Origin of the sequence: Streptomyces sp. NPDC006602 (assembly GCF_042870385.1) — a bacterium.
Taxonomy (GTDB): domain Bacteria; phylum Actinomycetota; class Actinomycetes; order Streptomycetales; family Streptomycetaceae; genus Streptomyces.
In genome coordinates this window covers 1-57,185 of sequence record NZ_JBIAHG010000003.1, presented here as the reverse complement: position 1 = coordinate 57,185, position 57,185 = coordinate 1, and the positions used below count along the sequence as shown (strand labels likewise).

Genomic DNA, 57,185 nt, shown 5'->3' with positions numbered 1-57,185 from the left:
GACACGTCGAACGCCGGAGGCGCTGACCAGGTCAGCGCCTCCGGCGGGCGGGCACTAGGCCGCTCAGGCGGCTCGGGAGCCGTCAGTCGTCGTCCGAGTGGTCGGCGGTGACCTTGCCGGTCTTCAGGTTGATCAGCCAGTCCTGCTCCGCACCGTTGGACGCGCGGGTCTCGGCCTCCCAGGCCTTGGACGCGCCGTCCTCGTCCAGGTCCACCGACGTCACCCTGCCCTTGGCGGCGGCGGCCTTCGCGGCCTCCGTCGCCGACGTGGACGCGCCCTTCAGGGCGGCCCGCACCTGGGCGGTGTCGTCCTCGTGCTCGGCGTGGGAGGAGAGGACCTTTCCGGTGCCGGGGTCGATCCGGACGCTGTGCCAGGCGTTGTTCCTGGCGAGGACGTCGACCTCCCACGCCACGGACCCGTCGTCATCGTCGTCGAGCTCGGCGGAGACCGCGGTGCCCGGCGTGTGCCGCACGGCCGCGGAGAGGGCGTCGGCGGCCGTCACCTTGGCGGACGCCGACTGCCGGGCGTCGTCGTCCTGTCCGTTGTCGTCCCCGTCGTCCTGTCCGTCGTCGTCCTGTACGCCGCTGTCCTGCGCGTCGTCGTCCGCCACCCGCACGTTCGACGCCTGCGCGGTGGACGCCCCGTCGTCGCCGGAGCCCGCCAGGGCCGTTGTCGTACCGCCTCCGACCAGGGCCGCGGCGGTGACGGTGGCGATGACGATGTTGCGCTTCATGGGGAGTTCCTCCCGGGTTGGTCGTCTTTGCTGTGTTCCGACGAGAACCAACCTCTCTGATGGGCCCTGAAGCCCACCTGAAGCCCCCTGAAGAGATCTTCAGCTTCGCTTTGCGAACCTTTAGGACATGCGCCCACCCGTCGCCCACCACCACCCTGCTCGAGACGCTTCGCGTCACCCCTTTCGATTCTTGATCGTGGAGGACGAAAAGCGGCTCGCCCTGTCGCTCGCCAGGGGGCTGACCGCCGAGGGGTACGCCGTGGACGTCGTCCATGACGGCCGGGAGGGTCTGCACCGGGCCACCGAGGGGACGTACGACCTCGTGATCCTGGACATCATGCTGCCCGGCCTCAACGGCTACCGCGTCTGCGCCGCCCTGCGCGCCGCGGGCCACGACGTGCCGATCCTGATGCTCACCGCCAAGGACGGCGAGTACGACGAGGCGGAGGGCCTCGACACGGGCGCCGACGACTACCTGACCAAGCCGTTCTCCTACGTCGTCCTCGTCGCCCGGATCAACGCCCTGCTGCGGCGCCGCGCACAGGGTCCCGGCGCCTCGCCCGTGCACGTCCACGGCGATCTGAAGGTCGACACCGCCGCCCGCCGCGTCTTCCTGGCGGACGACGAGATCGCGCTCACCGCCAAGGAGTTCGCCGTCCTGGAGCAGCTCGTGGTGCGGGCCGGCGAGGTGGTGTCCAAGTCCCAGATGCTGGAGCAGGTCTGGGACTTCGCGTACGACGGCGATCCGAACATCGTCGAGGTGTACATCAGCACCCTGCGCCGCAAGTTGCGCGCCGAGCTCATCCGGACGGTGCGCGGCGCCGGCTACCGGCTGGAGACGGAGCAACGTTGAGCCGTCTCCTCGGTTCCGTACGGTCCCGGGCCACCCTCGCCGCCACCCTCGTCGTCGCGGTGGCACTCGTCGCGGCCGGGACCGCCGTACTGCTGTCCCTGCGCTCCAACCTGATCGACCAGGCCGGGACGGCGGCGGACCGCTCCGCGCGGACGGTGGCGACCCACCTCGCCGGGGGGAAGACCTACGGGCAGCTGTCCCTGGACGACGACGACCAGCCCGTTCAGGTCGTCGACGAGCACGGCAGGCTCGTCGCCGCGAGCGAGGACCTGGAGCTAATCAGCGGCACGGGCACCGACGCCGTGCGCCCGCGGGCGGCCACGCCCACGCCCACCCCCACGGACGGCAGCGGCGACGAGGACGCCGACGAGGACACGGACGACGACTCCTCCCCCGAATCCCTCGAACCCGGCGAGATCCACGAGAAGACCGTCTTCACCGACGGCTCCGCGACGATCGACCACCACAGTGCCGACTACCGCTTCGCCGCCGTCCGGGTGGAGACCGAGAAACAGGGCCTGCTCACCGTCTACGCCGGCGCCCCCCTGTCCGCCGAGCAGAGCGCCGTGGACACCGCGCTGACCGTCATGCTGATCGGCTTCCCGCTGCTGCTCGCCGTCGTCGCGGGCGTGACCTGGCTGGTCACCCGGCGCGCGCTGCGCCCGGTGGAGGACATCCGCGCCGAGATGGCCGCGATCACCGCCTCGGAGGACCTCGCCCGCCGGGTCCCGGTGCCGGACACGCACGACGAGGTGGCCCGCCTCGCCCGCACCACGAACGAGACGCTGGCGGCCCTGGAGACCTCCGTAGAACGCCAGCGCCGGTTCGTCGCCGACGCATCGCACGAGCTGCGCAGCCCGATCGCCAGCCTCCGCACTCAGCTCGAAGTCGGGGCCGCCCACCCGGAGTTGCTGGACGTGGAGGAGGCGGTCGAGGACACCGTACGACTGCAACGCCTCGCCGCCGACCTGCTGCTGCTCGCCCGGCTGGACGCGGGGGAGCGGCCGGCGGCCGGTGCCCGGCTCGACCTCGCCGCGCTGGCGCGGGAGGAGGCCGCGGCGCGGACGGGCGTGAGCGTGGAGGCGTCCGGGGCGGTGGAAGTCGCCGGGTCCCGGGGGCAGTTGGAGCGGGTGCTCACCAACCTGCTGGACAACGCGCGGCGGCATGCCCGATCGGCGGTCACGGTGGCCGTGCGGCAGGAGGACGAGTGGGCCGTGGTCGGGGTCGCCGACGACGGGGACGGGGTGCCCGAGGGCGACCGGGAGCGGATCTTCGAGCGGTTCGTACGGCTCGACGACGCCCGCAGTCGCGACGACGGCGGCGCCGGACTGGGCCTCGCCATCGCCCGGGACGTCGCCGTACGGCACGGCGGCACGCTCACGGTCCGCACAGCGCCGGAAGGCGGAGCTCTGTTCGAACTCCGCCTGCCGCTCGTCTAACTGGCCGGTGGCCGGTAGACGGCAGGGATCGGGGTCACGGACGTCCCCGGTGCCCCCGCAGGTGGTCCGCGACGGGCCGCAGGGACTTCTCGAGTTCCACCAGGGACTCGGGGGGCAGCAGATCGATGAAGTGCCTCCGCACAGACGCCACATGATGCGGCGCGACCTTCTTCATCGTCTCCATGCCGTGCTCGGTGAGGACCGCGTACAGACCGCGGCGGTCCGACTCGCAGTTCTCGCGCCGTACGAGGTCCGCGTTCTCCATGCGGGTGATCTGGTGGGAGAGGCGGCTCTTGGACTGGAGGGTGGCGGACGCGAGGTCGCTCATCCGCATCCGTACGCCCTCCGACTCGGACAGATTCACCAGGATCTCGTAGTCGTTCATTGTCAGGCCGAACGGCTGCAGGTCCCTTTCGAGCTGGTACGTCAACAGCCTGTTGACCTCCAGGTGGGTGCGCCAGGCGCACTGCTCCGCATCGGTCAGCCAGCGCGTGGCCGTCTCGGTCTCCATGAATGAAGTCTACCTAAAATGTTGAAAGGCGAACTAGTGAGGGTGATGTGACGTCGGACGCGCACACGTTCGACGTCACACTCCGCAGACTACCGCTCACAGCCCGAAGCGACGCTGGAGGTCCCCCAGCTGTCCGGGAAGGCGCGGTGCGCCGGCTTGCTGTCCGGGTCCTGCGGGAACCCCACCGCCGGGTACCCCGGCCTCATGCGGAATCGCCCCCGTGGCCTGCTCGGCCGTCAGTGCCTCCGACGACTGGAGCAGGACCGTGCCGGCCCCGACGAACTCGAACTGGTGCTCCTCCCCGGAGGCCCCGCCGATGCCCGCCATCGCACGCAGGCCGCCCATCAGGCCGGTCATGTACCCGTGGTCGTAGTGATGGCAGGGAGAGGGGCAGTCGGCCCAGCCGACCAGCGCCTGCGGGTCCACCCGGATCGGGGGTTCCATGAACACCACCGGGCCGTTGGAGGCCGCCACGAACTTTCCGGTTCCGATGAGTGTCAGAAAACCCGGCACGATTGACTGCTTGAGGGCGAGACTTGGCTGAAAAGCGAGCAAGTTGCCCGAGCGAATGGTCAGGTTGCCGTTGTCCAGGTCGTACGAGTTCACGTCGAAGGCCCGGTCGGCGAGGAGCATCTTCCCCGAGCCCTGCGCCACGACCCAGTCGCTCGCGTGCAGAGGCGAATGGAAGGACGAACGGACAAGACCGTCCAGCCGGCCGTGTCCGATGCCGTTGAACTCCATCGAGCCGTAGTAGGCGATCATCTTCCCCTTCTGCAGGAACCACTGGCTCCCCTTGAGCTCCACGCAGAAGGTGTAGTTGTTGACGTTGTCGTCGACCGGCAGGGTCATGGGGTCGTGGACAGTCGGGCCGCCGCCCGGAGCCCCGTACATGCTCACAGTTTCTCCTCCGAGGCCTGGACGTACACCGCGCCGTTGCCGCTGAGCTCCAGCTGGAACGCCTCGCCGGAGCCGCGGCCCACCATGTCCCGCCAGCCCAGCGCGGTGGACAGCTTGTTGCGCACGTCGCCGTGGTGGGCGACGTACGCCTGCGGGTCGACGTGGACCGGGCGCTGCGGGGTGATGGGGACCTCGATGACCCCGCCGTGCGCCATCACCGCGACCGAGCCGTGCCCGCGGAGGGTGGTGGTGAACAGCCCTTGGCCGGTGACCTGGCCGCGGACCATGCCCATGACGCCACCCTGGGAGCCCATGAACATCGTGCCCTGCTCCAGCGTGCCCTCGAAGGCGAGCAGCCGGTCCGCCTCGACGTAGAGCGTGTCGCCGGTCATGTTGATGACCTGGACGTGGTGGCCGCCGTGCCCGAAGAGCACGGTGCCGCTGCCCTCGACGGTCATCAGCGGGGCGGCCTCGCCCGCCGCCCGGCGGCCGATCATCGACATGACCCCGCCCTGGCCGCCCTGGATGTTCGGGGTGAAGGACACCTCGCCCTTGTAGGCGAGCATCGCCCCGCGCTGACTGAACAGCCGCTGCCCGGGCAGGACGGTCGCCTCGACCATCTTCGAGTTGATCTCACGGAAGGCCATGTCACACATCCCCCGCGATCGTGTTGCGCTCGCTCGGCTGGACGTAGACCAGGCCGTCGCCCTCGAAGCGGATCTGGAAGGCCTCGCCGCCGCCCTCGCCCATGAACGTGCGGAACGTCACCCCGGACTGGAAGGACTGCCGCAGATTGCCCTGGTGGGCGATGTACGCCCCCGGGTCGACGGTCAGCGGGTACTGCGCGCTGACCCGCAGCACGACCGCCGGCCCGTCCGACATGATCGCGGCCTGTCCGTGCCCCTCGATCGTCGTCGTGAACAGCCCGTTGCCCTGGGAGGCGCCGCGCACCCCGGTGAAGGACGTGCCGGTACGCAGCCCCGAGTCGGTCGCGAGCAGGTTGCTCGACTCCACGTACAGCTTGTCCCCCTGGAGAGCGACGAGGTTGATCTCCGAGGCCCGGTCCGCGAACCAGCACGTCCCGTGCCCCTTCACCTCCATCAGTGTCATCTGCTCGCCGGTGATCCGCCGGGTCACCATCCCCCGGATGCCCTCACCGCCGCCGCTGAGCTTCTTGAAGTCCATCTGACCGTCGTACGCGACCATCGAGCCGTTCTTCGCCTTAACGGCGTCCCCGGTCATGTCGACGGCGAGCACCTTGCTGCCTTGAAGTCGGAACATCGCCACGCAGCGAAGGTAGCCGTCGGGAGGCTCCGCCAACAGGGCCTGAGGGTGGAGCCCAACCCTGAGCGCCCCCCTAGGGGGCAGTCGCTCGCCCCGGGGAGCCGTTTGCCACAATGGGCAAGCGTTTGTGCTCCCCTTCACAAGCCGTCCGACGTCTCTCCCACCGAAGGTGACCCGTGGACATCAAGACCGCCACCGCTCTCCGCCGCCTCCGCCTGGTCTCGGCCCCCGAGGCGATCTCCTTCCTGCTTCTCCTCCTCTGCTCGGTGCTGAAGCGGACCACGGACTTCAACGCGGTCCCCGTGATGGGGATGGTCCACGGCGTCCTCTTCATCCTGTACGTGATCTTCTGGGCGGACGCCTGGAACCGCACCAAGTGGCCCCTGAAGACCGCCGCCCTCTACTTCGTCCTCTCCGTGCTGCCCACCGGCGGCTTCTTCGCCGAGCGCAAGCTCAGGCGCGAGGCCGAGGACGCGGTCATCGCCTCCCGCGCCCGCCAGGCGAAGGACGGGACCGTGAACGCATGATCGTCGCCTTCTCCGTGACACCGCTGGGCGTCGGCGAGGACGTCGGGGAGTACGTCGCCGACGCCGTCCGGGTCGTCCGGGAATCGGGCCTGCCCAACCGCACCGACGCGATGTTCACGTCGATAGAGGGCGAGTGGGACGAGGTCATGGACGTCGTCAAGCGTGCCGTGGCTGCCGTGGAGGCCCGCGCACCGCGCGTGTCCCTGGTCCTCAAGGCCGACATCCGCCCCGGAGTGACGGACGGCCTCACCTCCAAGGTGGAGACGGTGGAGCGTCACCTCTCCGCCTAGCGCGCACGACAGCGCCGAGCCCCGGTCCGCGTGGGCCGGGGTTTCACACACCCACCTGGCTCAACCGCCCGCCGCCAACGCGATCCCCAGCGGCGTCCGCTCGTACAGCACCTGATGGCCGTAGCGCCGCGCGGTCAGCAGTCCCGCGCCGCGCAGGACCGTCAGATGCGCCGACACCGATGACGGTGCGAGGCCCAGCCGGTGGGCGAGGGCGGTCGTGGTGGCGGGCTCGTCGAGCGCCGTGAGGACGGCGGACCGGCCGCGCCCGAGGAGTCGTACGAGCGTGTCGGAGGTGCGGTCGGCGGGCTCGGCCCACAGGCCGCCGATGCCCCGCGCCGGGTAGACCAGGGTCGGCTGCCAGGGCGGATCGAAGCTGCTGACCAGGTCCGGCCAGCTGAAGACGCTCGGCATCAGTACCAGGCCCTGTCCTTCCAGGTTCCGCTCGTGCTCGCCCCGCCACTCGACGGTCAGCGTCCCCGCACTCCAGCCGCAACGCCGGTTGATCTCCGGCAGCAGCCCGCCCAGACCCACCTCCGCCAGCCGTCGCGAGTGGAACGCCACGTCCGCCTCCAGCAGGGCGCGCAGCCGCGGCCAGTCCGGCTCGACGAGGGTGTGCCACACCTCCTCCATGGAGTCGGACAGTTCCCGGATCATCCGCTCCGGGTCCGCCATCCAGGCCCGTCCGCGCGGTGATTCGAGCGCGCCGGGGGAGTCCGCCAGCGACCGGGCGGTGTCCTCGCGGGCCGCCTCCGGATCGCTGGCGCGGACCGCGGCGATCTCCTCCTCGAAACCGGTCACGGGACCCGTCGGCGGCGGGCACAGCCAGTCGGGCGAGTGACCGCGCCGGGGCATCAGCAGCCACAGAGGAGTGAGGTCGAGCCCCGCGGCCGCGGTACGAATCCGGCGCAGCCAGTGCGCGTGATAACCCTGCCGCTCGGGCCGCTTCAGCGTGCGCACCACCTCCTGGGTCTCCCACAGCGGTGACACGGCGAACCGGCACCTGAGGAAGTCGTCCTCCCCGAAACGCAGTCGCGACGGCACGGCCACCTCCTGATCCGGACGGAAGATTCGGCTGCGGCCGAAACTCTAGGGTGCCCGGTCCGGCGCGAGCACGCTGCTGTCCATGCCAGAACAGCTGACGGACACCCCCGGCACTCACGCGGCGGCACCCACCGGCTACGCCCGCCTCTTCACCGTCCGCGAGTTCCGCGCGGTCTTCGCCGCCCACGCGCTCTCCCTGCTCGGCGTGATCGTCAGCGAGGTCGCGCTGACCGTCCTCGTCTACGACCTCACCGGCTCACCCCTGATGAGCGCGCTGGCGTTCGCGCTCGGGTTCCTGCCGTATCTGATCGGCGGGACGCTGCTCGCGGGGATCGCCGACCGGTTCCCGGCCCGGCGCGTGCTGGTGCTGTGCGACCTGGCGTGCGCCGCGTGCGTCGCGCCGATGGCGGCACCGGGCGCCCCCATCGCCGTACTGCTGCTGCTCCGCTGCTGCGTCGCCGTCGTCTCGCCGGTGTTCCAGGGGACCCGGATGGCCACGCTCGCCGACATCCTGGGCGACGGCGACCTGTTCGTGCTCGGACGGTCCCTGCTGCGGATCGTCTCGCAGAGCGCGCTGCTGGTCGGATTCGGGCTCGGCGGCCTGCTGCTCACCGTCGTCTCCCCGCGCCACGCCTTGCTGATCACCGTGGGCACCTTCTGCGCCTCGGCCGCGCTGCTCCGCTTCGGCACCAGGCGCCGGCCGGCCCGGGCCGGGAACGGGAGCGCGCTGGTCAAGGACTCCCTCAAGGGAGCCCGGCAGGTGCTCGCCGACCGGCGGGTGCGGGTGCTGCTCCTGATGTTCTGGCTGCCGCCGATGTTCTCCGTCGCCCCGGAGGCGCTGGCCGCCCCGTACGCCGACACGCTGGGGGCCGGCTCCGTCGGGCTCGGCCTGCTGATGTGCGCGTTGCCGGTCGGCACGATCGCCGGCGAGCTGTACGCGGGCTCCCGGCTGCGCCCCGCCACCCGGGAACGGATCGCCCTCCCGCTGGTCTGCTGCACGCTGCTGCCGTACCTCGGCTACGCGCTGGGCCCCGGCCTCGCCGTCTCGCTGCTGCTCCTGGTGGTCTCGGGGGCGGGATCGGCGTACACGCTGGGCCTGGACCAGTGGTTCGTACGGGAGGTGCCTCAGGAACTGCGCGGGCGGGCCATGACCCTGATGACCGCCGGGCTGATGACGATCCAGGGAGTGGGCATGGCGCTCGCAGGCGTGGCGGCGGAGTTCGCCGGGGTGGCCGCCACGGTGACGGGAGCGGGAGCGCTGGGAACGGTGTGCTGTGTGCTGCTGGCCCTGGAAGTCCGGCGGACCGAGGGGCGAGACGGGGCTGACCACGATGTGACCGGCCGGTAAGGTCTTTGCCGTGCCGAAGCCCCTCAGTCTTCCGTTCGATCCCATCGCCCGCGCCGACGAACTCTGGAAGCGGCGCTGGGGAAACGTGCCGTCCATGGCCGCGATCACCTCGATCATGCGCGCCCACCAGATCCTGCTCGCCGAGGTCGACGCGGTGGTCAAGCCGTACGGACTGACGTTCGCGCGGTACGAGGCGCTGGTCCTGCTCACCTTCTCCAAGGCCGGCGAGCTGACCATGTCCAAGATCGGTGAGCGGCTCATGGTGCACCCCACCTCCGTGACGAACACCGTGGACCGGCTGGTCAAGTCGGGCCTGGTCGACAAGAAGCCCAACCCGAACGACGGGCGCGGCACGCTGGCCGCCATCACCGACAAGGGGCGCGAGGTGGTCGAGGCGGCCACCCGCGACCTGATGGTGATGGATTTCGGGCTCGGCGTGTACGACGCCGAGGAGTGCGCGGAGATCTTCGCGATGCTGCGGCCGCTGCGGGTGGCGGCGCACGACTTCGACGAGGGCTGACCCAGGTCGACGAGGGCTGACGCCGGTCGACGACGGCTGACCCCGGGCAAGATCTCCCGAAGCGGGTGGTTACGCTCGTACGCATGAAAAAGTCCGTGCTGACCCGCTACCGCGTCATGGCCTACGTCACCGGTGTGCTGCTGGTCCTGCTGACCCTGGGCGTGATCGCCAAGTACCTGCTCAAGATGGACGGGGCGGACGACTTCACCCGCGTCGTGGGCATCGCGCACGGCTGGCTGTACGTCGTCTACCTGGTCTTCGCGTTCGACCTGGGCTCGAAGGCGAAGTGGCCGGTCGCCAAGCAGCTGTGGGTGCTGCTGGCCGGGACGATCCCCACGGCCGCCTTCTTCGTGGAGCGGAAGGTCAGCCGCGAGCTGGAGGGGAAGATCGCCGAGGACTCTCCGGCGGTCGCCAAGGCGTAACCGCACCTCGCCGCCGCGCCGCACCTCGCCGCCGCACCGCCGTACGGGTTGCGTACGGCGGTCTGCCATCGACAGTTACTAGGATGTCCTAGTAAATTTGAGGCATGGACGCTGACGCGATCGAAGAGGGCCGCCGACGCTGGCAGGCCCGGTACGACGCTTCACGTACGCGTGAGGCGGACTTCACCACGCTCTCCGGGGATCCCGTCGAGCCGGTGTACGGGCCAAGGTCAGGGGACAGCTACGAGGGCTTCGAGCGGATCGGCTGGCCGGGGGAGTACCCCTTCACCCGCGGCCTGTACGCGACGGGCTACCGCGGCCGTACCTGGACCATCCGGCAGTTCGCCGGGTTCGGGAACGCCGAGCAGACCAACGAGCGCTACAAGATGATCCTCGCCAACGGCGGCGGGGGACTGTCCGTGGCCTTCGACATGCCGACCCTGATGGGGCGCGACTCCGACGACCCGCGCTCGCTCGGCGAGGTCGGGCACTGTGGTGTCGCCATCGACTCGGCCGCCGACATGGAGGTCCTCTTCAAGGACATCCCCCTGGGCGATGTCACCACCTCCATGACGATCTCCGGGCCCGCCGTACCCGTCTTCTGCATGTACCTCGTCGCCGCCGAACGGCAGGGCATCGACCCGGTCGTCCTCAACGGCACGCTCCAGACGGACATCTTCAAGGAGTACATCGCCCAGAAGGAGTGGCTCTTCCAGCCCGAGCCGCACCTGCGCCTCATCGGCGACCTGATGGAGTACTGCGCGGCCGGCATCCCCGACTACAAGCCGCTGTCCGTCTCCGGCTACCACATCCGCGAGGCCGGTTCGACGGCCGCGCAGGAACTGGCGTACACGCTGGCGGACGGCTTCGGGTACGTGGAACTGGGGCTGTCGCGCGGGCTCGACGTCGATGTCTTCGCCCCCGGCCTGTCCTTCTTCTTCGACGCGCACCTCGACTTCTTCGAGGAGATCGCCAAGTTCCGTGCGGCACGCCGTATTTGGGCTCGGTGGATGCGGGACGTGTACGGCGCGCAGGCCGACAAGGCCCAGTGGCTGCGCTTCCACACCCAGACGGCCGGTGTCTCGCTGACCGCCCAGCAGCCGTACAACAACGTGGTGCGTACGGCGGTTGAGGCGCTCGCGGCAGTCCTTGGCGGCACCAACTCCCTCCACACCAACGCGCTGGACGAGACGCTGGCCCTGCCGAGTGAGCAGGCCGCCGAGATCGCGCTGCGCACGCAGCAGGTGCTGATGGAGGAGACCGGCGTCGCCAACGTGGCCGATCCGCTGGGCGGTTCGTGGTATGTCGAGCAGCTTACGGACCGCATCGAGGCGGATGCCGAGAAGATCTTCGACCAGATCAGGGAGCGGGGCCTGAGGGCCCACCCCGACGGGCAGCACCCCATCGGTCCCATCACCTCCGGCATCCTGCGCGGCATCGAGGACGGCTGGTTCACCGGCGAGATCGCCGAGTCCGCCTTCCGCTACCAACAGGCTCTGGAGAAGGGCGACAAGAAGGTGGTGGGCGTCAACGTCCACACTGGTTCCGTGACCGGCGACCTGGAGATCCTGCGCGTCAGCCACGAGGTGGAGCGCGAGCAGGTACGGGCGCTGGGAGCACGGAAGGCCGCCCGCGACGAGGCGAGGGTGCGGGCCGCCCTGGACGCGATGGTCGCGGCGGCCCGGGACGGCGCCAACATGATCGAGCCGATGCTCGACGCCGTACGGGCCGAGGCGACGCTCGGTGAGATCTGCGGGGTGCTGCGGGACGAGTGGGGGGTATACACCGAGCCGGCCGGGTTCTGAAACGACACCAGCTCCGGTGCCGACCCCACGCGCCAGGACGGGCCGCGGAGGAGGGCACTGTGGGCTGGGATCCGTACGAACTGCTGGAGCCGTGGCCGGCGGCGACGCTGTATCCCCCACGTACTCGCGAGAACTACCAGCACCACACAGGCAACTGGCTCGATCACTGCCGCGAGTCGGGGCTGGAGTGGGACAAGGTCCGTGAAGAGGGGCGTGGGATGGGGATCGTCGAAGAGCTGGCCGACCGGTGGGGGCATTACTCCCTTGGCGCGCCTGTCATGCGAGGGAAGCTTGTCTGGTGCGAGCTAGGCGGTGGGTGATCCCTGGGTGGGAGCGGGCGTCAGGCCGTCGCCGACGCGGTCAGGCCGTTCAGCAGGAGCCCGGTGAAGGCTCGGGCCCAGTCCGTGTCGACGGGCTCGGCGCTTACCAGGGCCCGGTGCACCACCGCGCCCGCGATCACGTCGAAGATGAGGTCGGCGGTGCGAGCCGCCGCTTCGGGGTCGCTCTCGGGCGGCAGCTCACCGCGCTGCTGGGCGCGTGCGCGGCCCTCCAGGACGAGGAGCTTCTGGCGATCCACGATCGAGGCCCGGATGCGTTCGCGCAGGGCGTCGTCCCGCATCGACTCCGCCACGACCGACATCAGGCCGCTCCTGGCCTCCGGCCGGGCCAGGATCGCCGCGAACTGGAGGACGACGCCCTCGATGTCGGCGGCGAGGGTGCCGCGGTCGGGGAGTTCCAGCTCGTCGAAGAGTTCCGCCACCGCGTCGACGACCAGTTCGTTCTTGCCGGCCCAGCGGCGATAGAGGGTCGTCTTTGCAACCCCGGCCCTCGTTGCGACGTCTCCCAGGCTGAGTTTCGACCAGCCGATCTCCACCAGCGCCTCCCTCGTCGCGGCCAGGATCGCGGCGTCCGCGGCGGCGCTGCGCGGACGCCCGGTCCGACTGGCGGGGGTGCGACTCTGCATCTCACGACGATAACCGGCCGTTCCTGATCCTCAGTGAGAGAGATCACCGGATTGCAGTGTTCCGGAGGCACCCGGTGCCATTACGCTACGACCCGTAGCGAAAGCTCGTGATGGACGTACGCGAGTGACGCACACACGCACGGCGTGGGGTGGGGACCCGGCGCCGAACGCCTGAGAGCACGACCGGGACGACCGGCTTTCACATCGCTTTTCACATGGGCGCGGGAACGGGGGAGGATGTACGCATGCAGCCACGGAACATGTCCATGAGCGGAGTCGTCGACCTCGCCGCGGTGAAGGCGGCCCAAGAGGCCAAGGCGAAGGCGGAGCAGGCGCGGGCCGAGGCCGCCCGGCAGGGCGGCGGCGCGGGTGGTGTCTCGCCGGCCGATCTCGTCATCGACGTCGATGAGGCCGGGTTCGAGCAGGATGTCCTGCAGCGGTCCGCCGAAGTGCCCGTCGTCATCGACTTCTGGGCCGAGTGGTGCCAGCCCTGCAAGCAGCTGAGCCCCGTCCTGGAGCGGCTGGCCGTCGAGTACAACGGACGCTTCGTCCTCGCCAAGATCGACGTCGACGCCAACCAGATGTTGATGCAACAGTTCGGGATCCAGGGGATCCCGGCGGTCTTCGCGGTGGTCGCCGGGCAGGCCCTGCCGCTCTTCCAGGGTGCCGCCCCCGAGGCGCAGATCCGGGAGACCCTCGAACAACTGGTGCAGGTCGCCGAGCAGCGCTTCGGGCTCACCGGTCTGACCGTCGACCCCGACGCCGAGCCGGGCGCGATCGCCGAGGCCGCTCCCGAGATGCCCGCGGGGCCGTACGACGCGCTTCTCGAGGCCGCCGTACGCGCCCTGGACGCCGGGGACTTCGGCGGTGCGGTGCAGGCGTACAAGAACGTACTGAGCGACGACCCGGGCAACAGCGAGGCCAAACTGGGCCTCGCCCAGGCCGAGTTGCTCCACCGCGTGCAGGGCCTTGACCCGCAGCAGGTGCGCAAGGACGCCGCCGACAAGCCGGCCGACATCGAGGCGCAGATCGCCGCCGCCGACCTGGATCTGGTGGGCGGGCATGTCGACGACGCGTTCGGGCGGCTCATCCAGACCGTGCAGCGCACCGCGGGCGACGACCGGGATGCCGCACGTGTGCGGCTGCTGGAGCTGTTCGACGTGGTCGGCGGCGACGATCCGCGTGTCGCGGCGGCCCGCAGGGCGCTGGCGCGCGCCCTGTTCTGACCGGGGTGGGAGCCCGGTTCTGACCAGTCCCTAAACGTCACGGCATGTGATGCCCGAGTGAAAGATTGGCCTGGACGGGGCCAGTGCGGCCGCGCTTTACCAAATCTTGGTAATCGCGGCCGCTGTTACTTGGAGTAAGTCGCGGGCGTTGATCTGTCGGAATCTGTCCAACGATCAATAGCTTTGTCCAGTCGCCATCTGACACCGAGTGTTGTCGACCGAGACCAGTGGGTCGTTGTTCGGTTATCCGGCCGTTACTAGCGAGTAACGAACCCCCTTGTGTCGGCGGCGAGAATGCACCACGATCGGCCACGCTCGGTCCATTCCCGTACCCCGACAGCCGGTTGGGTCGACGGGAACCCAGGGTCCCCACCGAGTAGGGCCGACGGCAGTGGAGTCGGCTCTTGGGCAGGGGGGTCTTCGCCGTATCGGCGAAGCCTGTCCAGCAAGGTTGTGCGTGATGCGTGTCAGGCGCGACCAGTGGTTGTCGCTCGGGGGTGATCGCCGGTGATTCGGGTGCGGTTCGCGCCTCCGAGCGCGGGCGCTCCCCTTCCCGAGGACGTAGCACTTCTCCCATCCCTGCCCGGCTGAGCCGTCGCTTCGACAGGGGCAGTCAGGGCCAGGAGATGTACGTCCGAGAAGGAGGAAATATGGAGTCCCAGGTGCGTGGCGGGACCAGATGGAAGCGGTTCGCTGTGGTCATGGTGCCCAGCGTCGCCGCGGCCGCGGCTGTGGGTGTCGGGCTTGCGCAGGGTGCGCTGGCCGCGTCGTTCAGTGTGTCGGGCCAGGAGTTCAAGGTCCGGGCCGGACATCTCGAGGGCCAGGGCTTTGCCCAGTACGGCGGCATCGACACTGGTTACACGTCGACCGACGGCAAGAACAAGACGGTTCGTCCCGTCGCGATCTCGTCGTTCAGGACCGCTCAGATCACGGACATGTGCCAGTCCGTCAAGACGGAGATTCCCCTCATAGGGAAGACGATCTACCTCCGTCTCAACGCCGGGCCGGACGCGAACCACAAGGTCGAGGCCGAGAACCTCTACATCGACGTCGCTCAGCTCGACGCCGACGCGACGTTCAAGGACATCGACATCGGTGTTGCGGTCCAGGACACGAGCCAGAGCAAGGGCGGCAAGGGTCCGGAGGTCAAGGACTCGAGCGTCCTGCCGGGCGGTTTCGCCCAGCAGGCGAAGTCGGCCGACCTGACGGACGTCGAGCAGACGGCGTGGGCCACCACGGCGGGCACCTTCAAGCTCAGCGGCCTGAAGATGCGTCTCGGCACCGACCCCAAGATGGAGTGCTTCTGACGGCTCAAGCCGTAGGGGTGTCCTTGGACAGCTGAGCTGCCCATGGGGGCGGGGGAGTTCGCCGCTTCTCCGCCCCGCTCGCCCGGCTCGACGCCCTGCGCCGAGCACTTGCACATACCCAGACTTCCGGCTTCTCCACGCCTACGGCCGAGCCGGTACGTACTTCAACCGGACCCAGGGAGCTGTTTTCCATGAGTGCCGAGACTCCGGTCCAGAGCGCCGGGACGTTCACCCGGTTGCGTCTGCGATTCCGTGACTGGCGGGGCAGCCGGCCGTTCTGGGCAGGCCTCTTCACCCTGCTCGGCGGGGTGCCGATCGCCTACTTCCCCTACGCCACCCTCAAGTTGGGTGCCATGTCGCTCGCCATGGCGACCACCGGAGGCGCCGGCTCCCTCATCATCGGCGTACTGCTGGTGACACTCGGTCTGACCATGTGGTTCCAGCAGGCCACGCGTGTCTTCGCCGGTGTGGCGTCGATCGTCCTCGCCCTGGTGTCCCTGGTCGTCTCCAACATAGGCGGCTTCATCGTCGGCTTCCTTCTCGCTTTGCTCGGTGGCGCACTCGCCGTCTCGTGGGCGCCGGGCAAGCCGGAGGCGGCGGGCGCCGGACCGCGCGAGGCGGAACAGAGCCCCTCGGACGAGGGTGCCGTGGAGACCGCTCCCGAGAGTGCCGTGGGTGAGCCGGGAGCGCCGTACCAGGCGCAGGACCCCGCGACCGGCGGACCGGCGGACAGGAAGCCCGAAGCTGCCTGGGCCGACGATCCGAACGGGGGGTACCGTGTCGGCTGACGCAAGCCACGGCGAGGGCCCCGAGTTGTCGACCGGGGTCAGAACGGGACCGCGTCACGCCGCGCCCAAGAAGCCGTTGTTCACCAGGTTCCACATGCCCGCCGGCAAGGCGATAGCCATGGCGGCGATGCCGACGGCGGTCCTCATGGGCATCGGGTTCACGCCGACGCTCGCACTCGCCGACGAGCAGCCGACCTCGAAAAGCCTGACGGCCGACGAGTACAAGGACTGCCTCGCGGCCCTCGACGAGGACGGCGCGTCCGCGTCGCCCACGCCGTCGCCGTCCGCCTCGTCGAGCGACGAGGCGTCGACGGACGAGGACAAGGGCGAGTCGGCGGAGCCGTCGCCCTCGGCCTCCGCGTCCTCTGGCTCGGGCGACTCCTCTTCGTCGGATTCAGGTTCCGACGACAAGGCCGACCCCACCCCGTCCGCCTCGGCCTCGCCGAGCAAGGAGAGCAACTCCGCCTCCGGCGACACCGCCACGGCGAGCCCCTCGCCGTCCGACAGCGGGGGCAACCTGCTGGAGGACATAGGCGACGCGATCACCGGCATCTTCACCGGCGGTGACAAGGCGGCGGAGAGCGCGAGCCCGACGCCAACCGCGTCCCCCTCCGCCTCGGAGAGCACGGATACCACGGCAGGCACCGACAGCGCCGCCAAGGACACCTCCGACGCCGTCAAGGAGACGACCGAGAAGGTCACCGGCGCGGCCGACGACACCGTGAAGGACACCACCGACACGGCGTCGAAGGCGGCCGAGGACACCACGAAGGCGGTGGAGGACGCGGCCGAGGCCGCCGCGGACGCCACGGCCACCCCCAGCCCCTCCGCGAGCTCCACCACGGACCCCGAGGACTGCCCGGTCGCCACCGAGGCCGAGGGCGACGTCGACAACAAGATCGCGGTAGCGGACAACCCCTGGTATCTGGAGGCCAGTTCGCTGACGCTGAAGGGCGCGGACTACCAGGGCGTCGTCGAGGTGAAGACGGCCAGTGGGAAGACCAAGAAGGTCCTGAAGTACGTCATCTCCGGCGGCACCGACATCGGCGACCTGCACCAGCTGGTCAAGGAGCACGGGAAGACCTACCACGTGCAGGCGGCCAAGGGCTCCACGTCCACGATCACCGACGGCGACACGGTGATGTACACCGAGAGCATCTCCGGCAACCTGCTCGGGCTGATCCCGATCACGTTCGACCCGGAGCACCCGCCGCCGCTGAACATCCCGCTGATCTACTTCACCAACGTGAAGATCACCCAGGCCGCCCAGTTCGGCGGAACGCTGCACGTCCCCGGGATGCAGCAGTACACCACCGACTGAGGCCCCCCAACCCCTCCGGGAGCCGCACACAGGTTGTGGCCCGGTTCCCTTCCGCGATCGCGGGAGGAACCGGGCCACAACCCTTTTCGCATCAGATGTCCCTTCAAGTTTTGCTTCAACAAATCTTCACACCAGTCACAGGAGTCACATAAGGTGGACGTTGCCGTGGCCATGACCAGCCTCGGCGCGGGGGGTGGCGCCGGGGAAGCCCACCCAGTGCGGTTCGGCTGGGACGGCTGTGCGCGGTCCCCGCCGACCACGCCAGCGAGGGGGGCCTCCCTTCCCATGTTCACTTTCGTCAGCCGCTCGGTGGTCCGGGCGGCGGCGGTCACGGCCGGACTAGCCGTCACCGCCGCACTGGCGGTGACGGCGACGACCGCCGCGCCGCCCATGACCGGAATTTCCACGGACAGAGCGTCCGAGACCGAAGCCTCCACGACCGAGCGGTCCGCGCCGTTGACCCAGCCGGTCGCCACCGACGGCACCGGACTGTTCCCGCTCATCGCCCGGAACAAGGACGGCCGCCTCTTCGACTACGAGCCCAAGGGAACCGGCGGCTTCACCGCCAGGTTCGACCTGGGCGGTGGCTACTCCGGCGCCACCGCGCTCGTGCAGACCAACATCTCGCGCAATCTGACCGGCACCGACCTGTACATCCGCATGGGCGGAACGCTGTACTACGCCGCCGAGCGCGGCGGCGACACCAAGGTCATCGGGACCGGTTGGGATCAGTTCAACCTGCTGGTCTCCGCGGGCAACCTGGGCGGCAGCGCCCACCCCGACCTGCTGGCCCGTCACACCGCGGACGGCTCGCTGTGGCTGTACCAGGGCAAGGCCGACGGCGGTCTCGCGGCCAAGGTCCAGGCGGGTAAGTCCGGTTGGAACGGCATGGACGAACTCACCGGCCGTGGCGACTACACCGGTGACGGCAAGGCCGACCTGGTCGCCCGTACGACCGCCGGCGCGCTGTACATCTACCCGGGCACCGGCAACGCCACGGCGGACGCCGTGTTCGGCACCCGGGTCGCCGTCGCGGCCACCGGGACCGCGTGGAAGGACTACACCGCCCTCTTCTCGACGGGCGACAACGACGGAGACGGCAAGACCGACCTGCTGGGCACCGATGCCGCGGGCGCGCTCTGGCTGTTCAAGGGCACGGGCAAGTCGTCGGCGCCGTTCGCGGCCCGTACGCAGCTCGGGGCCAGCGGCTGGGGCCAGTACAACCTGCTCTTCTGAGCCCGCCCCCGCCTCGCGCCTCTCCTCCCTTCTCTCTTTCTTCCTCAGCAGATCGGCTGACACTTCCGCATGCGTACACACGCACGTCCGGCCTCGCGCAGCCGCCGGACCATATCCAGGACCCCGGGCAGATGGTCCCGGCTCCTGACCGCCACTGCGCTGGCCACCGCCACCGCCGTCGCGATCACCGGGGGCCAACTCCCCGGTCTCACCCAGAACTCGCAGAACCAGCAGACCGCCGCGAGTGCCGACGACCCGGGCACGCCCTTCGACCTCGACAAGGCCGCCCAGGTCCGCGAGGACCAGTGCCTGCTCGGCGCTGTCCTGCGCCGGGGCGGCCCGGCGATGAAGGAGGTGGCACGCGCGGGGCTCATCGGCACGGAGGAGCAACTGCGCACGGCCGCCAACTCTGAGTACTGGGAGACCACTCCGCTCTCCACGGCCTTCACGAAGGACAAGCAGGACGCGGACGCCAAGCTGGACGAACTGAACGGCCGCAGGTACGTGTGGCAGGAATCCCTCGACGTCAGGGGAACCAACCCGCCGGGCTACACGGTCACCGGCTTCGAATGGGTGAAGGACGACCAGAACCCCTTCGACACGATTCAGCTGAGCAACTGGGTCACCGGACAGTTCTGGAAGAACGAGGGCGACTTCTACGCCGACCCGCACCCCACGGCGAGCAAGGTGTCCGTCGACGCGGCCACGGCGATCTACAACGCCCGCTACGACTCCGACGCGCATGAGGACTACGAGGACCGCCAGGCGTGGGAGTCACTGCAGTTCATGCACGACATGTACGCCGACGACGCCCGGCTCTTCCTCCAGTACGGCGGATTCCCGACCGCCGCGCCCGACCCGGACTCGATGGAGTTCCGGGTCGACGTGGAGAACCTCAAGGCCCGCTTCGCGTCCTGCGCGTACACCAACCCGGCGGATCCGCACAAGGTGCTCGGCGCCGAAATCGCCACAGCCCACACCGAGTGGCAGGCGGAGGTCGACGGGCAGAAGACCCAGCGGGACACCATCCTGCGCGCCGAGGTGCAGGCCAACTCCGATTTGACGGTGGCCTCGCAGGCCCTCGGCGAGGCGCTCGCCCAGTCGCTGATCGCGAGTCGCCTCACCGACTGGCAGGCGTACTGGCTCAAGCAGGACCCGGAGAAGGCCGGCCTCTCGTACCCGGAGACGACCGACTTCGCCAACGTCAAGAAGTGGATCGCCAACGCCCAGGGCCGCGCATCGGGCCGGCTCTTCGTGGCCTCCCGCTCCGCCCTGTCCGCCAAGTCGCAGGCGGCGAAGGTCGGCAAGGCCCAGACCGAGGCGTACGCCCTCGCCGACAACGCCGGTCTGCCGCGCGGCCGTGGTCTGATGTACGGCCAGCAGGCCGCCCAGGTCGCCAAGGCGTCCGCGGCCGCCACTCAGGCGGCGGCGAAGGCGACCGAGACCGCGTACAACGCGACCCGCGCCTCCGCCGCCGACAGCAAGACGCTCAACGCCCTTGCCAACACCCAGGCGCATGCTGCGAAGGCCGAGTTCCGGCGCATCGCCGCCCAGGAGGCCGAGGCCCAGGCCAAGGCCGCCGCCGAGGGCGCCGCCGCCCAGGCCCAGGAGGCGGCCAAGCACGCCGCCGAGGCCAAGGCCGCGGAGACCAAGGCGAAGGCGGCCGAGCAGACCGCGAAGAACGCGGCGGCCGACGCCAAGGCCAAGCGGCAGAAGGCCGAGGCCGAGCGGGACTACGCCAAGTCGCAGGCGGACGTCGCCGCGGCCGAGCGGCAGAAGGCGCACGATGCCGAGGGCCGCGCCCAGTCCCAGCGGCAGGTCGCGGCCGGCAAGCTGTCCGACGCGCAGGCCGCGGGGACCACGGCGGCCCAGAAGAAGGACGCCGCGCTGGCCGCCGAGAGCCGGGCGAGGAACGCCCGCAACGGCGCCCTCGCCGCCGAGGACCGCAGGGACACCCTGGTCGCCAAGGCGGAGGCCGCGGAGGCACTGCTCGCCGCCGTGGACGGCACCGCCGCCGCCATCGAGGCACGGCAGGCCGCCACCAAGGCCCGCTCGGCGGCCGACGACGCGACGGCCGCGGCCACGGCCGCCCGTCAGGCGGCGAACGAGGCCACCGAGGCGGCCACCAACGCCCGCGAGGCGGCCACCAAGGCCCGGGGGGCCGCCCAGCGCGCCCAGGCCGCCGCGGACGGCGCCAAGCGCGATGTCGCGATCACCGGGGCCGCGGTGAAGAAGGCGCACGCGGCCGCCGCCGACGCGATCGCCGCGTCCCAGGCCGCCAAGTGGAACGCCATCGCAGCCAAGGCCGAGGCCGAGACCGCGCGCAAGGCCGCCGACAAGGCACGCGGCGACGCCGTGGTCGCCCGCTCCGAGGCCACTCTGGCGGGTGCCGACGCGATCCGCACCGCCGGCCACGCGTACTCCACCGCGCAGGCCGCCGCGGCCGCCCGGGACTCGGCGGCACAGGTCGTCAAACCGGCCAACGACGCCATCGAGCTGGGCTCCCCGTACGCGGAGACCGACTCCTCGGCGGGCCTCGCGGTCCTGACCGGGCAGGCGGCGAAGACCGCCGCCCAGCAGCAGGTCGCCGTCGCCAACGCCAAGGCGGCGCAGGCCAAGAAGGCGGCGGCCGAGGCCAAGGCGCTGGCGGCCAAGGCGGATGCCGACGCCAAGGCCGCGGCCGAGGCCGCGGCGAACGCGGCCGAGTGGGCCGCGCAGGCCACCGCGTCCGCGGCGGCGGCGCAGGCCTCGTCCGACGCGGCGGCCGCGTCCGCGAAGGCGGCGAAGAAGTCCGAGGCCAACACCGTCGAGTACGACCGACGGGCCGTCGAGGACGCCGCTGCCGCACAGACGGCGGCCACCACGGCCGACGGCTACGCCACCGAGGCCGACGCCTCCGCCGACGACGCCGAGCGGGACGCGGCCAGTGCCCGCAGCGCGGCCGACGCGGCCGAGGCCGACGCCTCCACCGCGCGATCCGTCGCCGACAAGGCGGAGCAGGACGCGACCGTGGCCGAGGCCGCGGCGGCCAACGCCCGCAACCTCGCCGTGGAGGCCGCCCAGGCCGCCATCCGTACCCAGCAGGTCGACTTCGAGGACCGCAAGGAGCAGGAGCGCACCGCCGACGGCGGCGGCACCGGCGTCGAGGGTGTCGTGATGAAGCCCAGCGGCGACTCGAAGGTGGACATCAACCCGCTGAGCGACTGTGTGGGCACCCACTCCGGGAGCGAGATCGGCTGCGAGATCGACCTCGAGTTCCACATCTACGGCGAGATGGACTTCTACATCGAGTCCTGCCCGCTGCCTGGTGTGGACCGGTCCCGCTGCGGTTCCGCCCTGCAGCGCGACTACCTCACCAGCTCCCCCCTGGACGTCACCTTCAAGGAGGAGAACGTCCACGTCGACGGCCTGGCTCTCACGGCGTCCGTCCTGAAGGCCATCGCCACCGGCGCCGTCGCCGACATCGTCGGCTGCTGGAAGCGCAAGCTGAGCAGCTGCCTGTGGCTGGCGGGCAGCATCGTCCTGCCGAGCCTGCTGATCAAGGCGGCGGAGGCGGCATTCGCGGTCCGGACCGCGGTGCGCGGGGGGTCCGGGATCGGCCGTGCCATCTGGGGTCTGCGCGGCTCGGGACTGTCGGCGTCCGCGGCGGCCAGACTGGAGAGCGTCGGCCGGCAGGCCCTGAACTCCATGTGCTTCCCGGCCGGTACCAAGGTCGCCACCGAACACGGCACCAGGCCGATCGAGGAGATCCAGGCCGGCGACCGCGTCTGGGCGCAGGACCCGGAGACGGGCGAGCGTCGGCTGCGCACGGTCGCCGGGGTGATGCAGCGCACCGCCGACGCCCTGGTCTCCGTCGACATCGGCACGGAAACCCTCCGGGCCACCACCGAGCATCCCTTCTGGGTGCGGGGCAAGGGCTGGACGGGTGCCGAGGCGCTGCTTCCCGGCGACCGGCTGACCACCCTGGACGGCAAGGACGCGCGGGTCGAGTCGGTGACGAGGAACCGCGGCCCGGTCCAGGTGTTCAACTTCGAGGTCGAGGGCGACCACACCTACTTCGTCGGCGCGTCGAAGGTGCTGGTGCACAATGCCTGTCGGATCTGGCCGAACAACATGGCGGCCACCCTGGAACGGGAACTCGCCCTCGCCGAGCGGATGGGTGTTCGTCCGGCCAAGCCGGGTTCCGCGGACTGGGACAGGTACATCGACATGGACGGCGAACCGATCAAGTGGGCCGTGCTGCAGGACGGACAACTGGTGATCATGCCGAAGATGGTGCAGGGACAGGAACTCTCCCACCCGGTGCTGAGCGGCGGTGCCGCGGTGCGGGCCGCCGGTGAGGCCGAGATCGCGGGCGGAGCAGGGCAGTACTTCGGGCTGCGACTCGACGCCCACAGCGGCCACTTCTTCAAGGAGGGCGACGCCTTCTGGGCTGCCGGCGGCGGAGCGGAACAGCTCGGCAAGGAGATGTTCGAGGCGGCCGGGGTGATGTTCGGGTGACCGGGCCCTTCGACGGCCTCGACCGCCTGGATCTCGACGCCCATGTGCGGCGCTGGTCGGCGCCGGACGCGAGCCTGGCCGACGGGGAGGTGAACCAGTGGATCGCCGCGGCCCAGCAGTTCGCCGCCCGCCTCCAGGACGATGCGACCGGGCTCAGCGACGAGCGATGGCACGCGGTCGGGCAGGCGTGGACGGCTCTGCTGGCGGGCGCCGAGCGGGCGACCGGACCGCAGCGCAATGAATGGCTGTTGCGGGATCTGCGCCTGCGGTCCTGGCTGCTGGGGCAGGTGGGGCCGCGTGCGGGCGTCGCCCTGCTCGATCCGGAGGCCGTGCTGGAACGGGCGCTGGCCGCCATGCCCATGCCCGCGCAGGAGGCCGCCCGGTCCGCCCCGCACTGGCGGGAGTTGGATCGCGAGCAGATCATGGCGCTCCGGATGATCCGGCGCCTGCTCGCTCCGGTACGACCGTTGGCCCCGCTCCTCGCGGATCACCCCCGCTGGGATGAGTTCCAGGAGTGGGAGCGGCTGGCCGACGACCTGCCGTGACCGACCCCGCCGAGAACGCCTGAGGGCGCCCCCTGCCACAGGGGGCGCCCTCAGCGCCGTACAAGGCCCTTCAAGGGGCCCGGGGTCCGAAGGCCCTCGGGCCCCGTCAGTCGCTCGTGCCGCCGAGGTGGTGGACGCGCAGCATGTTGGTGGTGCCGGCGACGCCGGGGGGCGAGCCGGCGGTGATGATGACGATGTCGCCCGGGTTGAAGCGCTTGGTCTTGGTGATCTCCTGGTCCACCAGGTCGACCATCGCGTCGGTGCTGTTGACGAACGGCACGACGTGCGACTCGACGCCCCAGCTGAGGGTGAGCTGGTTGCGGGTGGACTCGTCGGTGGTGAAGGCGATGATCGGCTGGACCGCGCGGTAGCGCGACAGACGGCGGGCGGTGTCGCCGGACTGGGTGAAGGCCACCAGGCCCCGGCCGCCGAGGAAGTCGGCGATCTCGCAGGCGGCACGGGCGACCGAACCGCCTTGCGTGCGCGGCTTCTTGCCGGGGACCAGCGGCTGCAGGCCCTTCGACATGAGTTCCTGCTCGGCCGCGGTGACGATCTTCGACATCGTCTTGACGGTCTCGATCGGGTAGGCGCCCACCGAGGACTCCGCCGACAGCATGACCGCGTCCGCGCCGTCCAGGATCGCGTTGGCCACGTCGGAGGCCTCGGCGCGGGTCGGGCGGGAGTTGGTGATCATCGACTCCATCATCTGGGTCGCCACGATCACCGGCTTGGCGTTGCGCCGGCACAGCTCGATCAGACGCTTCTGCACCATGGGGACCTTCTCGAGCGGGTACTCGACGGCCAGGTCACCACGGGCCACCATCACGGCGTCGAACGCCGCGACGACGGCGTCCATGTTCTCCACCGCCTGCGGCTTCTCCACCTTGGCGATGACGGGGACCCGGCGGCCCTCCTCGTCCATCACCTTGTGGACGTCCGCGACGTCCTTCGCGTCCCGCACGAAGGACAGCGCGACCATGTCGCAGCCCATGCGCAGCGCGAAGCGCAGGTCCTCGACGTCCTTCTCGGACAGCGCCGGGACGTTCACGGCCGCGCCCGGCAGGTTGATGCCCTTGTGGTCGGAGACGACACCGCCCTCGATGACGATGGTCTTGACCCGGTGGCCCGCGACCTCGGTGACCTTGAGCTCGACGTTGCCGTCGTTGATCAGGATCTGGTCGCCCTTGGTCACGTCACCGGGCAGGCCCTTGTAGGTCGTGCCGCAGATCTGCTTGTCACCGGGCACGTCCTCGGTGGTGATGACGAACTCGTCACCACGCTCCAGCTCGACCGGACCCTCGGCGAAGGTCTCGAGGCGGATCTTCGGGCCCTGCAGGTCGGCGAGGACGCCGATGGCGCGGCCGGTCTCCTTGGAGGCGGCGCGGACACGGTCGTATCGACCCTGGTGCTCGGCGTGGGAGCCGTGGCTGAAGTTGAAGCGGGCCACGTTCATGCCGGCCTCGATCAGCGACACCAGCTGCTCGTGGGAGTCGACCGCGGGGCCGAGAGTACAAACGATTTTCGAACGGCGCATGGGGCGATCCTATCGGTTTGTTTCGCTACGGAATATTCCGTCTGGTGGAAGATACAAATGGGCGGGTGGGTGCTCAGTTGTTCTTTTCCACCAGTGCGTAAGTCTGGGTGGCGATTTCCAGTTCTTCGTCCGTCGGAACCACGGCGACCGCCACGCGCGCGTGGGCGGGCGAGATCAGCCGCGGCTCGTCACTGCGTATCGCGTTCAGCTCGCCGTCCACCACCGGGCCCAGCTCCTCCAGGCCCGCCACGGCGGCCTCCCGCACCGGCGCCGCGTTCTCGCCGACCCCGGCCGTGAACGCGATCGCGTCCACCCGGCCGAGCACCGCGTAATAGGCGCCGATGTACTTCTTCAAGCGGTGAATGTAGATGTCGAAGGCCAGTTGTGCCTGTTCGTCACCCTCGTCGATCCTGCGGCGGATCTCCCGCATGTCGTTGTCCCCGCACAGACCGATCAATCCGCTCTTCTTGTTGAGAAGAGTGTCGATCTCGTCCGTGGACATTTTGCCAACACGCATCAAATGGAAGATGACGGCCGGGTCCACGTCTCCGGAGCGCGTACCCATCACGAGCCCCTCCAAAGGCGTCAGCCCCATGGAGGTGTCGACGCACCGGCCGCCCCTGACCGCCGAGGCGGACGCCCCGTTGCCCAGGTGCAGCACGATCACGTTCACCTCTTCCGGCGACTTGCCCAGCAGCTTCGCCGTCGCCCGGGAGACGTACGCGTGCGAGGTCCCGTGGAAGCCGTAGCGCCGGATCCGGTGCTCGTCGGCGGTCTGCACGTCGATCGCGTAGCGGGCGGCCGACTCCGGCATCGTCGTATGGAACGCGGTGTCGAAGACGGCGACCTGGGGGAGGTCGGGCCGCAGCGCCTGCGCGGTGCGGATGCCGGTCAGGTTCGCCGGGTTGTGCAGCGGGGCCACCGGGATCAGCCGCTCGATCTCGGCGAGCACCGCGCCGTCGATGACCGTCGGCTCGGTGAACGACTGCCCGCCGTGCACCACCCGGTGCCCTATCGCGGCCAGCTCCGGCGAGTCCAGCCCGAGCCCGTCCTTCGACAGTTCTTCCGCTACGGCCTTCAGCGCGGCGTCGTGGTCGGCGATCGGGCCGGTCCGCTCACGGGACACGCCGGAGGCGACCGGCGTGTGCTTCAGCCGGGAGGTCTCCTCGCCGATGCGCTCGACGAGTCCCATGGCCAGCCGGCTGCTGTCCCGCATGTCGAGCAGCTGGTACTTCACCGACGACGAACCGGAGTTGAGGACGAGGACGCGAGAAGAGGGGGTCGAGCGCAGCTCGTCGGGCAGGGCGGTGGTGGGAGACGGGTGGGAGCTCACTGGGCGGTGGCTTTCTCGGTCGGGGCGGAAGCGGGGGACAGGTCGGGGGACTGGGCCTGGATGGCCGTGATGGCGACGGTGTTGACGATGTCCTGGACGAGAGCGCCCCGGGACAGGTCGTTGACCGGCTTGCGCAGACCCTGCAGCACCGGCCCGACGGCGATCGCGCCCGCCGAACGTTGCACGGCCTTGTAGGTGTTGTTGCCGGTGTTCAGGTCCGGGAAGATCAACACGCTGGCCTGGCCGGCGACTTCGGAGCCCGGCAGCTTGGTCTGTGCGACCGACGGCTCGACGGCCGCGTCGTACTGGATGGGCCCCTCGATCTTCAGGTCGGGCCTGCGCTGCCGCACCAGCTCGGTCGCCTCGCGCACCTTGTCGACGTCGGCGCCCGAGCCGGACGTACCGGTCGAGTACGACAGCATCGCGATCCGCGCCTCCACGCCGAACTGCTCGGCGGTGGCGGCCGACTGGATGGCGATGTCGGCGAGCTGCTCGGCGTTCGGGTCGGGGTTCACCGCGCAGTCGCCGTAGACCAGGACCTTGTCGGCCAGGCACATGAAGAACACGGACGAGACGATGTCGGCGTCCGGCTTGGTCTTGATGATCTCGAAGCCGGGGCGGATGGTCGCGGCCGTGGAGTGCACCGAGCCCGACACCATGCCGTCGGCGAGGCCCTCCTGCACCATCAGAGTGCCGAAGTAGTTCACGTCGGAGACCACGTCGTACGCCAGCTCCACCGTGACGCCCTTGTGGGCGCGCAGCGCCGCGTACCGCTCGGCGAAGGCGTCGCGCAGCTCGCTGGTGGCCGGGTCGATCAGCTGGGCGTCGCCCAGGTCGATGCCGAGGTCGGCGGCCTTCTTGCGGATCTGGTCGACCGGGCCGAGCAGGGTGAGGTCGCAGACCCCGCGGCGCAGCAGCACCTCGGCGGCGTGCAGGACGCGCGGCTCGGTGCCCTCGGGCAGCACGACGCGCCGCCGGTCGGTGCGGGCCTGCTCCAGGAGCTTGTGCTCGAACATCATCGGCGTGAGGCGGTCGCTGCTCGGCGCGGAGACCCGCCGGTTGAGCTCGGCGGTGTCGGCGTAGCGCTCGAAGATGCCGAGCGCGGTCTCCGCCTTGCGCGGGGTCGCCGCGTTCAACTTCCCCTCCAGGGAGAAGAGTTCGGCGGCGGTGGGGAAGCTGTTGCCGGGCACCGAGAGCACCGGGGTGCCGGGAGCGAGGCGGGCGGCGAGGGTGAGGACGGCGTCGCTCGGCACCTCGTTCAGGGTGAGCAGGACGCCCGCTATCGGCGGGGTGCCGGCGCTGTGCGCGGCCAGCGAGCCGACGACCAGGTCGGCGCGGTCGCCGGGGGTGACGACCAGGCAGCCCGGGGTCAGCGCGCCCAGGAAGTTCGGCAGCATCGCCCCGCCGAAGACGAAGTCCAGCGCGTCCCGGGCGAGCCCCGAGTCGTCGCCGAGGACGACCTTGGCGCCGAGCGCGTGGGCGACCTGGGCGACGGTCGGCGAGGAGAGGGCGGGCTCGTCGGGCAGGACGTAGCAGGGCACGGGGAGCCGGCTGTCGAGCTGCTCGGCGATCTCGTCCCGGTCCTCGCGGGCGACCCGGTTGGCGACCATGGCGAGGACGTCGCAGCCGAGACCCTCGTACGCCCGGAAGGCGTTGCGGGTCTCGGCGAGCACGGACTCCGCGGTCTGCTTACGGCCGCCCACCACCGGGATCACGGAGGCGCCGAACTCGTTCGCCAGCCGGGCGTTGAGGGACAGCTCGTCGGGGAACTGGGTGTCGGCGTAGTCGGTGCCGAGGACGAGGACGACGTCGTACTCCCGCGCGACCAGGTGGAACCGGTCGACCAGCGTCGACACCAGCTCGTCGGCACCCCGCTCGGCCTGGAGGGCGGACGCCTCGTGGTAGTCCATGCCGTAGACGGTGCCGGGGTCCTGGGACAGCCGATAGCGGGCCCGCAGCAGCTCGAACAGCCGATCCGGGCCGTCGTGGACAAGGGGCCGGAACACGCCCACCCGGTCGACCTGGCGGGTCAGGAGTTCCATGACCCCCAGTTCGACGACCTGGCGGCCGTCGCCGCGGTCGATGCCGGTCACGTACACGCTGCGGGTCACGCGTGCTCTCCGTTTCGTGGGTGGGTGGTTGTCGGTGTCTCGTGGGGGGTTTTCGCTGCTGTCACAGGAAATCGGTGCCGTCACAAAAATTGCCCACCGAGGTGAGCAGAACCCTCTTGACAATACCTCTCACCATGGATAAGGCACCCGTCGGGATGGCATGCGGCGCCCACCTGCGGGACGTGAAAGAATCGAGCCTGGCTCACCGGTATCAACAGCGAGCAGGAGACACAGCACGATGCGTATCGGAGTTCTCACCGCAGGCGGCGACTGCCCCGGCCTGAACGCCGTGATCCGGTCGGTCGTGCACCGAGCGGTCGACAACTACGAGGACGAGGTCATCGGCTTCGAGGACGGTTTCGCGGGTCTGCTCGACGGCCGCTACCGCGCCCTCGACCTTAACGACGTCAGCGGCATCCTGGCCCGTGGCGGCACCATCCTCGGCTCCTCCCGCCTGGAACGCGACCGGCTGCGCGAGGCCTGCGTGCACCTCGCCGAGGAAGCCCGCGACTTCGGCATCGACGCCCTGATCCCGATCGGCGGCGAGGGCACCCTGACCGCCGCCCGGATGCTGTCCGACGCGGGCCTGCCGGTGGTCGGCGTCCCGAAGACCATCGACAACGACATCTCCTCCACCGACCGCACCTTCGGCTTCGACACCGCGGTCGGTGTCGCCACCGAGGCCATGGACCGCCTCAAGACCACCGCCGAGTCCCACCAGCGCGTCATGGTCGTCGAGGTCATGGGCCGGCACGCGGGCTGGATCGCCCTGGAGTCCGGCATGGCGGCCGGCGCCCACGGCATCTGCCTGCCCGAGCGCCCCTTCGACCCGGCCGACCTGGTCAAGATGGTCGAGGAGCGCTTCTCCCGCGGCAAGAAGTTCGCCGTGATCTGCGTCGCCGAGGGCGCCCACCCCGCCGAGGGCACCATGGACTACGGCAAGGGCGCGATCGACCAGTTCGGACACGAGCGCTTCCAGGGCATCGGCACGGCACTGGCCTTCGAGCTGGAGCGCCGCCTCGGCAAGGAGGCCAAGCCGGTCATCCTCGGCCACGTCCAGCGCGGCGGCACACCGACCGCCTTCGACCGCGTCCTCGCCACCCGCTTCGGCTGGCACGCGGTGGAGGCCGCGCACCGAGGAGACTTCGGCCGGATGACCGCGCTCAGGGGCAGCGACGTGATGATGGTGCCGCTGGCGGAGGCCGTGACCGAGCTGAAGACGGTGCCGAAGGATCGGATGGACGAGGCGGAGTCGGTCTTCTAGGCCGCGGGCCTGCCGAGTTTCTTCTCTACCCGGTGTTGTCGCGGACCGTGTTCCAGAACCGGTCCACGATCCGGTCGAGGAAGTCCCGGCCGGCCTCACCGGCGGGACCGCTGTCGCCGCCCCAGCTGAGCGTGGCGACCATCTGCCCCTGGTACTCCCGGTGCAGCTCCTGGAGGGTGTCCTCCACCAGGCGCCGGTCCAGGGGGAGGAGCTTCGTGACCGGGCGGACGTACCCCTGCCAGCGGGTGGTCACGGCACTGCGCAGGTGCTCGGCGAGCCGTGCCTCGCGGCCCGTGACGGTGACGAAGTCCGGCAGCGACAGGTCGAGCAGCTCGGCGAGCGCGGCGGACTGACGGTCGGTGCCGCGCCATTCGTCGTGCTCCTCCATGTGGAGATACGCGAGGAGTTCGAGCCCGACGCCGCGCGCGACGTCCTCTGGCGCGAGGCCGCGGGTGATGCGGTGCTCGCGCAAGGTGCGCGGCCGGTCGATGAGTTCACCGGGGGAGCACCACAACACACCCGCGAGAGCGGTGAGTTCGGGGCTGGTGGGGGAGACCGTCCCGCGTTCCCAGGCCATGACGAGGTCCGGGGTGACGTAGGGCAGCCCGAACGAGGCACGCATGTCGTAGGCGACGTGTTCGGGCCCCATGCTGAGTGCGGCACGGAGTCTGCGGGCGGCTGGGGCGTTGAACGGGGGACCGGGCTGGTTCGGGAGAGCTGGGGGTCGGCGCACGGGCCTCAACGTAGGGGCGCGGGGCTGCGTTGACTACGGTCTGTTCGGCCAGTATCACGCATTGTATGAATGTACGGTTCCGGCCACTTGTTCGGAGTGGCCGAAGATCGTCTGTCCGCGGTGCGTGGGCGGTGGCGAGGATGGCGGCGGGCCGCCCGGGCGGGTGCCCGGGAGGAGCGTGGCTTTCGTGTACGAGGTGAATGGCAAGGTAGAGGGGCATATTCGCGAGCGACTGCAGGCGCCGAACTTCTGGCACCTCGCGACGGTCGGCCCGGACGGCACTCCGCAGGTCTCGCCCATGTGGGCGGACATCGAAGGCGAGTACGTCATGGTCAACACGGCGATCGGCCGTGTGAAGGAGGAGAACCTGCGGCGCAATCCGAACGTTTCCCTCTCCCACCACGACCCCGACAACCCCTACGACCGCGTGGAGATCCGGGGGCGGGTCGTCCGGTTCGTGGAGGGAGAGGAGGCGGACGCGTCCATGGACCGGCTCACCCGGAAGTACATCGGGGAGGACAAGTACCCGTGGCTGCTGCCCGGTGAGCGCCGGGTGATGCTGCTGATCGAGCCGGTGCGGGTGCGCCGGGTGGTGGGGGTGGAGCCGTTCCGGCCGGGGGTGTTGCCGGAGGGGTGACGGGCGGAACGGCGTTCGGGGGCCCTCGCCGCGGACCCGCACCCGCGCGCCGCCAACCTCGACGCCCCCTCGCCCTAACGCCCCCGCTCCACCGCCCCCTTGACCCACCGATACTGCAACTCCGGCCGCCCCACGGCCCCGTACTGCGGACTCCGAGCAGCCCTCCCCGCATCCACCAGATGCTCCAGATACCGGCGCGCCGTGATCCGCGAAATCCCCACCGCCTCCGCGACGCCCGTGGCCGTGAGCCCCTCCGCGCAGTCCCGCAGCGCGACCGTCACCCGCTCCAACGTCGGCCCGCTCAACCCCTTCGGCAGTGCCGCCGGCCCCGGTGCTCGCAGCGTGGCCAGGGCGCGGTCCACCTCGTCCTGGCCGCTCGCCTCACCCGCCGCCGCGTGGAACTCGGCGTATCTGACCAGCCGGTCGCGCAGCGTGGCGAAGGTGAAGGGTTTCAGGACGTACTGGACGACCCCCAGTGAGACCCCCTCCCGGACGACCGTCAGGTCCCGCGCCGACGTCACCGCTATGACATCCGCGTGCAGCCCGGCCGCCCGCAGCGAACGGGCCAGCTGCAGTCCGTGCACGTCCGGCAGGTGCAGGTCCAGGAGCAACAGATCCACGGCCGTACGCTCCAGCGCGCGCCGCGCCTCAGCACCCGTGTGCGCCTTGCCGACGGCCGTGAAGCCCGGGACCCGGTTGACGTACATGACGTGCGCGTCGGCGGCGACGGGGTCGTCCTCGACGACCAGGACGCGGATGGGGTGCTGCTCGGCCGTCGTCATACGTCGCCTCCAGAAACCGCATTGCCCCCAGAAACCGCTTGTTTCCCAGAAACCCCACTGCTCCCAGCAACCGCGCTGCCCCCGGAAACCCCGCTCCCCGACACAACCCCCCGCGACGCCCGCTCGGCCCCGCCTCGCCCAGCCCCGTCCCCCAACGGCAACCGCACCTCGAACTCCGCCCCGCCCCCCTCGGCCCCCGCCACCGCCAGCTCCCCCTCGTGCCGGTTCACCGCCTGCCGTACGAGCGCCAGCCCCAGCCCCCGGCCCCCCGGCCCCGCCGGCTTCGTCGAGAAGCCCCGCTGGAAAACCGCGTCCGTGTGGGCCGGGTCGACCCCCGCGCCCGTGTCCGACACCCGCAGCACCAGCTCGTCCTCGGCCGTGTACGCGGTCACCGTCACCCGCCCCCGCGCGCTGCCCTGCGCCGCGTCGACCGCGTTGTCGATGAGGTTGCCGAGGATGGTCACGAGGTCCCGGGAGGGGAGCGAGGGCGGTAGCAGACCGTCGTCCAGACGGCTCTCCTCGGAGACCACCAGCTCCACGCCCCGCTCGTTCGCCTGGGCCGTCTTGCCCAGCAGCAGGGCCGCGAGCACCGGCTCGCTCACCGCCGCCACCACCTGGTCGGTCAGCGCCTGGGCGAGTTCGAGTTCCGCCGTGGCGAAGTCGACCGCCTGCTCCGCCCGCCCCAGCTCGATCAGCGAGACGACCGTGTGCAGCCGGTTCGCCGCCTCGTGGGCCTGGGAACGGAGTGCCTGGATGAAGCCCCGCTCGGAGTCCAACTCGCCCATCAGGGACTGGAGCTCGGTCACGTCGCGCAACGTGACGACCGTGCCCCGCCGTTCGCCCCCCGAGACCGGGGACGTGTTCACCACCAGCACCCGGTCCGCCGTCAGATGCACCTCGTCCACCCGCGGCTCCGACGCCAGCAGCGCGCCCGTCAACGGCGCGGGCAGCCCGAGATCCGCGACGGACCGGCCCACCACATCGCCCGACACGCCCAACAGCTCCCGTCCACCGTCATTGATCAGCGCCACACGGTACTGCCCGTCGAGCATCAGCAGACCCTCGCGTACGGCATGCAGTGCGGCCTGGTGGTAGTCGTGCATGGCGCTGAGCTCGGCCGCGTTCATGCCGTGGGTGTGGCGGCGCAGCCGGGCGTTGACGACGTACGTGCCGACCGCGCCGAGCGCGAGCGCGCCGGCCGCGACGCCGAGCAGGGCCGTGAGCTGGCCCTGGACCCGCTTGCTGATCTCGTCGACCTTGATGCCGGCGCTGACCAGACCGACGACCTCGCCGCTCGACCAGATCGGGGTGACGGCGCGCACCGAGGGGCCGAGGGTGCCGGTGTAGGTCTCGGTGAAGGAGCCGCCGGCTACGGCGGGGGCGATGTTGCCGCGGAAGGGCTTGCCGATCTCGTCCTCGCGGGGGTGGGTCCAGCGGATGCCCTTCGGGTTCATGATCGTGACGAAGTCGACGTCGGCGTCGCGCATCACCCGCAGCGCGTACGGCTGGAGCTCGGCCGACGGATCGGGTGTGCGGATCGCCTCCCGCACGGACGGGGCGTCCGCGACCGAGCGGGCCACGGCCATGGCCTGCCGCCGCGTCGAGTCCTCCGCCTGGCTGCGGTCGCTGACGTAGGTGAACAGCGCGTAACCGGCGACGACCACCGCTATCAGCACTGCCTGCATGGCGAAGAGCTGGCCGGCGAGGCTGCGGGGCCGTGGGACGGGGATGCGCATGTCGTCAGTGTGCCTCGCAGGTTAAGCATGAACTAAATGAACGGAAGGGTGACCGCCCTCACAGGGCGGGAGATAGTCACGGCATTCCCCCACACCCACCCGGACGTGAGCCGCACGCCGGTGATGCCGACGACGTCGTCAAGGAGGGCCACCGTGACCAGCGCAGCCGATACGGCACCTGCCGCACCGAAAGCCAAGCGGGACCGCACCCACTACCTCTATATCGCGGTGATCGTCGCGGTCGCCATTGGCATCGCCGTCGGTCTGGCCGCGCCTGATTTCGCCGTCGAGCTGAAGCCCATCGGCACCGGCTTCGTGAACCTGATCAAGATGATGATCTCGCCGATCATCTTCTGCACGATCGTGCTGGGCATCGGCTCGGTCCGCAAGGCCGCCAAGGTCGGTGCGGTCGGCGGTATCGCGCTCCTCTACTTCACGATCATGTCGCTCGTCGCGCTGGGCATCGGCCTGGTCGTCGGCAACATCCTGGAGCCGGGCACGGGCCTCGCCGTGACCGACGCGATCAAGGACGCCGGGCACGCGCAGGTCGACGGGGAGGCCAAGGACACCGCCACCTTCCTGCTCGGCATCATCCCGACGACGATCGTCTCCGCCTTCACCGAGGGCGAGGTACTGCAGACCCTGCTGATCGCCCTGCTCGCCGGCTTCGCGCTGCAGGCCATGGGCCCGGCCGGGCAGCCGGTCCTGCGCGGTGTCGAGCACATCCAGCGCCTCGTCTTCCGCATCCTCGCCATGGTGATGTGGGCCGCCCCGATCGGCGCCTTCGGCGCCATGGCCGCCGTGGTCGGTTCCGCGGGTGTCGACGCCCTCAAGAGCCTCGCCGTGCTGATGCTCGGCTTCTACGTCACCTGTTTCCTCTTCGTCTTCATCGTGCTCGGCATCCTGCTGCGCGTGGTCGCCGGACTGAACATCCTGACGCTGTTCAAGTACCTGGGCCGCGAGTTCCTGCTGATCCTGTCGACCTCGTCGTCCGAGTCGGCGCTGCCGCGGCTCATCGCGAAGATGGAGCACCTCGGCATCAGCAAGCCGGTGGTCGGCATCACCGTCCCGACCGGCTACTCCTTCAACCTCGACGGCACCATGATCTACATGACCATGGCGTCCCTGTTCATCGCCGACGCGATGGGTACGCCGATGTCGGTCGGCGAGCAGATCCCGCTGCTGCTGTTCCTGTTCGTCGCCTCCAAGGGCGCGGCGGGCGTGACCGGTGCCGGTATGGCGACGCTGGCCGGTGGCCTTCAGTCCCACAAGCCCGCGCTGGTGGACGGCATCGGCCTGATCGTCGGCATCGACCGCTTCATGAGCGAGGCCCGCGCCCTGACGAACTTCGCGGGCAACGCCGTCGCCACGGTCCTGATCGGCACCTGGACGAAGGAGATCGACCGCGGCCGCGTCGACCAGGTGCTCGCGGGACAGATCCCCTTCGACGAGAAGACCCTTCTCGACGACGGCGGCGAGGGCGGAGAGTCCGGGGACGCCCAGGCGGACATCCCCGAGCAGGGCGGCGAGAAGGAACTCGCCAAGGCCTGACGACCGGCCCCGGGATCCGAGGCCCACACCCACCCCGGCCCCCGGATCCCGGATCCGAGACCCCGGATCCCGGATCCGAGACCCCGGATCCGGGATCCGACCCCCCATGGCCGGGTCGGGCCCGGCGCCTGAACCCGGGCCCGCCCCAACGCCTCCGGGCGGCTGAGTACTCCCCCGTAGCTCAGCCGCCCGGTCGGCTTCTCCCCGTCGGCCTTTCCCTCCCAGCGCCCGTCAAGGGCTCCCAATCGCTCAGTTTCGCCACCAGTTCGGTGGCACGAGAGGCGGGCACGCCCGCCGCGGTCAGTACGGTGACCGCGGCGGAGCGGCCCGCCTCTTCCGCTGCCAGCAGACCGTCGTTCACCGCCTCCATCAGCGCGAACAGGGTCTGCTCGTGCACGTACGCCAGCGCCGGCGCCGGCAGCGGTGAGTCGAAGACGCCGTCCTCCAGGCCCCGCCGCAGCAGCTCGACACTGGCCCGGCGCACGGGTGTGAGGCGGTCGCGGATGCCCTGCATGGTGACGCTGCGCTGGGCGAGGGCGACCAGGATGCGATAGCGGTCGGCGACTTCCCACACCGCCAGCACCGAGCGCGCCACGGCCACCGCCGGGTCCTCGACGCCCTCCCGGCCCGCCGCGTGCGCGGCCGCCACCGACTCCACGGCGTGGTCGACGAGCGTGCCGACCAGCGCCTCGCGGCTGGGGAAGTGGCCGTACACGGTCCGTCGTACGACACCTGCCGCACGCGCGATCTGGTCCATGGACGCGTCGGGGTCGCGCAGCAGCTCGGCGAGCGCGACATCGAGGATGCGGCGGCGGTTTGTGTCGGCGCGGCCGGTGTTACCCGTGCTCATGGCTGCCATTCTGCACGCCCCCGCGCGGGACGCCGGCGTCCCTCCGCGGACGCATCACCTCCTCCATTTGCACAGCGCTGCGCAATGGACGTATATTGCACATGGTTGAGCAATTGCACATCGCTGTGCAAGTCGTGGCGCGCACGTCCGTGGCGCGCACGTCCGTGGCGCGCACGTCTGCAGCAACCCGTCAGTGGCGCGCACGTCCCTGTCGCGCATGTCTGTGAGGAAGGCGAACCCTGCCCATGCGACTCGTCATGAACGAACCGGTCGAAAGGATGGACCGCCCCTACGCCCGGCGCTGGTGGGCGCTCCTGGTTCTCTGCCTGAGCCTGCTGATCATCGTGATGGCCAACACCGCCCTCACGGTCGCGGCCCCCGACATGACCGAGGACCTCGGACTGTCCAGCGCGGATCTGCAGTGGGTCATCGACGGCTACACCGTCCCGTACGCCGCGCTGATGCTGCTGCTGGGCGCCATCGGCGACAAGTACAGCCGTCGCGGCGCGCTGCTGCTCGGGCTGTTCGTGTTCGGGGGCGGAGCGGTCGCCGGGTCGTTCGTCGGCAGCTCCACCGGGGTCATCGCGGTCCGCGCGGTCATGGGCGTCGGCGCGGCCCTGATCATGCCCGCGACCCTCTCCCTTCTCGCCGCCACCTTCCCGCGCGCCGAACGCGCCAAGGCGATCACCCTGTGGACTGCCACCGCGGGCCTCGCGATCGCGGCCGGGCCGCTGGTCGCGGGCGCGCTGCTGGAGAATCACGGCTGGTCGTCGACGTTCCTGATCAACGTGCCGATCGCCGCGCTCGCGATCGTCGGCGCCCTGGTCCTCGTACCGCCGTCCAAAGCCGGTCACCACGACCGGATCGACCACGTCGGCGGCCTGCTGTCCGTCGTCTGGATCGGCGCGCTCGTCTACATGATCATCGAGGGTCCGCACTTCGGCTGGGGCGCCAAGGCGGTCACCGCCGCGGTGGTCGCGGGCGTCGCGCTCGTGCTGTTCGTGGTGTGGGAGCTACGCCATCCGCGCCCGGTCATCGACGTACGCCGCTTCACCGAGCGCCGGTTCGCCGGCTCCAACCTCGCTGTCGCCCTGTTCTTCCTCGCCGTCTTCGGCGCCTTCTACTACCTCACCCAGCAGTTGCAGTTCGTCCTCGGCTACAGCGCCCTGGAGACCGGCCTGCGCATGCTGCCCCTGGCCGGCGCGGTCTTCGTCGGCTCGGCCCTCACCGGCTACCTCACCCCGCGCGTCGGCATGCGGCTCACGGTCACCGCGGGCATGGTCGGCGGCACGGCGGCCCTCGCCCTGCTCACGCGGGTCGACGCGAGTTCGTCGTACGGCGATTTCGTCGCGCCTCTGATCATCCTCGGCCTCGCGATCGGGCTCGCCCTCTCGCCCTGCACGGACGCGATCATGGGCGCGTTCCCGGAGTCCGAACTGGGCGTCGGCGGCGCGGTGAACGACACCTCGCTGGAGCTCGGCGGCTCGCTCGGCATCGCCGTCCTCGGCTCGCTGCTGGCCACGTCGTACTCCGGCCACCTCGCGGACGCGACGGCCGGCAGCAGGCTCTCCGCCTCGACCCTGTCCACGGCCCAGGACTCGGTGGGCGCCGGATACTCCGTATCCCAGGGCATCGCCGCACAGGCCGAGAAGGCCGCCGCGCAGGCCGCCAAGGCGACCGACCCCCAGCAGGCGGCCCAGTTGAAGGGGCAGGCCGACCAACTCGCCCAGGGCGCCCGACAGATGGCCGACGCGGTCGGTTCGTCCTTCTCCGACGCGGTCGCGCACACCAGCCTCATCGGCGCGGTGATCCTGGGCATCGGCACGATCGTGGTCGCCGTCCTGCTGCCGCGCCGGGAGTCCGCCGCGGTCCAGGAGGCCGAGCAGCGGGAGAAGGAACTGGTCGGCAGCCGCTGACGCTCACCGAACTCTTGACAAACGCCACTAGCGTGCGCCTGCCGTGCCGGAGCGACCGGCACGGCAGGCGCACGCGGAGGCACACGGGAAATGAAGATCGACTGGGACCGCCGGACGTGCGCCCGACGCGGGCATGTGACGTACGCGCCGGACGAACTCCCGCTGCGGGAGCGGCTACACACCGAGACGGCCCTCGGCTCGGCGTGGCGCTGCCTGCGCTGCGGCGACTTCGCCCTCGGCGCCCCGCACGGCTCGGGCCCGGCGGACCATGCCCCGCTCGTTCCACGCGGCACGGTCCTGCGCGACCTGTTCATCCTGCGCTTCCTGGCGATCGAGCGCGCCGTGCGCGGAGTGTTCATCGTGCTGGTCGCGGTGGCGGTGTGGAAGTTCAGCAACTCCCAGGACGCGGTGCGCAGGCTCTTCGACGAGTACCTGGACGTCTTCCGGCCGGTGTTCAAACACTTCCACCACGACCTCGACCACTCACCGGTCGTCGGCACCATCCAGAACGCCTTCGGCTACGAACACTCCACGCTGATGCTGGTCGCGGGCCTGCTGCTGGCGTACGCGCTGATCGAACTCGTGGAGGCGGTCGGCCTCTGGTACGCCAAACGCTGGGCGGAGTACCTGACGGTCGTCGCCACCGCCGCCTTCCTCCCCCTGGAGATCTACGAACTGACCGAGCACGTCAGCCGGCTGAAGATCGGCACCCTGCTGCTCAACATTCTCGCCGTCGTCTACATCCTGCTGGCCAAACGCCTGTTCGGCCTGCGCGGCGGCCATCACGCCATCGAGGAGGAGCGACAGACCGCCTCGCTCCTCGAAGTCGAGGTGGCCGCGAAGGTGGGTGTCCAGGCCTGATCCGCTTGGTACCGGGGGGAGTTGACGGGAGGCATATGGTGGAGAGGAAACGCATCAACGCTCCGCCCCGGCTGTGAGCCGGGCGGGCCGAACGGGGGAAGAAGGGTGCGTGCCCGATGACGGTCGGGCTCCTCTCCACGATTGCTGCCGTGTTCTACGGGAGCACGGTCTCGATCCTCGCTCTTACTGCGACCTTTGCCCGGCGCCGCACACTGCGGCGTGAGGCGCGCAGCACCCTTGCCGTCCTGGTACCGGGGAGGGCGGTGGAGTCGCAGCAGGTGGACGGCACGGCGGTAGGCCCAGGCAGCCAATTGGTTGCGGGTGGGTCAGGCTGCGGCTGTGAGGGGGCGTCCGCCGCGGCGGACGGAAGGCGCGGTGCTAGGCCCACGGGACTGGCAGGCGTCGAGGGCCTTCGCTGACTCCTCAGGCGCCGCCCGTTGCAAGGGGCTCTCCAAGGGGCTCTCCCAAGGTCTCGGCCACGGCACGCGGCAGCCATCGCCGTACGTCATCGAAGGTGAAACCGAGCCCGGTGGCACGGGAGTTGTCCATGCCGTAGGCGCGGGCGAAGGAGAACGGCGAGACCTCGCCGACCTCGACGGGGTGGAGGACCGTCTTGCCGTCCGGGAAGTGTGCCGCCACCGCCTCGCACAATTCCTGAGTCGTCAGCAGGCCGTCGGAGGCCGCGTTGACCGGCCCGGTGAAGTCCTCGCCCGCCGCCCAGGCCAGGAAGGCGGCGATCTCCTCGACGTGGATGTAGGTGGCGGGCCGGTTCACGACCGGAACGGCGATCGGATCGCCGGTGCGGATGCGGTCGGCGTAGTGCTGGAGCCGGCCGGTGAAGTCGTCGGCGCCGCCCAGCACATGGGCCACGCGGACGGCCGTGTACGGGAATTCCGGGCCGGCCTCGGCGGCGAGGACCGCCTCGGCCTGCCGCTTGCCCTCGCCGTAGTGGGCTTCGAGGAACTCCGGGTCCTCCCAGGGGAGTTCGAGGTCGACGGGGACGGTCAGCGGATCGACCGCGGCCTCCCTCACGGGCGTGGTCGAGTCCTCGTACTCGTACACCTCGACCGTCGAGGTCATCACATGGCGGCGGGTCCGGCCGGAGAGGACGCGGCGGGCGGTCGCCGCCTGCCGCGGGGTGTAGCAGACCTGGTCGACGACGACGTCGAAGGTCCGTGAACCCAGAGCGTCCCTCAGCGACCTCTCGTCGTTCCGGTCGGCGACGAGATGGATGGCGCCCGCGGGCGCCTGCGACGATCCGCGATTCAGTACGGTCACCCGGTCCCCGGCCGCCAGCAGCCGCGCGATGAGCCGCTTGCCGAAATAGCGGTTTCCGCCGATGACCAATACGTCCCGTGACTTGTCCATGACCATAATTCTCCCGACGTACACGCAGGGAATGAAGGGGGAACCATGGGAGTTCAGGCCGCCGCACCGAAAGAACCACGGCATCCGCGCGCCACCGCCGACGGAACATCGGTGGCCTTCGACGCGCTGGACCGGCAGATCCTCCAGCTGCTCCAGACGGACGGCCGGATCAAGCTCAGCGAGCTGGGCCGCCGGGTCCGGCTGAGTCCGGCGGCGGTCACCGAGCGGGTACGGCGGCTGGAGGCGGCGGGCGTGATCAGCGGGTACGGCGCCCGGGTCGTCCCGTCCCGGCTCGGCTACGGCATCCAGGCGTTCGTCCGGGTCGACCCGCACGCCGGCTACACCCTGAAGCACCCCAGGACCCTCGAACTCATCGGGCGTCCCGAGATCATCGAGGTGCACCATGTGGTCGGCGAGGACTGCTGGATCCTCAAGGTCGCCGTCCGGGACACCGTCCACCTGGAAGAAGTCCTCGAAGACGTCTCCGCCCTCGGGCGCACGACGACGTCGATCGTGCTGACCTCACCGGTGGAGCGAAAACCGCTGTTGCCTTGACGTCGGCGTCAAGGCTTACCTTCGTACCCATGCGAATCGGCGAGCTGGCCGCGCGGGCCGACACCACGACCCGGACGCTGCGCTACTACGAGTCGCGGGGGCTGCTGCCCGCGCGGCGGGGCGGCAACGGATACCGGACGTACGACGAGAACGACCTGAGGCTGCTGAGACAGATCAGGACGCTGCAGGACTTCGGGTTCGACCTGGAGGAGACGCGGCCGTTCGTGGAGTGTCTGCGGGCCGGGCACCCGGAGGGCGACTCGTGTCCGGCGTCGCTCGAGGTCTACCGGCGCAAGCTGGCGGAGCTGGACGACCTGATCGGCGAGTTGCAGACCGTGCGAGCGCAGGTCGGGGCGCAGTTGGTGAGGGCCGAGAGGGCGCGCGACGAGCTGGCGGCCGAGGCGGAGGTTCCGGGGGGTCCGGAACCGGTGTGCGAGCTGGGGAGGAACCTCAAGTGATCAAAGCGGCGGGTGTGGCCGAGGTGACCGACGCGGACTTCGCGGCGGAGGTGATCGGGGCGGAGCTGCCGGTGCTGGTGGAGTTCACCGCCGACTGGTGTCCGCCGTGCCGGCAGATGGGACCGGTGCTCAGCGCCCTCGCCGAGGAGGAGGGGGAGCGGCTGAAGGTGGTTCAGTTGGACGTGGACACCAACCCGGAGACCACCAACGCCTACAAGGTGCTGTCGATGCCGACCTTCATGGTGTTCCGGGGCGGCGAGCCCGTGAAGTCGATGGTGGGCGCCCGGCCCAAGCGGCGCCTGCTGGAAGAGCTGTCCGACGTGCTCTGAGCCGCGTAGGCAGCCGTGTATGGCAAGAAGAAATCCCCCGAGCAATTGCGCTCGGGGGATTTCTTTGCGTATATTCAATGGTTCGCGACTTCAAGGAAATTGGGTCGCGAAAGAAGCTCAGTGAGCACAGTATATCCGGGCGGGAGCGGAATTGTCAAACACCGGTTTTCAAGACAGTGAAGACATTGAATTGCGGCAGGAGCAGCAATTCATCGACGGGCTGTATGTGCGTGTCGACGCCCTGCGCGGCGACACCGAGGGCTCCGTCACGGACGCGCTCGCCCAGGGCAACACGCCCATGCAGGCCCGCCTCGAGAGGGACATCCTGGTCGCCGAACGCTCGGGGCTGCTGGCGGCGCTCAACGCGGTCGACGGTTCGCTGTGCTTCGGCCGGATCGACCTCACCTCGGGCGTCAGCCACCACATCGGACGGATCGGCCTGCGCGCCGACGACGCCGAACGCACGCCGGTCCTGATCGACTGGCGGGCGGACGTGGCTCGCCCCTTCTACCTGGCCACCGGCCACACCCCGATGGGCCTGCGCCGGCGGCGGCACATCACCACCGACGGCCGCCGGGTCACCGCCCTGCACGACGAGATCCTCGACCTCGGCGACGCCACCCGCACCGGCCACGAGGACCCGAGCGGCGACGCCGTGCTGCTCGCCGCGCTCAACTCCGCGCGCACCGGCCGGATGGGCGACATCGTGCAGACCATCCAGGCCGAGCAGGACGAGATCATCCGCGCGCCCCATCGCGGGGTGCTCGTGGTGGAGGGCGGCCCGGGCACCGGCAAGACGGCGGTCGCCCTGCACCGCGCCGCGTACCTCCTCTACGAACACCGGGAGTTGCTCGCCAAGCGGGCCGTCCTGATCGTCGGCCCCAACCCCGCCTTCCTCGGCTACATCGGCGAGGTGCTGCCCTCGCTGGGCGAGACCGGCGTACTGCTGGCGACGGTCGGCGAGCTGTTCCCCGGCGTGAAGGCGCGGGCCACCGACACGGCCGGGGCGGCCGCGGTGAAGGGCCGCGCGGACATGGCGGACGTCCTCGCCGCCGTCGTACGCGACCGCCAGTCGCTGCCCGACCCGGTGATCGCGATCGAGCACGACCGCGAGATCCTGATGCTGGACGACGGACTGGTGAACGTCGCCCGCGAGCGCACCCGTGCCGCGGGACTCCCGCACAACGCGGCGCGCGAGCACTTCGAGGGGCACATCCTCAACACGCTCACCGACCTCGTCGCCGAGCGGATCGGCACGGACCCCTACGACGGTACGAACCTCCTCGACCCGAGCGACATCACCCAGATCCGCGACGAACTCGCCGAGAACCCCGAAGTCTGGTCCGCCATCCACCAGCTGTGGCCGCGGCTGACCCCGCAGCGCCTGGTCGCGGACTTCCTGGCGGCACCCGAGAGGTACCTCGGCGAGGAGGACGCCGCCGCCATCCGCCGCCCGGTGACGCGGACGTGGACCGTGGCGGACGTACCGCTGCTGGACGAGGCGGCGGAGCTGCTGGGCGAGGACGACCGGGTGGCGCGGGCGCGGGCGGAGCGGGCGCGGGAGAACCAGATCGCCTACGCCCAGGGCGTGTTGGATGTCTCGTACGCCTCTCGCACCTACGAGTTCGAGGACAAGGACGAGGAGGACTCGGAGGTCCTGTCCGCGCACGACATCATCGACGCCGAGCGCTTCGCCGAACGCCACGAGGAGGACGACCACCGCAGCGCCGCCGAGCGCGCGGCGGCCGACCGCACCTGGGCGTTCGGGCACATCATCGTCGACGAGGCGCAGGAGTTGTCGCCGATGGCCTGGCGGCTGCTCATGCGGCGCAGCCCCACCCGGTCGATGACGCTGGTCGGCGATCCGGCGCAGACGTCGGAGGCGGGCGGTGTCGGTTCCTGGTCCGGGATCCTGGAGCCGTACGTCCAGGACCGGTGGGAGCACACCCGCCTCGGCGTGAACTACCGCACGCCCGCCGAGATCATGGAGCTCGCCGCGGCCGTTGTGCGGGCGGAGAACCCGGAGTTCGAACCGCCGAGTTCGGTGCGGTCGACGGGGGTGCGGCCCTGGATCCGCGCCACCGATGATCTGCCGGGTGCCGTGGCCAAGGCGGTGGAGGAGCTGACCCCGGCCGAAGGACGACTCGCGGTGATCGCTCCGCGGGACCTGCATCGGAGGCTGGCGGCTCGGCTGGACGGGGTGACGGCGGACGCCGAGCCTGATCTGACCCATCGGGTCGTTCTGCTCGACCCGCGCCAGGCGAAGGGGCTGGAGTTCGACTCCGTGCTGGTGGTCGAGCCGGGGCGGTACGGCACGAGTGATCTGTACGTGGCGTTGACTCGGGCTACGCAGCGGCTGGGGGTGCTGCATACGGGGGTGTTGCCTGAGGGGCTGGTCGGCAGCGTGCGCTTTCGGCAGCGTGCGCTGAGTGGGGGCTGATGCTCTGGGGGCTCCGCCCCCGGAGCCCTGGGCCTATGCCCACCCACCACCCGGCTCGGTCGGCTGGAGAGGTGACCGTTCAACCGGAAGGCTCGTGGGACGGGTGCGCAGCACCTCTTCGACGGAGGAGAGGGCGAAGCGGACCGCGCCGGTGATCACGGCCTCGTCGCCCAGCGCGGACAGCCGCCACTGCGGGAGGTCGACGAGGAGGCTGCCGGCTTCCTCCTCGGCGGCGCTCAGGAGGAGTTCCGCCGCCGGCCGCAGGCCGGGGACCGGGAAGAGGCTGGTGCCGAGCACGACCAGGGCCGGGTCGAGCGCGAGCAGCACGGGGGCGATCCCGGCGGCCAGTCTCCGCCCGTACGACGTGATCGCCGCGACCGCTTCCGGGTCCCCCGAGGCTGCGCCACGGACGATGCCGGTACCGGTGCCGCGCACCGCTTCCGCCGGGTCCGAGGCAGTGCCGTCCGGGACCAGGGGTTCGAGGCCGGGCTGCGCGGAGGTGCTGCCGGGGAAGCGGATGAAGCCGATCTCACCGGCAGCACCGCGGTGTCCGCGCAGCAGGCGCCCGCCGGTGATGACACCGGCGCCCAGGCGATCACCGAGCAGGACGAAGATCATCTCGTCGGCCGCGCCGCCGACCCCGCGCCACTGCTCGCCCAGTGCGGCGAGGTTGGCGTCGTTCTCCACGGCGACCGGGCAGCCGAGGGCGTCGCGGAGGACGGTGACGATGTCCGCCTCGGCCCAGCCCTTGAGGTTGTCGGCCTGCCGGATGCGGGTGTTGCTCCGGTCCACCAGGCCGGGGGTGCCCACTGTCGCGGCCCACACCCGCCGGGCGTCGGCTCCGGCACGTTCGATCGCGCGCCCCACCACCGCCGTTACGGCGCGGGCGCGAGCCGCGCCGCCCAAGTCGGCGCGCACCGCCTTGCGTTCGACGGCCACCGTCCGACCGTCGAGGTCGGCCAGGCAGGCGCTCACCGAACGGGCCCGGACATCCACGCCGACGACGAAGCCCGCGTGCGGGCGGAAGCGGAACCGGCGGGCCGGGCGGCCGGGCGACCGCTGGCCACGGGCGGAGACGGCCGGGGCGACCTCGATGAGGCCGCAGTCGGTGAGTTCCTCGACGATCGCCTCGACGGTGGGGCGGGACAGCTTGGTCGCCGCGGCCAGGGTGGAGAGCCGGGGGTGCGGGTCCGCCGAGCGGACGGCGGCGAGGATGGCCGCGGCGTTCGTGGCGCGCAGGTCCGCCACACCCACCACCGCGGGCAGTTCACGCCCGGGGGAGTGCGGCTCCGGCAGCCCGCCGAGCGGCCACCGCGCCTGCGCGGCAGGGGCCGTGGCGGGGGAGCGGTCCCTGGACGTGGCCAATGATCAACCTCCTGTGGAGCGGCACGACAGCCGTACGACCGGGGACCGGCGCGGACCGTCCCGACGATAACAATCCAGCCATGAGTCCTTGACGCGTGCCAGGCCCGCTCTGATTATAAAACGCAACTGCGTTATCGAACTAATCCCCCTCCACGGCGACTCGACGGCGTCTTGTCCCCCTCCTCCCGCCGCCTCCGCCGCGCCGCGCCCCGTCACGCCCAGGAGACCCCATGAGCACCAGCCCGTCACCCCTGTCCAGACGTACCTTCCTCGCGGCCACCGGCGCGGTCGGCGCCGCGGCACTCGCCGCGTGCAGCGATCTGACCCCGGGCGCCTCGTCGTCCGAGAAGAGCAGCGTCGGCCCTGTCTCGACGGCGGTACCGGCCGACGAGAAGATCACGCTGGTGGTCGCCGACGCCGACGACACCACCATGACCCCGGGCCTCGTCGCGGCCTTCCGCGAGAAGCACCCCAACATCACCGTCAAGCGCCAGTACACGGGCTGGGACGACTACCTCAAGAGCATCAACACCACCATGTCGGCCGACACCGCCCCCGACATCGCCCAGTTCACCTCCGGCATGCAGAACCTCGTCCCCGGACGGCTGCTGCTCAAGGTCGGCGAGTACGGCAAGGCGTACGGCTGGGCGGCGAAGTTCCCCGGCCTGGACCAGATCACCCTCACCCCGGACGGCAAGACCGTCGGCACCGGTGACCTGTACGGGGTGGGCGCGGGCCTGTCCTTCGAAGGCGTCTACTACAACAAGGCCAAGGCGCAGAAACTGGGCATGACCGTCCCCCCGGCCACCCTGGAGGAGCTGGAGGCCCTGTTCGCCAAGGCCAAGGCGGCCGGTGAGACCGCGCTGGTCGCCGGCAACCTCGACGGCGGCCTCAACCACCCCTTCAACGTGCTGCTCTCGGCCTACCTGACGCCCAAGGACCGCGAGGCGTGGGCCTTCGGCCACCAGAGCGCCACCATCGTGCTGCCGGAGGCCGAGAAGGCCGCCGAGACGCTCCAGCGGTGGGTGGACAAGGGGTACGTCACCCCCAAGGTCAACGGCGTCAGCGACAACGACGCCACCGCCGCGTTCGCCAAGGGCGAGGGCGTCTTCCGGATCAGCGGCAACTGGGCCGCGGCCGCGGTGGCCAAGGGCCTGGGGGAGGGGGCCGGGTACTTCAACATGCCGCCCGTCACCTCCGGCGGGAAGGTCCGCACCACTGGCGCCGGGGTGTACTACTGCGTGTCCGCCAAGTCGAAGAACGCGGCCGCGGCCGCCGCCTTCCTCGACTTCGCCGCCGGTGCTCAGGCCGCCGCCATCACCGCCAAGGCGGGCTTCATGGCCCCCGACGCTGGCGCCATGCCGAGCCAGACCGGCCTCCTGGGCGATGTCCAGAAGGGCTGGCAGACGGTCGTCAAGGACGCGGGCCTGCAGCCGTTCATCCAGAACGCCTCCAGCCCGACGATGGGCGACACCCTCACCACCCAGCTGCAACTGCTCGCCGGAGGCAAGGCCACCCCCGAGAAGTTCCTGGCCGGTCTCCAGACGGACTTCGAGAACTACCACAAATGACCACTGCCGACCGACTGACCGGAGACCCCGCCCGCGCTCCCGATGCCCCGCCTCCGGTGAAGCGGGGAGCAGGCCCCGCCGTGCGCCGGCGCCCCCGCACGGCGCCATCCGGCCGCCGGCGCCGGCGCCGGGCCGTGGCGCTGCTGTACCTGCTGCCGGCTCTGCTGCCCTACACGCTCTTCGCCGTACTGCCGATGCTGCACACCGCGTATCTCTCCCTGTTCGACTGGGACGGGGTGACCCTCCCGTCCTTCGTCGGACTCGACAACTACCGCCGTATCGGCACCGACCCGCAACTGCGCGCCGCCGCCTGGCACGCCGGCGCGCTGATCCTGTTCTTCTCGGTCCTGCCGATCTGCGTGGGGCTGGTCTCGGCGGCGATCGTGTCCCGGCGCGCCGGACGCCGGGGCACCGCCCTGGTCCGCACGGTGCTGTTCCTGCCCCAGGTCATCCCGCTGGTCGCCGTCGGCATCCTCTGGCGCTGGGTGTACGCCGAGGACGGCACCCTCAACCAGGCGCTGCGGGCGATCGGCCTGGGCGGCCTCGCCGACGCCTGGCTGGGCAGCTTCACCTGGGCCCTGCCGGCCGTCGGGCTGATCGGGACCTGGGTCGTGTCGGGCCTGTGCATGGTGCTGTTCCTGTCCGGGACCCAGCGCATCGACCAGGAGATCTACGAAGCGGCACGGATGGACGGGGCAGGCCCCGTGCGCGAGTTCACGGCGATCACCGTCCCGCTGCTGCGGCCGGAATTCGCCGTGGCGCTGTCCATCACCGTGATCGCCGCCCTGTCCAGCTTCGACCTCATCTACATCACCACCGGGGGAGGCCCGGGCAACAGCACCGTCGTCCCCGGAATCCTCATCTACCGCCTGGCGTTCGGGGGCGGCGCGGTCGGCGTGGCCAGTGCGCTGGCGATCGTACTGACGGTGGTCATCTCCCTCGCCGTCCTGGTGATCAACCGGCTGTCCAGGGAGGAGCCGTGACGTCACTGACCTCGACGACATCACCGGCCTCGACGACCTCGACGACCAGAGCGGTCACCGGGCGGTTCGCGGCACCCCTCGTCCTCGCGCTGTTCATGGCCGCCGTTCTCGTGCCGTTCGCCTCCCTCCTCCTGGCATCACTCCAGCCGGCGGGCGCTCCGCTGACCGGCTTCGCGCTGCCGGACGGGCTGCACTTCGAGAACTTCTCCCGCGCCTGGTCCGCGGCGGGCTTCGGCACGCTGCTGCGGTCGAGTGTGGTGATCGCGCTGTGCGTGGTGCCGGCCGCGGTGGTGTGCGCGACCCTGGCCGGGTACGCGCTGGCGACCCTCGAAGTCCCCGGCCGGGGACGCCTGTACGCGTATCTGCTGCTCGGCCTGTCCATCCCCACCGAGGGCACCGTCATCCCGCTCTACTACGACCTGCGCGCCGTAGGGCTGACGAACACCGTGCCGGGCCTCGCCCTCGCGGAGATCGGCGCGTTCATGCCGTTCGGGGTCTTCTGGATGCGCGCCCACTTCTCCACCATGCCGCGCAGCCTGATGGAAGCGGCACGGCTGGACGGCGCCTCGTCATGGGCGACGCTCTGGCGGATCCTGCTGCCCAACTCCCGCCCGGCGGTGACCACGCTGGGCGTCCTGTACTTCGTGTGGAGCTGGAACCAGTTCCTGCTCCCGCTCATCCTGATCCAGGACCCGGCCCGCCGTACGGCCCCCGCCGGGCTGGGTTTCTTCACCGGGCAGTACGGCGTCGACGTGCCGTTGCTCGCCGCCGCCACCCTGATCGTGATCGCCCCGGTGGTGCTCGTCTACCTGTTCTTCCAGCGGCACTTCATCAGTGGCGTACTCAGCGGCGCCCTCAAGGGCTGAACACATAGTGCTTGCACACCCAGGAGGTCGGAGAATTCCATGGCAGAACTCGAAGTCGCGCTGATCGGCGCGGGCGGCATCGCCCGCGCGCATCTGCCCGCGTGGGTGGCCCTCGGCGCACGAGTACGCCTCTATGCTCCCGACGGCCAAGCCCCCGCCCTGGCCCGCGAGTTCGGCGCGACGTCCGTGGGCTCCCTGCCCGAGGCCATGGCCGGGGCGGCCGTGGTGGATGTGTGCACCCCGACCGACACCCACCGGGAGATCGCACTGGCCGCGGTCGCGGCCGGGGCCCATGTCCTGTGCGAGAAGCCGCTGGCGCTCGGCGCGGCCGAGGCCGGGGAGATGGCCGACGCGGCGGAAGCGGCCGGGGTGCGGCTGTACCCCGGACACGTCGTGCGCTACTTCCCCGCCTACGCCCGCCTTCGCGACCTGGTCGCCGGGGGCGGCCTGGGACGGGTCGCGGTCGCCCGGTTCACCCGCACCGGCCGCTACCCCACCTGGAGCGGCTGGTTCGCCGACCTGGCGCGCTCCGGCGGAATCCTGACGGACCAGATGATCCACGACTTCGACATCGCCCGCTGGCTCTTCGGCGAGGTCGTACGAGTACACGCCCGGCACCAGGGGCATCTCACCACCCCGGCCCCGGACGGGGCGGTCGCCACCGGAACCGCGGTCCTGACCCACGCGAGCGGCACCATCAGCCAGGTCGTGGGCGTGTGGGGGCCGCCGGCGACGCCGTTCCGCACCACGTTCCATGTCTCGGGCACCGGCGGCACCGTCCAGCACGACTCCCTGGCTCACCTCGATCTGCGGATCACCGGCGCCGCGTCCGGCGGCCCGGCGGCCGGCATACCGGGCGGAGACTTCGGGGAGTCGCCCTACCTCACCCAGATCCGTGACTTCGCCGAGGCGTTCGCGGGCGGTCCGCAGCCACGGGTGAGCGGCCGGGACGGCGTGGCGGCCGTCCGTATCGCCGAGGCCGCGGCGGAGTCGGCCCATAGCGGGCGGACCGTCGAACTCGCCCCGCAGCCGGCAACCACCGTACCCACAGGGGGAATCGACCAGTGAGAGTCGCCGTACTGTCCTTCGCCCATGTGCACGCCGCGACCTACATCGGGCTGCTGCGCGACCGCGACGGCATCGAACTGATCACCGCCGACCCCGACGCCCCGCCGGACGACCCCACCCGCGGCCGGGACCTCGCCGAACGACTGGGCGTGGCCTACGCCGACACCTGGGACGAGGTGTTCGCCCTGAGCCCCGACGCCGTGGTCGTCACCAGCGAGAACGCCCGGCACCGGCACCTGGTCGAACGGGCCGCCGCGATCGGCGCGCATGTGCTGTGCGAGAAGCCCCTCGCGACGACGGAGGCCGACGCCCGGGCCATGATCGACGCCTGTGCACGCGCCGGGGTGGGACTGATGACCGCCTATCCCGTACGGTTCAGCCCCGCGTTCACCGCCCTGCGCCGCGCACTGGCCGACGGCCTGCTCGGCGGGCTGATCAGCGTCCACGGAGCCAACAACGGCTCCAACCCGGCCCGCTCGCGCCCCTGGTTCGCCGACCCGGAACTGGCGGGCGGCGGAGCGCTGGCCGACCACACCGTCCACATCGCCGACCTCGTGGACGCGCTGCTGGACGGCGAGCAGGCGGCCGAGGTGTACGCCCAGGCCAACAGCATCCTGGACGACGGCGGTCCGGCACCGGACGTGGAGACCGCGGGCCTGGTCACCATCCGCTATCCCGGCGGGGTGGTCGCCGCAGTGGACGCCAGCTGGAGCCATCCGCCGGACCACCCGACCTGGGGCGGGCTCGCCCTGACCTGCGTCGGGGAGAAGGCGATCGTGGAGTTCGACGCCTTCCCTCCGCTGCTCGGCGGATTCGACACCGCCACCGGTCGCGACCGCTGGGAGGCGGGCGGCGCGGACCTCGACGCCGCCATGCTCGACGAGTTCCTCGACGCCGCACGCACCGGACGGCGCCCGTCCCCCGACGGCGAGTCGGGCCTGCGCACCCTCCGGATCGTGCTCGCCGCCTACGAGTCGCTGCGCACCGGCCGGCCGGTCGCACTGACGGGCACCGCCCGGTTGACAGGCGGCTGAGGACGGGCCCTAGGCCGGCCGCAGCCACACCGTCGACAACGGGGGCAGCGTCAGGCGGATGCTTGCCGCGCGGCCGTGCCACGGCTGGGGTTCCGGTTTGATGACGTCCGGGTTGGTGACGTCGCTGCCGCCGTACTTCGCCGCGTCCGTGTTGATGGATTCGTGCCAGGCGGGGATGTCGTCGGGCACGCCGATGCGGTAGTCGTGGCGGACGACCGGGGAGAAGTGGGAGACCGCGAGCAGCGGGGTGCCCTCCGCGTCGTAGCGCAGGAAGGCGAAGACGTTGTCCTCCGCCGCGTCGCCCACCACCCACTGGAAGCCGGACGGGTCCGTGTCGCGCTGCCACAGCGCCGGGGTGTGGCGGTAGACGATGTTGAGGTCCCGCACCAGGTCCCGCACGCCCCGGTGGTCCGGCTCCGCCCCGTACGCGGAGTCGAGCAGCCACCAGTCCGGGCCGTGCGCCTCCGACCACTCCGCCCCCTGCGCGAACTCCTGGCCCATGAAAAGGAGTTGCTTGCCAGGGTGCGACCACATGAACCCGAGATAGGCGCGGTGGTTGGCGCGTTGCTGCCACCAGTCGCCGGGCATCTTCGAGACCAGGGACCGCTTGCCGTGGACGACCTCGTCGTGCGAGATCGGGAGCACGTAGTTCTCGCTGTACGCGTACACCATCGAGAAGGTCATCTCGCCGTGGTGGTACCTGCGGTGGATCGGATCGTGGCTCACGTAGTCCAGCGAGTCGTGCATCCAGCCCATGTTCCACTTGAGGCCGAAGCCCAGGCCGCCGCCTTCGGTGGGGCGGGTCACTCCGTCCCACGCCGTGGACTCCTCCGCGACGGTCACCACACCGGGCACCCGCCGGTACAGCGTGGCGTTCATCTCCTGAAGGAACGCCACCGCGTCCAGGTTCTCCCGGCCGCCGTGCTCGTTGGGCGTCCACTGGCCCGGCTCGCGCGAGTAGTCCAGGTAGAGCATCGAGGCGACGGCGTCCACGCGCAGCCCGTCGATGTGGAACTCCTCGCACCAGTAAATGGCGTTGGCGACAAGGAAGTTGCGCACCTCGCGGCGGCCGTAGTCGAACTCCAGGGTGCCCCAGTCGGGGTGGGCGGACCGCAGCGGGTCCTCGTGCTCGTAGAGGGGACGGCCGTCGAACTCGGCCAGTGCCCAGTCGTCGCGCGGGAAGTGCGCCGGCACCCAGTCCATCAGCACGCCGATACCGGCCTGGTGCAGGGCGTCGACCAGGTACTTGAAGTCGTCGGGCGTGCCCAGGCGCGCGGTCGGGGCGTAGAAGCCGGTGACCTGGTAGCCCCACGAGCCGCCGAAGGGGTGCTCGGCGACCGGCATCAGCTCGACATGGGTGAAGCCCAGGTCCTTGACGTAGGCCGGCAGCTGTTCGGCGAGTTGACGGTATGTCAGGCCGGGGCGCCAGGACGGGAGATGTATCTCGTACACCGACAACGGTGCCTCGTGCGCGGGCGTGTCCGCGCGCCTCGCCAGCCACTCCTCGTCGTGCCACTCGTGGTGCGAGGCGTGCACGACGGAGGAGGTGGCGGGCGGGACCTCCGTACGGCGGGCCAGCGGGTCGGCGCGCATGGTCTTCGAGCCGTCCTGCCGGGTGAGCTCGAACTTGTACAGCTCGCCCTCGCCGATGCCGGGCACGAACAGCTCCCACACGCCGGTGCCGCCGAGCGAGCGCATCGGATACGCGGTCGCGTCCCAGAAGTTGAAGGTGCCGGCGACGCGCACGCCCCGCGCGTTCGGCGCCCACACCGTGAAACGGGTGCCGGTCACTCCCTGGTGGGTCATCGGCTCGGCACCCAGTGCCGTCCACAACTGTTCGTGCCGGCCCTCGCCGATCAGGTGCAGGTCCAGGTCGCCCAGCGCGGGCAGGAAACGGTACGCGTCCTCGACGTCCTGGACCACCCCCTCGTACGCCACGAGGAGCCGGTACGCCGGTACCTCCGGCAGCGGCAGCAGGCCCGAGAAGAACCCGTCCCCGTCGTCGTGCAGCTCGGCCCGCAGCTCCCCGGCGACGACCGTGACGGACAGCGCGTACGGGCGGAAGGCGCGGAAGGCGACACCGCCGGGCACCGGGTGGGCGCCGAGCACGGAGTGCGGGGCATGGTGGGTGCCGGCGAGCAGCCGCTCGCGGTCGCCGGCGTCCACGGCGGGGGACACGACGACGGGTGCCTCAGCCGGCGGCGCGGAGGTGGCGGGGGCCGGTGCGGTGACCTTCTTCGCCGTGACCTTCTTCGCGGTGGCCTTTTTCGTGCCCGCCTTTTTCGTGGTGGCCGTCTTCGCCGTCGGGGTCGCCTTCTTGGCCGCCGTCTTCTTCGTCACCGTCTTCTCGGCGGTGGTCTTCTTCACCGTCGGCTTCTTCACCGCCTTCTTCACCGCCTTCTTGGGCGCGGTCGCCTTCTCCGCGGCCTTCTTCGCACTCTTCGCCGCCTGCGCGGCGGCCTTCTTCGGATCCGAACCGCTGGACGGGGGGCGGGGGGTCACTGGCGGAGCCTCCTGGGCGAAAGTCTGGTCGGTCAGATCAGGTCGGATGTGACGTAGCCCTCGATGGCGGCCATCGGCACCGGAAGCCAGTCGGGGCGGTGACGGGCCTCGTAGACGACCTCGTAGATCGCCTTGTCCGTCTCGTAGGCGCGCAGCAGCACCGGGTCGGTGCGCGGATCGACGCCGCTGACCTCCGCGTAGCCGGAGCAGTACGCCGCCCGGCACGCCTCGGCCCAGCCCGGCACGGGAATGTCGGTGGAGTGGGCCGCGTAGTCGAAGGAGCGGAGCATTCCCGCGATGTCCCGGGCCGTAGGCTGCGGCATCCGGCGTTCGGCGAGCGGTTTCGACGGCTCGCCCTCGAAGTCGATCAATGACCACTGCCCGCCGGGCGAGCGCAGGCACTGGCCGAGGTGCAGGTCGCCGTGGATGCGCTGCGCGGTCCAGGTACGGCCCTCCGCGGCCAGGTCGGCCAGCGCGGTGAACGCGGAGTGCAGTCCGGGCGCGTACGGCCGCAGCGCGGGCACCGCCTGCACGGCCGCCTCCAGGCGCTCGATCATGCCGTCGACCAGGGGCTGTAGCTGAGTGTGACCGAGGGTTACGCTGGGCAGCGCCCGGGCGAGCGCGGTGTGCACCTCGGCGGTGGCCCGCCCCAGCGACCGCGCCTCCGCGCTGAAGTCCTCGCCCTTGGCCAGCTCCCGCAGCGCGAGTTCCCAGCCGTCGGACGCGCCCTGCACGAACGGCTGGAGGACGCCGAGGACGTACGACTCCCCGTCCAGCTCCGCCCGCAGCCACCCGGTCGGCGCGGGCACCCGGGGGCAGCCCTCCCGGGCGAGGGCCAGCGGCAGTTCCAGGTCGGGATTGGTGCCGGGCACGATCCGGCGCAACAGCTTCAGGATGAACGTATCTCCATAGACGATCGACGAGTTCGACTGCTCGGCGGTCATCACACGGGGCACGAGACCGTCCCGTATCTCCTGGTGCGCGTCCCGGTCGAAGCGCAGCCCGCCTATGCGGGCCCGGGTGCGCACGGCCTCCAGGAGCAGTTCGGCGGGCCGGGGGTCGTGCAGGGCCTCGTACACCGTGTGACCGGCGAGCGGGCCCTCCTCGACGTGTCCGATCAGCGCGGGCGCCAGCCGGGGCGGCAGCGCCTCGCGCACGCCTATGAGGAGCTGGTAGCAGTCACCGGGGCGCGGCGGGCTGCCCAGCGCGAGGGGCTGGTGGGCGCGCACCAGCAGGTGGTAGAGGCCCTGCGTGGCCGTCAGTGGCAGCAGCTCGGTGGCCGCCACCAGGGAGAAACCGGTGATCGGGCGCCCCTTGCCCGCGAACCAGCGCTGCCGCGGCAGCCACTCCCGCAGCAATGGGTCCAGTGACGCAAGGAGGCCGGGATGTGTCGTGGCGTTACGTGTGACGGCTTCCCACATGGCGTCGCGTCCTTTCCCCGGGTGGTCGGGGTGTTACTGATGCGTGCCCCGGGCGGGGCGGTGGAAACCGACCCGCCCGGGGTTTGCCCTGCTCTGCCGGTCGCTACGCGGTCACGCGGCATCCTTGCGAAGCCGGAACCAGTAGAACCCATGTCCGCCCAACGTCAACAGGTACGGCAGCTCGCCGACGGCCGGGAAACGCACCCCGCCGAACAGCTCGACCGGGTGCCGCCCGCTGAACGCGCTGAGATCCAGCTCCGTCGGCTGCGCGAACCGCGAGAAGTTGTTCACGCACAGCACGAGGTCGTCCTCGTACTCCCGGAGGAACGCGATCACCGCCGGGTTGGAGGAGGGGAGCTCCGTGTAGGTTCCCAGGCCGAAGGCGTGGTTCTGCTTGCGGATCTCGATCATGCGGCGGGTCCAGTGCAGCAGGGAGGACGGGGAGGCCATCGAGGCCTCGACGTTCGTCACCTGGTAGCCGTAGACCGGGTCCATGATCGTGGGCAGGTACAGCCGCCCCGGATCGGAGGACGAGAAGCCCGCGTTGCGGTCGGGCGTCCACTGCATCGGCGTGCGCACGGCGTCGCGGTCGCCGAGCCAGATGTTGTCGCCCATGCCGATCTCGTCGCCGTAGTAGAGGATCGGCGAGCCGGGGAGGGACAGCAGCAGGGCGGTGAACAGCTCGATCTGGTTGCGGTCGTTGTCCAGCAGCGGGGCGAGCCGCCGCCGGATGCCGATGTTGGCGCGCATGCGGGGATCCTTCGCGTACTCCGCCCACATGTAGTCGCGTTCCTCGTCGGTGACCATCTCGAGGGTCAGCTCGTCGTGGTTGCGCAGGAAGATGCCCCACTGGCAGTTCGAGGGAATGGCCGGGGTCTTGGCGAGGATTTCCGAGACGGGATAGCGCGATTCTCTGCGCACCGCCATGAAGATGCGGGGCATGACCGGGAAATGGAAGGCCATGTGGCATTCGTCGCCGCCGGCCTGGTAGTCGCCGAAGTAGTCGACGACGTCCTCGGGCCACTGGTTGGCCTCCGCCAGCAGCACCGTGTCCGGGTAGGAGGCGTCGATCTCCTTGCGGACCCGCTTGAGGAACTCGTGGGTCGCCGGAAGGTTCTCGCAGTTGGTGCCCTCCTGCTGGTAGAGGTACGGCACCGCGTCCAGCCGGAACCCGTCGATGCCGAGGTCCAGCCAGAACCGCAGCGCGGAGATGATCTCCTCCTGGACGGCCGGGTTCTCGTAGTTGAGGTCCGGCTGGTGGGAGAAGAACCGGTGCCAGTAGTACTGCTTGCGTACCGGGTCGAAGGTCCAGTTGGAGGCCTCGGTGTCGACGAAGATGATCCGCGCGTCCTGGAACTGTTTGTCGTCGTCGGCCCACACGTAGTAGTCGCCGTAGGGGCCGTCGGGGTCCTTCCTGGATTCCTGGAACCACTCGTGCTGGTCGCTGGTGTGGTTCATGACGAAGTCGATGATCACGCGCATGCCGCGCTGGTGGGCGGCGTCGACGAACTCCACGAAGTCGGCGAGGTCGCCGAACTCGGGAAGGACCGCTGTGTAGTCCGAGACGTCGTATCCGCCGTCGCGGAGGGGCGACTTGAAGAACGGCGGCAGCCACAGGCAGTCGACGCCCAGCCACTGCAGGTAGTCGAGTTTCGCGGTCAGTCCCTTGAGGTCGCCTACACCGTCACCGTCGCTGTCCTGGAAGGAACGGACGAGGACCTCGTAGAAGACGGCGCGCTTGAACCACTCGGGATCCCGGTCCTTGGCCGGAGTGTCCTCGAAGGTGTCGTGGACGGGCTCGTTGACGATCATTATGTGGGTGACCCTCCGATCTGCGGGGTGGACGGTCGCAGAACCGAAAAGATGTGCGCGGGGCGGGTGCCCGGTTCGAGGCGCACATAATTGGCCCTGCCCCAGTGATAGGTCTCACCGGTGAGCTCGTCGCGCACCGGCACCGACTCGTGCCATTCCAGGCCGAGTTGCGGCATGTCCAACGAGACCGTGGCCTCCTGGGTGTGGTGGGGGTCGAGGTTGGCGACCACCAGAACCGTGTTCGAGCCGCTTCGCTTCGAGTACGCGATCACCGCTTCCTGGTCCGCGTGGTGGAAGTGGAGATCACGCAGCTGCCGCAGGGCGGGGTGGGCGCGTCGGATCGTGTTGAGCCGGGTGATCAGTGGGGTCAGGGAGCGGCCCTCGCGTTCGGCCGCTTCCCAGTCGCGTGCCTTGATCTGGTACTTCTCCGAGTCGAGGTACTCCTCGCTGCCATCCCGCAGGGGGGTGTTCTCGCACAGCTCGTAGCCGCTGTAGATGCCCCAGGCCGGCGACAGGGTCGCGGCCAGCACCGCGCGGACCTCGAAGGC

50 protein-coding genes (1 of these 50 running past the window's edge) are annotated in these 57,185 nt (G+C 70.5%); 30 read left to right on the top strand and 20 right to left on the bottom strand.

The window, feature by feature from the left end:
* Positions 1-58, top strand: the final stretch of a protein-coding gene (locus tag ACFYO2_RS09005; protein ID WP_388346243.1) for an MFS transporter. The gene continues 1,241 nt to the left of window position 1, outside the view; only the last 58 of its 1,299 coding nucleotides appear in the window; its start codon lies off the left edge, out of view; its stop codon occupies positions 56-58.
* Between the two features lie 24 nt (positions 59-82).
* On the opposite strand, the gene ACFYO2_RS09000 is transcribed toward ACFYO2_RS09005, so the two are convergent.
* Positions 83-733, bottom strand: a complete 651-nt coding sequence (locus tag ACFYO2_RS09000) for a PepSY domain-containing protein (protein WP_388346240.1) — start codon at positions 731-733, stop codon at positions 83-85.
* Positions 734-860: 127 nt separating this feature from the next.
* Here ACFYO2_RS09000 and ACFYO2_RS08995 point away from each other — a divergent pair, with 127 nt between their 5' ends.
* Both ACFYO2_RS08995 and ACFYO2_RS08990 read left to right on the top strand, forming a co-directional pair.
* A complete protein-coding gene (locus ACFYO2_RS08995) occupies positions 861-1,586 on the top strand; it encodes a response regulator transcription factor (protein WP_388346237.1) in 726 nt (241 codons plus the stop codon).
* Positions 1,583-3,025 (top strand): sensor histidine kinase, encoded by a 1,443-nt coding sequence (locus ACFYO2_RS08990; RefSeq protein WP_388346235.1) that lies wholly within the window; start codon positions 1,583-1,585, stop codon positions 3,023-3,025. The genes ACFYO2_RS08995 and ACFYO2_RS08990 overlap by 4 nt, the downstream gene beginning before the upstream one ends.
* A 34-nt stretch (positions 3,026-3,059) precedes the next feature.
* On the opposite strand, the gene ACFYO2_RS08985 is transcribed toward ACFYO2_RS08990, so the two are convergent.
* The 4 genes from ACFYO2_RS08985 to ACFYO2_RS08970 all read right to left on the bottom strand — a co-directional run bounded on the left by ACFYO2_RS08985 (position 3,060) and on the right by ACFYO2_RS08970 (position 5,714).
* Entirely contained in the window at positions 3,060-3,536 is a 477-nt protein-coding gene (locus ACFYO2_RS08985; protein WP_388346232.1) for a MarR family winged helix-turn-helix transcriptional regulator, read from the bottom strand.
* 96 nt (positions 3,537-3,632) lie between these two features.
* Positions 3,633-4,427 carry an AIM24 family protein gene (locus tag ACFYO2_RS08980; protein ID WP_388346229.1) on the bottom strand — a complete coding sequence of 265 codons (795 nt, stop codon included), beginning with the start codon at positions 4,425-4,427 and terminating at the stop codon, positions 3,633-3,635.
* A gap of 2 nt (positions 4,428-4,429) precedes the next feature.
* A complete protein-coding gene (locus ACFYO2_RS08975; protein ID WP_388346226.1) occupies positions 4,430-5,080 on the bottom strand; it encodes an AIM24 family protein in 651 nt (216 codons plus the stop codon).
* Position 5,081: 1 nt separating this feature from the next.
* A complete protein-coding gene (locus tag ACFYO2_RS08970; protein WP_388346224.1) occupies positions 5,082-5,714 on the bottom strand; it encodes an AIM24 family protein in 633 nt (210 codons plus the stop codon).
* Between the two features lie 179 nt (positions 5,715-5,893).
* Here ACFYO2_RS08970 and ACFYO2_RS08965 point away from each other — a divergent pair, with 179 nt between their 5' ends.
* On the top strand, positions 5,894-6,244 hold the full coding sequence (locus ACFYO2_RS08965) for a DUF3817 domain-containing protein (RefSeq protein WP_388346221.1): 351 nt from the start codon (positions 5,894-5,896) through the stop codon (positions 6,242-6,244).
* On the top strand, positions 6,241-6,534 hold the full coding sequence (locus ACFYO2_RS08960; protein WP_030672233.1) for an MTH1187 family thiamine-binding protein: 294 nt from the start codon (positions 6,241-6,243) through the stop codon (positions 6,532-6,534). Before ACFYO2_RS08965 ends, ACFYO2_RS08960 begins: the two co-directional genes overlap by 4 nt.
* Before the next feature lie 60 nt (positions 6,535-6,594).
* Here ACFYO2_RS08960 and ACFYO2_RS08955 read toward each other — a convergent pair whose 3' ends face one another.
* The gene (locus tag ACFYO2_RS08955; RefSeq protein ID WP_388346218.1) at positions 6,595-7,575 is read right to left on the bottom strand and encodes a DUF5937 family protein; all 981 of its coding nucleotides are present in this window, start codon (positions 7,573-7,575) and stop codon (positions 6,595-6,597) included.
* Positions 7,576-7,657: 82 nt separating this feature from the next.
* Between ACFYO2_RS08955 and ACFYO2_RS08950 the strand changes: the two genes are divergently transcribed.
* The 4 genes from ACFYO2_RS08950 (at position 7,658) to ACFYO2_RS08935 (ending at position 11,670) form a co-directional block, all read left to right on the top strand.
* Positions 7,658-8,923, top strand: a complete 1,266-nt coding sequence (locus ACFYO2_RS08950) for an MFS transporter (RefSeq protein WP_388346215.1) — start codon at positions 7,658-7,660, stop codon at positions 8,921-8,923.
* Between the two features lie 10 nt (positions 8,924-8,933).
* Positions 8,934-9,443, top strand: coding sequence for a MarR family winged helix-turn-helix transcriptional regulator (locus ACFYO2_RS08945; RefSeq protein ID WP_388346212.1), 510 nt, complete (start codon positions 8,934-8,936; stop codon positions 9,441-9,443).
* Between the two features lie 83 nt (positions 9,444-9,526).
* Positions 9,527-9,865, top strand: a complete 339-nt coding sequence (locus tag ACFYO2_RS08940) for a DUF3817 domain-containing protein (protein WP_388346209.1) — start codon at positions 9,527-9,529, stop codon at positions 9,863-9,865.
* Between the two features lie 104 nt (positions 9,866-9,969).
* Complete coding sequence (locus ACFYO2_RS08935; RefSeq protein ID WP_388346207.1) at positions 9,970-11,670, top strand: methylmalonyl-CoA mutase; 1,701 nt, start codon at positions 9,970-9,972, stop codon at positions 11,668-11,670.
* A 340-nt stretch (positions 11,671-12,010) separates the two neighbouring features.
* Here ACFYO2_RS08935 and ACFYO2_RS08930 read toward each other — a convergent pair whose 3' ends face one another.
* The gene (locus tag ACFYO2_RS08930; protein ID WP_388346204.1) at positions 12,011-12,634 is read right to left on the bottom strand and encodes a TetR/AcrR family transcriptional regulator; all 624 of its coding nucleotides are present in this window, start codon (positions 12,632-12,634) and stop codon (positions 12,011-12,013) included.
* A gap of 245 nt (positions 12,635-12,879) precedes the next feature.
* Here ACFYO2_RS08930 and ACFYO2_RS08925 point away from each other — a divergent pair, with 245 nt between their 5' ends.
* The 7 genes from ACFYO2_RS08925 (at position 12,880) to ACFYO2_RS08895 (ending at position 23,557) form a co-directional block, all read left to right on the top strand.
* Positions 12,880-13,860, top strand: a complete 981-nt coding sequence (locus ACFYO2_RS08925) for a tetratricopeptide repeat protein (RefSeq protein ID WP_388346201.1) — start codon at positions 12,880-12,882, stop codon at positions 13,858-13,860.
* 650 nt (positions 13,861-14,510) lie between these two features.
* Positions 14,511-15,167 (top strand): DUF6230 family protein, encoded by a 657-nt coding sequence (locus ACFYO2_RS08920; protein WP_388346198.1) that lies wholly within the window; start codon positions 14,511-14,513, stop codon positions 15,165-15,167.
* A gap of 191 nt (positions 15,168-15,358) precedes the next feature.
* On the top strand, positions 15,359-15,955 hold the full coding sequence (locus tag ACFYO2_RS08915) for a DUF6114 domain-containing protein (RefSeq protein WP_388346195.1): 597 nt from the start codon (positions 15,359-15,361) through the stop codon (positions 15,953-15,955).
* Positions 15,945-17,276: a hypothetical protein gene (locus ACFYO2_RS08910; RefSeq protein ID WP_388346192.1), complete on the top strand. Its 1,332-nt coding sequence runs from the start codon at positions 15,945-15,947 to the stop codon at positions 17,274-17,276. The genes ACFYO2_RS08915 and ACFYO2_RS08910 overlap by 11 nt, the downstream gene beginning before the upstream one ends.
* 285 nt (positions 17,277-17,561) lie before the next feature.
* On the top strand, positions 17,562-18,512 hold the full coding sequence (locus ACFYO2_RS08905; protein ID WP_388346190.1) for an FG-GAP repeat domain-containing protein: 951 nt from the start codon (positions 17,562-17,564) through the stop codon (positions 18,510-18,512).
* 69 nt (positions 18,513-18,581) lie between these two features.
* Positions 18,582-23,012 carry a polymorphic toxin-type HINT domain-containing protein gene (locus ACFYO2_RS08900; protein WP_388346188.1) on the top strand — a complete coding sequence of 1,477 codons (4,431 nt, stop codon included), beginning with the start codon at positions 18,582-18,584 and terminating at the stop codon, positions 23,010-23,012.
* Positions 23,009-23,557 (top strand): hypothetical protein, encoded by a 549-nt coding sequence (locus ACFYO2_RS08895; RefSeq protein WP_388346186.1) that lies wholly within the window; start codon positions 23,009-23,011, stop codon positions 23,555-23,557. The genes ACFYO2_RS08900 and ACFYO2_RS08895 overlap by 4 nt, the downstream gene beginning before the upstream one ends.
* 106 nt (positions 23,558-23,663) lie before the next feature.
* Here ACFYO2_RS08895 and pyk read toward each other — a convergent pair whose 3' ends face one another.
* The 3 genes from pyk to pta form a co-directional block, all read right to left on the bottom strand.
* The gene (gene pyk, locus ACFYO2_RS08890; protein WP_388346185.1) at positions 23,664-25,091 is read right to left on the bottom strand and encodes a pyruvate kinase; all 1,428 of its coding nucleotides are present in this window, start codon (positions 25,089-25,091) and stop codon (positions 23,664-23,666) included.
* Between the two features lie 73 nt (positions 25,092-25,164).
* Positions 25,165-26,424, bottom strand: a complete 1,260-nt coding sequence (locus tag ACFYO2_RS08885; RefSeq protein WP_388346182.1) for an acetate kinase — start codon at positions 26,422-26,424, stop codon at positions 25,165-25,167.
* Positions 26,421-28,535 carry a phosphate acetyltransferase gene (gene pta / locus ACFYO2_RS08880; protein WP_388346179.1) on the bottom strand — a complete coding sequence of 705 codons (2,115 nt, stop codon included), beginning with the start codon at positions 28,533-28,535 and terminating at the stop codon, positions 26,421-26,423. Before pta ends, ACFYO2_RS08885 begins: the two co-directional genes overlap by 4 nt.
* 238 nt (positions 28,536-28,773) lie before the next feature.
* On the opposite strand from pta, the gene ACFYO2_RS08875 reads away from it, so the two are divergent.
* Positions 28,774-29,799 (top strand): ATP-dependent 6-phosphofructokinase, encoded by a 1,026-nt coding sequence (locus ACFYO2_RS08875; protein ID WP_388346177.1) that lies wholly within the window; start codon positions 28,774-28,776, stop codon positions 29,797-29,799.
* Positions 29,800-29,824: 25 nt separating this feature from the next.
* On the opposite strand, the gene ACFYO2_RS08870 is transcribed toward ACFYO2_RS08875, so the two are convergent.
* Positions 29,825-30,532, bottom strand: a complete 708-nt coding sequence (locus ACFYO2_RS08870) for an XRE family transcriptional regulator (RefSeq protein WP_388346174.1) — start codon at positions 30,530-30,532, stop codon at positions 29,825-29,827.
* Positions 30,533-30,710: 178 nt separating this feature from the next.
* On the opposite strand from ACFYO2_RS08870, the gene ACFYO2_RS08865 reads away from it, so the two are divergent.
* On the top strand, positions 30,711-31,169 hold the full coding sequence (locus ACFYO2_RS08865; protein ID WP_388346171.1) for a PPOX class F420-dependent oxidoreductase: 459 nt from the start codon (positions 30,711-30,713) through the stop codon (positions 31,167-31,169).
* Between the two features lie 74 nt (positions 31,170-31,243).
* Here the strand turns inward: ACFYO2_RS08865 and ACFYO2_RS08860 are convergent, their stop codons facing one another.
* Together ACFYO2_RS08860 and ACFYO2_RS08855 are read right to left on the bottom strand one after the other, a co-directional pair.
* Positions 31,244-31,951, bottom strand: a complete 708-nt coding sequence (locus tag ACFYO2_RS08860) for a response regulator (protein ID WP_388346169.1) — start codon at positions 31,949-31,951, stop codon at positions 31,244-31,246.
* Entirely contained in the window at positions 31,948-33,687 is a 1,740-nt protein-coding gene (locus ACFYO2_RS08855) for an ATP-binding protein (RefSeq protein ID WP_388346167.1), read from the bottom strand. The genes ACFYO2_RS08860 and ACFYO2_RS08855 overlap by 4 nt, the downstream gene beginning before the upstream one ends.
* 123 nt (positions 33,688-33,810) lie before the next feature.
* Here ACFYO2_RS08855 and ACFYO2_RS08850 point away from each other — a divergent pair, with 123 nt between their 5' ends.
* Positions 33,811-35,238, top strand: coding sequence for a cation:dicarboxylate symporter family transporter (locus ACFYO2_RS08850; RefSeq protein WP_388347538.1), 1,428 nt, complete (start codon positions 33,811-33,813; stop codon positions 35,236-35,238).
* 181 nt (positions 35,239-35,419) lie between these two features.
* On the opposite strand, the gene ACFYO2_RS08845 is transcribed toward ACFYO2_RS08850, so the two are convergent.
* Entirely contained in the window at positions 35,420-36,097 is a 678-nt protein-coding gene (locus ACFYO2_RS08845) for a TetR/AcrR family transcriptional regulator (RefSeq protein ID WP_388346164.1), read from the bottom strand.
* Positions 36,098-36,333: 236 nt separating this feature from the next.
* Here ACFYO2_RS08845 and ACFYO2_RS08840 point away from each other — a divergent pair, with 236 nt between their 5' ends.
* Together ACFYO2_RS08840 and ACFYO2_RS08835 are read left to right on the top strand one after the other, a co-directional pair.
* Complete coding sequence (locus ACFYO2_RS08840) at positions 36,334-38,004, top strand: MFS transporter (protein ID WP_388346161.1); 1,671 nt, start codon at positions 36,334-36,336, stop codon at positions 38,002-38,004.
* Between the two features lie 90 nt (positions 38,005-38,094).
* Positions 38,095-38,865: a DUF2127 domain-containing protein gene (locus ACFYO2_RS08835; protein ID WP_388346159.1), complete on the top strand. Its 771-nt coding sequence runs from the start codon at positions 38,095-38,097 to the stop codon at positions 38,863-38,865.
* A gap of 423 nt (positions 38,866-39,288) precedes the next feature.
* Here the strand turns inward: ACFYO2_RS08835 and ACFYO2_RS08830 are convergent, their stop codons facing one another.
* A complete protein-coding gene (locus tag ACFYO2_RS08830; protein WP_388346156.1) occupies positions 39,289-40,233 on the bottom strand; it encodes an NAD-dependent epimerase/dehydratase family protein in 945 nt (314 codons plus the stop codon).
* A 45-nt stretch (positions 40,234-40,278) separates the two neighbouring features.
* On the opposite strand from ACFYO2_RS08830, the gene ACFYO2_RS08825 reads away from it, so the two are divergent.
* The 4 genes from ACFYO2_RS08825 (at position 40,279) to ACFYO2_RS08810 (ending at position 44,015) form a co-directional block, all read left to right on the top strand.
* A complete protein-coding gene (locus ACFYO2_RS08825; protein WP_388346153.1) occupies positions 40,279-40,788 on the top strand; it encodes an Lrp/AsnC family transcriptional regulator in 510 nt (169 codons plus the stop codon).
* Between the two features lie 29 nt (positions 40,789-40,817).
* Positions 40,818-41,246 carry a MerR family transcriptional regulator gene (locus ACFYO2_RS08820; protein WP_388346150.1) on the top strand — a complete coding sequence of 143 codons (429 nt, stop codon included), beginning with the start codon at positions 40,818-40,820 and terminating at the stop codon, positions 41,244-41,246.
* Positions 41,247-41,260: 14 nt separating this feature from the next.
* The gene (locus tag ACFYO2_RS08815; protein ID WP_388347536.1) at positions 41,261-41,575 is read left to right on the top strand and encodes a thioredoxin family protein; all 315 of its coding nucleotides are present in this window, start codon (positions 41,261-41,263) and stop codon (positions 41,573-41,575) included.
* A 190-nt stretch (positions 41,576-41,765) separates the two neighbouring features.
* Positions 41,766-44,015: a HelD family protein gene (locus tag ACFYO2_RS08810; RefSeq protein WP_388346147.1), complete on the top strand. Its 2,250-nt coding sequence runs from the start codon at positions 41,766-41,768 to the stop codon at positions 44,013-44,015.
* A 33-nt stretch (positions 44,016-44,048) separates the two neighbouring features.
* Here the strand turns inward: ACFYO2_RS08810 and ACFYO2_RS08805 are convergent, their stop codons facing one another.
* Positions 44,049-45,380, bottom strand: a complete 1,332-nt coding sequence (locus ACFYO2_RS08805; protein ID WP_388346144.1) for an ROK family protein — start codon at positions 45,378-45,380, stop codon at positions 44,049-44,051.
* Positions 45,381-45,610: 230 nt separating this feature from the next.
* Between ACFYO2_RS08805 and ACFYO2_RS08800 the strand changes: the two genes are divergently transcribed.
* From ACFYO2_RS08800 to ACFYO2_RS08780, 5 genes are read left to right on the top strand one after another with little or no spacing between them, the layout of a single operon-like run.
* On the top strand, positions 45,611-46,951 hold the full coding sequence (locus tag ACFYO2_RS08800) for an ABC transporter substrate-binding protein (RefSeq protein WP_388346141.1): 1,341 nt from the start codon (positions 45,611-45,613) through the stop codon (positions 46,949-46,951).
* Entirely contained in the window at positions 46,948-47,934 is a 987-nt protein-coding gene (locus ACFYO2_RS08795) for a carbohydrate ABC transporter permease (protein ID WP_388346138.1), read from the top strand. Before ACFYO2_RS08800 ends, ACFYO2_RS08795 begins: the two co-directional genes overlap by 4 nt.
* Complete coding sequence (locus ACFYO2_RS08790; protein ID WP_388346135.1) at positions 47,931-48,800, top strand: carbohydrate ABC transporter permease; 870 nt, start codon at positions 47,931-47,933, stop codon at positions 48,798-48,800. Before ACFYO2_RS08795 ends, ACFYO2_RS08790 begins: the two co-directional genes overlap by 4 nt.
* Before the next feature lie 39 nt (positions 48,801-48,839).
* A complete protein-coding gene (locus tag ACFYO2_RS08785) occupies positions 48,840-49,868 on the top strand; it encodes a Gfo/Idh/MocA family protein (protein ID WP_388346132.1) in 1,029 nt (342 codons plus the stop codon).
* A complete protein-coding gene (locus ACFYO2_RS08780; protein ID WP_388346129.1) occupies positions 49,865-50,902 on the top strand; it encodes a Gfo/Idh/MocA family protein in 1,038 nt (345 codons plus the stop codon). Before ACFYO2_RS08785 ends, ACFYO2_RS08780 begins: the two co-directional genes overlap by 4 nt.
* Positions 50,903-50,911: 9 nt before the next feature.
* On the opposite strand, the gene glgB is transcribed toward ACFYO2_RS08780, so the two are convergent.
* The 4 genes from glgB to ACFYO2_RS08760 form a co-directional block, all read right to left on the bottom strand.
* On the bottom strand, positions 50,912-53,404 hold the full coding sequence (glgB, locus tag ACFYO2_RS08775) for a 1,4-alpha-glucan branching enzyme (RefSeq protein WP_388346126.1): 2,493 nt from the start codon (positions 53,402-53,404) through the stop codon (positions 50,912-50,914).
* A gap of 32 nt (positions 53,405-53,436) precedes the next feature.
* On the bottom strand, positions 53,437-54,825 hold the full coding sequence (locus ACFYO2_RS08770) for a maltokinase (protein ID WP_388346123.1): 1,389 nt from the start codon (positions 54,823-54,825) through the stop codon (positions 53,437-53,439).
* 111 nt (positions 54,826-54,936) lie between these two features.
* A complete protein-coding gene (gene treS / locus ACFYO2_RS08765) occupies positions 54,937-56,637 on the bottom strand; it encodes a maltose alpha-D-glucosyltransferase (protein WP_388346120.1) in 1,701 nt (566 codons plus the stop codon).
* Positions 56,637-57,185 (bottom strand): alpha-glucosidase C-terminal domain-containing protein (locus ACFYO2_RS08760; RefSeq protein ID WP_388346117.1); only part of this gene is annotated, 549 nt, incomplete at its 5' end. The genes treS and ACFYO2_RS08760, both read right to left, overlap by 1 nt.

Coding starts and splice junctions, on each gene's coding strand:
- ACFYO2_RS09000 (WP_388346240.1), bottom strand. CDS start 733: ATGAAGCGCAACATCGTCATCGCCACCGTCACCGCCGCGGCCCTGGTC.
- ACFYO2_RS08995 (WP_388346237.1), top strand. CDS start 861: ATGCGCCCACCCGTCGCCCACCACCACCCTGCTCGAGACGCTTCGCGT.
- ACFYO2_RS08985 (WP_388346232.1), bottom strand. CDS start 3,536: ATGGAGACCGAGACGGCCACGCGCTGGCTGACCGATGCGGAGCAGTGC.
- ACFYO2_RS08980 (WP_388346229.1), bottom strand. CDS start 4,427: ATGTACGGGGCTCCGGGCGGCGGCCCGACTGTCCACGACCCCATGACC.
- ACFYO2_RS08975 (WP_388346226.1), bottom strand. CDS start 5,080: ATGGCCTTCCGTGAGATCAACTCGAAGATGGTCGAGGCGACCGTCCTG.
- ACFYO2_RS08970 (WP_388346224.1), bottom strand. CDS start 5,714: ATGTTCCGACTTCAAGGCAGCAAGGTGCTCGCCGTCGACATGACCGGG.
- ACFYO2_RS08960 (WP_030672233.1), top strand. CDS start 6,241: ATGATCGTCGCCTTCTCCGTGACACCGCTGGGCGTCGGCGAGGACGTC.
- ACFYO2_RS08950 (WP_388346215.1), top strand. CDS start 7,658: ATGCCAGAACAGCTGACGGACACCCCCGGCACTCACGCGGCGGCACCC.
- ACFYO2_RS08940 (WP_388346209.1), top strand. CDS start 9,527: ATGAAAAAGTCCGTGCTGACCCGCTACCGCGTCATGGCCTACGTCACC.
- ACFYO2_RS08935 (WP_388346207.1), top strand. CDS start 9,970: ATGGACGCTGACGCGATCGAAGAGGGCCGCCGACGCTGGCAGGCCCGG.
- ACFYO2_RS08930 (WP_388346204.1), bottom strand. CDS start 12,634: ATGCAGAGTCGCACCCCCGCCAGTCGGACCGGGCGTCCGCGCAGCGCC.
- ACFYO2_RS08925 (WP_388346201.1), top strand. CDS start 12,880: ATGCAGCCACGGAACATGTCCATGAGCGGAGTCGTCGACCTCGCCGCG.
- ACFYO2_RS08920 (WP_388346198.1), top strand. CDS start 14,511: ATGGAGTCCCAGGTGCGTGGCGGGACCAGATGGAAGCGGTTCGCTGTG.
- ACFYO2_RS08915 (WP_388346195.1), top strand. CDS start 15,359: ATGAGTGCCGAGACTCCGGTCCAGAGCGCCGGGACGTTCACCCGGTTG.
- ACFYO2_RS08905 (WP_388346190.1), top strand. CDS start 17,562: ATGTTCACTTTCGTCAGCCGCTCGGTGGTCCGGGCGGCGGCGGTCACG.
- ACFYO2_RS08900 (WP_388346188.1), top strand. CDS start 18,582: ATGCGTACACACGCACGTCCGGCCTCGCGCAGCCGCCGGACCATATCC.
- pyk (WP_388346185.1), bottom strand. CDS start 25,091: ATGCGCCGTTCGAAAATCGTTTGTACTCTCGGCCCCGCGGTCGACTCC.
- ACFYO2_RS08875 (WP_388346177.1), top strand. CDS start 28,774: ATGCGTATCGGAGTTCTCACCGCAGGCGGCGACTGCCCCGGCCTGAAC.
- ACFYO2_RS08860 (WP_388346169.1), bottom strand. CDS start 31,951: ATGACGACGGCCGAGCAGCACCCCATCCGCGTCCTGGTCGTCGAGGAC.
- ACFYO2_RS08855 (WP_388346167.1), bottom strand. CDS start 33,687: ATGCGCATCCCCGTCCCACGGCCCCGCAGCCTCGCCGGCCAGCTCTTC.
- ACFYO2_RS08850 (WP_388347538.1), top strand. CDS start 33,811: ATGCCGACGACGTCGTCAAGGAGGGCCACCGTGACCAGCGCAGCCGAT.
- ACFYO2_RS08845 (WP_388346164.1), bottom strand. CDS start 36,097: ATGGCAGCCATGAGCACGGGTAACACCGGCCGCGCCGACACAAACCGC.
- ACFYO2_RS08840 (WP_388346161.1), top strand. CDS start 36,334: ATGCGACTCGTCATGAACGAACCGGTCGAAAGGATGGACCGCCCCTAC.
- ACFYO2_RS08835 (WP_388346159.1), top strand. CDS start 38,095: ATGAAGATCGACTGGGACCGCCGGACGTGCGCCCGACGCGGGCATGTG.
- ACFYO2_RS08830 (WP_388346156.1), bottom strand. CDS start 40,233: ATGGACAAGTCACGGGACGTATTGGTCATCGGCGGAAACCGCTATTTC.
- ACFYO2_RS08825 (WP_388346153.1), top strand. CDS start 40,279: ATGGGAGTTCAGGCCGCCGCACCGAAAGAACCACGGCATCCGCGCGCC.
- ACFYO2_RS08820 (WP_388346150.1), top strand. CDS start 40,818: ATGCGAATCGGCGAGCTGGCCGCGCGGGCCGACACCACGACCCGGACG.
- ACFYO2_RS08800 (WP_388346141.1), top strand. CDS start 45,611: ATGAGCACCAGCCCGTCACCCCTGTCCAGACGTACCTTCCTCGCGGCC.
- ACFYO2_RS08795 (WP_388346138.1), top strand. CDS start 46,948: ATGACCACTGCCGACCGACTGACCGGAGACCCCGCCCGCGCTCCCGAT.
- ACFYO2_RS08785 (WP_388346132.1), top strand. CDS start 48,840: ATGGCAGAACTCGAAGTCGCGCTGATCGGCGCGGGCGGCATCGCCCGC.
- ACFYO2_RS08770 (WP_388346123.1), bottom strand. CDS start 54,825: ATGTGGGAAGCCGTCACACGTAACGCCACGACACATCCCGGCCTCCTT.
- treS (WP_388346120.1), bottom strand. CDS start 56,637: ATGATCGTCAACGAGCCCGTCCACGACACCTTCGAGGACACTCCGGCC.